This is a genomic window from Kitasatospora sp. NPDC059648 (assembly GCF_042734825.1).
Classification (GTDB): domain Bacteria; phylum Actinomycetota; class Actinomycetes; order Streptomycetales; family Streptomycetaceae; genus Kitasatospora.
Genome location: NZ_JBHWDU010000074.1, coordinates 1 through 42,123, shown reverse-complemented (window position 1 = coordinate 42,123; position 42,123 = coordinate 1). Strand labels below are relative to the sequence as shown.

Genomic DNA, 42,123 nt, shown 5'->3' with positions numbered 1-42,123 from the left:
CCGCACGCACGAGGCCGCCCGCCCCCGGAGACGGGAGCGGGCGGCCTCGTGCGTGCGCGCCGGCGGCGTCAGCCGCGGCCGGCGACGGGCTCCGCCTCCCGTGCCGGCTCGGCCGGCTGCGGCTCGCGCGCGGCCGGGGCGGCCGGACGGGCGGGCGGCAGGTCGGAGGGGAAGCGGCGGTTCAGCGCCTTGATCGCCTTGCGGCCCAGGTTCTGGAACGGGATCTCGATCAGGCGGTAGCTGAGGTAGCTGATCACCAGCAGGGCGGCCATCAGTCCGAAGAACTGGAGGCTGCGGTCCTGCCAGGAGGTGAAGGGCGGCCGGTTCTCCAGCTTCCAGTTCATGAAGTGGATGAGCGGGTTGTGCAGGAGGTAGACCGAGTAGCTGATCGTGCCCAGCCAGGTCAGCCAGCGCGGGAAGCGGCGGCGCCGCAGCAGCATGCCGATCGCGAAGACGACCCAGGCGCCCAGGTAGGCGCCGGAGAAGGCCTGCCAGGACTCGCTCCAGGTCCGCCACAGTGCGTTGTCGCGGTTGTACATGTAGCCGCACAGGACGCCGGCGGTGAGGACGAAGCCGCAGCACAGCAGGGCCGGCATGCGGTCGATCTGGCCGTGCTCCAGCCGGTACAGGACCGTCCCGGCGAACATCGTGGCGAAGATCATCAGGGTCTCGAAGGCGGCGGAGCGCCCGTTCAGCAGGACCAGCACCAGGCCCAGCCCGCCGAGCATCGTCCCGCCCCAGCGGGTCAGGTCGGCCCGGCCGGTGAGGAAGCAGACCATCGCGGTGACCACGATGACCAGGACGGCCAGCGCCAGGTGCCGGTTGGCGGGCAGGCCGCCGTCGGCCGTGAGCAGGCCGAGCGGCAGCCAGGAGCCGAGGAGCAGCGCGCCGCCCGCGAAGCCGATCGCGATCGGGGCGCTCTGCCGGTGCCGGCCGTTGACGAACAGGGCCGTCACCAGGAAATAGAAGATCATTTCATAGGTGAGCGTCCACATCACGCCGATGACGTTAGGGATGCCCGTCAGGTCCTGGACCATCGTGGCGTTGCCCGCCAGCGAGAGCAGCGGGTGGTCGAAGGCGAAGCCCTGGATGACCGAGTGGTTGCGGGGCAGTACCAGCAGGCTCACGACCACGGTGACGATCACCACCGGGTAGATCCGGAAGTACCGGCCCGCCCAGAACGAGCGGACGTCGCCGCGCCGCTCCAGCGAGGCCGGGATGATGTACCCGCTGACCAGGAAGAACAGCATCACGCCGAAGATGCCCGGATCCCCGAAGTTGCGCGGTTCGTGCTCGATGTGGAGCCAGTAGAACGGCAGCGCCAGGTGGTAGATCGCGACGGAGAGCGCGGCTATGCCGCGCAGGGCGTCGAGCCAACCGAGCCTCGACGAGGCGGCGGAGGCTGCGCCGCCCCCGGCGGTTCGGGAGTTCTGGCGTTGGGATGCGCGTCCGATGAGCTTCACACGCGGGAGGTTAGCGGAGCGCGGTGGGGCATGGGGCGGCGCGGTGGCGCGGCGCGTCCCGCGAGACGGTTTCATCCGAACTGTGACCGATGTCCGGGGAGGTGCGGCGCATCGGGTACACATGGACGGTGAGTTCGCAGATCTTCCCCTCCGACGTGCAGCAATCGCTCGACCTGGCCGGCATCTTCGTCTTCGCCCTCTCCGGAGGGCTGCTCGCCGTGCGCAAGAACATGGACATCTTCGGGATCTGTGTGCTCGCGGAGGCCACCGCCCTGGGCGGCGGGGTGATCCGCGACCTGGTCATCGGGGCGACCCCGGTGGCCGCCTTCACCAACCTCGGGTACTTCGTGACCCCGCTCGCGGCCGCGCTGGTGGTGTTCTTCCTGCACCCCGAGGTCGAACGGATCAACCGCGCGGTGCAGACCCTGGACGCGCTCGGCCTCGGGCTCTTCTGCGTCACCGGGACCGCCAAGGCGCACGACTACGGGCTGGGCGCGGTCGCCGCGATCGCGCTGGGCATGGTGACCGCGGCGGGCGGCGGCGTGATCCGCGACGTGCTGGCCGGGGAGATCCCCTCGCTGCTGCGCTGGGACCGCGAGATCTACGCCGTCCCGGCTCTGGTCGGCGCCGCCCTGGTGGCCGTCCTGATCGGTGCCGACCGGCTCACCGGCGCCACCGGCACCGCCGCCGCGCTCACCGCCTTCGGGCTGCGGATGCTCGCCCTGAAGTACGGCTGGCGCGCCCCGCGGGCCTGGCACCGCAACGGTTCTCGCACCAGCGAGGAGTAGGCGAGCCGCCGCACGCCAGCGAGATCGCCTCGGCCGTGCAGAGCAGCTCCGGCAGCATCCGGGCCAGTACGGCCGGCGGCACCTGGCTGGCCGGGGCGCTCAGCGCGCAGGCCGCGACCGTCCGCCCGCCGCTGCCCGCGACCGGCGCGGCCACGCAGGTCACCGGTTCCCGGTGCTCCGCCGACTCGGCCGCCCAGCCCCGGCGGCGCACCGCCGCCAGCTCGCCCGGCAGCTCCTCCTCGCGGGTGCCGTCCTCGGGCAGTCCGGCGAGCAGCACCCGCCCGACGGCCGTGCCGGTCACCGGGGCGCGGCGCCCGATCCGGGGCGGCAGGGTGGCCGGCGGCGGGCCCACCTCGTCCAGGTAGAGCACCTCGCCGTCGTGCAGCACGGCCAGCTGGGCGGTGTAGCCGCAGCGGGCGTTGAGCGCGGCCAGGTAGGGCGCGGCCACCTGCCGGACGTCGAAGTCCTCCAGGGCGCGGTGGGCCAGCGAGAGCACCCGGCCGCCGACCCGGTAGCGCAGATCGGACTGGCGCCGGACGAATCCGTGCTCCTCCAGGGTGCGCAGCAGCCGCAGCGCGGTGGACTTGTGCACCCCGAGGCTGCTCGCTGCCTGCTCCAGCGAGAGCGGCCCGTCGCCGAGCGAGCCGAGCAGCGTCAGTGCGCGGTCGACCGACTGCGACATGGACGCCCCCTGGAACTCGTTCGAGAAGTGTTCGTCAGGCTAACCGCTGGGCGGTGCAGTGGTACAAACCAGTGCCGGGCGCCGGCGTTCGGATCGGTGGCCGGATCGGCGCGCGCCTGGTGGGGCGTCGGGGCACGGCCTCTACAATCGGATGGTTATGCCATACCTGGACCATGCGGCGACCACGCCGATGCTGCCCGAGGCGATCGCCGCGATGACGGCGCACCTGGGGGTGGTCGGCAACGCCTCGGCCCTGCACGCGGCCGGCCGCCGGGCCCGCCGGGTGGTCGAGGAGTCCCGCGAGTCGCTGGCCGAGTCGCTGGGCGCCCGCCCGAGCGAGATCGTGTTCACCGGCGGCGGCACCGAGTCGGACAACCTGGCGGTCAAGGGCCTGTACTGGTCCCGCCGGGACGCCGATCCGGCCCGCACCCGGGTGCTGTCCAGCCCGGTCGAGCACCATGCGGTGCTGGACGCGGTGCACTGGCTCTCCGAGCACGAGGGCGCGACGGTCGAGTACCTGCCGGTGGACGGCTACGGCCGGGTGCACCCCGCGGAACTGCGGGCGGCGATCGAGCGCGACCCGGCGTCGGTGGCCCTGGTCACCGTGATGTGGGCCAATAACGAGGTCGGCACCGTCCAGCCGGTGCGCGAACTCGCCGCGGTGGCCGCCGAGTACGGCATCCCGATGCACGCCGACGCGGTGCAGGCGCTGGGTCAGGTCCCGGTCTCCTTCGCCGAGTCGGGGCTCACCGCACTCACCGTCACCGGTCACAAGATCGGCGGCCCGTTCGGCATCGGCGCGCTGCTGCTCTCCCGCGGCGCCACGCCCGTCCCGCTGCTGCACGGCGGTGGCCAGGAGCGCGACGTACGCTCCGGCACCCTGGACGCCCCCGCCGCCGCGGGCTTCGCGGCCGCCGGGGCCTGGGCCGTCGAGCACCGGGCCGAGCACGCGGTGGCGCTGGGCGCGCTGCGCGACGACCTGGTGGCCGGGGTGCTGGCGGCCGTCCCGGACGCGGTCCTCAACGGCGACCCGTCCGCGGAGGGCAGGCTGCCCGCCAACGCCCACTTCTCCTTCCCCGGCTGCGAGGGCGACGCCCTGCTGATGCTGCTGGACGCCCAGGGCATCGAGTGCTCCACCGGCTCGGCCTGCTCGGCCGGGGTGCCGCAGCCCAGCCACGTGCTGCTCGCGATGGGCGTCGACCCGCTGCTGGCGCGGGCCTCGCTGCGGTTCTCGCTCGGTCACACCTCGGTGCGCGAGGACGTCGCGGCGCTGGCGGCCGCGATCGGCCCGGCGGTGCAGCGGGCCCGCAATGCCGGGCTGGCGACGGTACGCCGGTAGCCCGCCGTACGGGGCCGGGCATGTCCGGCGGCCCCGTACGCTTGTACTCACCATGACTGACTTCCCGGGTGCCCCGACCACTCCGTCCACCGGCCGTCTGCGCGTGCTCGCGGCGATGTCCGGCGGAGTCGACTCCGCCGTCGCCGCCGCCCGCGCCGTCGAAGCCGGGCACGAGGTGACCGGCGTCCACCTGGCGCTCTCCGCCAATCCGCAGTCTTTCCGCACCGGCGCGCGCGGCTGCTGCACCATCGAGGACTCCCGGGACGCCTGGCGGGCCGCCGACGTGATCGGCATCCCCTTCTACGTCTGGGACCTCGCCGAGCGCTTCCGCGAGGACGTCATCGACGACTTCGTCGCCGAGTACGCGGCCGGGAGGACCCCGAACCCCTGCCTGCGCTGCAACGAGAAGATCAAGTTCGCCGCGCTGCTGGACAAGGCGATCGCCCTCGGCTTCGACGCCGTCTGCACCGGCCACTACGCCCGGATCGTCGACCTGCCCTCCGGCGAGCGCGAGCTGCACCGCGCGGTGGACGGCGCCAAGGACCAGTCCTACGTCCTCGGCGTGCTCGACGCCGAGCAGCTCGCCCACTCCCTCTTCCCGCTCGGCGACACCACCAAGGAGGAGATCCGGGCCGAGGCCGAGCGCCGCGGGCTGGCCGTCGCCAAGAAGCCCGACAGCCACGACATCTGCTTCATCGCCGACGGCGACACCCAGGGCTTCCTGGCCCGGCACCTCGGCACCGCCACCGGCGACATCCTCGACGTCGACGGCACCAAGCTCGGCGAGCACGACGGCGCCTACGGCTTCACCATCGGCCAGCGCAAGGGCCTGCGGATCGGCCGCCCGGCCGCCGACGGCAAGCCGCGCTACGTCCTCGACATCTCCCCGGTGAACAACACCGTCACCGTCGGCCCCGTCGAGGGCCTCGACGTCGCCGCCCTGACCGCCATCCGCCCCCGCTGGTGCGGCACCGAGCCCCTCACCGAGGGCCGCTACACCGCCCAGCTCCGCGCCCACGGCGAGGAGGTGCCCGTCTCCGCCTCGATGGTCGACGACATCCTCCACGTCCGCCTCGACACCCCGGCCCGCGGCATCGCCCCCGGCCAGGCGGTGGTGCTGTACGACGGCACCCGCGTCGTCGGCTCCGCCACCATCGCCACGACGGAGCGCCCGGCCGTCCACGCCTGAGCGGGCCATGGCGGCGTCATCCGGATGGATGATGCCGCTGAACCGCCCGGATGACCGTGGCCGGAGAAGGCATCCGTCGGGCTGATCCGAGGGTGCGGGCCGCGAACCTAGCGTCGGGGGCATGAACCGATCCCGTCGTATCGCGGCCGTCGCCGCGCTCGTCCTCGTCCTGCCGATGCCGATGGCCGGGGCCGCGCTGGCCTCGCCGTCCCCGTCCGCGACTACGGCTGCCGCCGCGGCCGTTGCTCCTGCCGCCTTCCACGCCGAGCTGCCCCGCCCGACCGGGCGGTACGCGGTGGGGGAGGAGGTGCTGCACCTGACCGATCAGGACCGCACCGATCCGTGGGTGCCGTCGGCCGGGCCGCGGCAGCTGGCAGTGTCGATGTTCTACCCGGCCCGGCCCGGCACCGGCGAGCCCGCTCCGTACATGACCCTCGGCGAGGCACAGGGCTTCGTGGCGACGCGGGTCCCGTCGGGTGCCGGGCTCCGGCCGCAGGACGTCGTGGACATCGACACCCACGCCTACACCGGCGCGAAGGCCGTGGGCGGGAAGTTCCCGCTGGTGGTCCTCTCGCCCGGTTTCGAGAACCCCCGCGCCACGCTGACCGGTCTGGCGACCGACCTGGCCGGCCGCGGCTACGTGGTGGCCCTGGTCGGCCACACCTACGAGGACTCCGGCGAGACGCTCGCCGACGGCAGCACCCCGGGCTGCGCGCTGTGCGACACCGGCGCACCGGACGCGCTCCCCGACAGCCGGGCGAAGGACGTGTCCTTCGTGCTGGACCGGCTGACCGGGCAGCACCCGGCCTGGCGCCTGGCGCACCTGATCGACCGTGACCGCATCGGCATGGCCGGGCACTCGGTCGGCGGCATGTCGGCGCTGACGGCGATGGCCGAGGACCGGCGGATCCTGGCCGGGGTGAACATGGACGGGGCGTTCTGGCCCTCGGTCCCGACCGACAAGCCCGACGGGCGCCCGTTCCTCCTGCTCGGCAAGGAGAGCGACCACGCCGTCGGTGGCGGGGAGACGTCCTGGGGGAAGGCCTGGGCAGGCTGGGACGGCTACAAGCCCTGGCTGGCTGTCGCGGGCGCCAACCACTCCACCTTCACGGACGTCCCGGTCCTGGCCGCCGAGATCGGCATTCCGTCCCCTCCCGGGACGACCACCTCGGCGGAGCGCGGCATGCAGCTGACCCGGGAGTACGTCGGCGCCTTCTTCGACCGGACCCTGAAGGGCACCGACCAGCCCCTGCTGGACGGCCCGTCGGCGGCCAACCCGGAGGTGCTCTTCCAGCACCCGTGAGCAGGCGGCGGCCGGGGGCGGGGCGTTAATGCCGGTGAGTGGGGGCGGGCGGGCGTGATAGACCAGTCGGCACTATGAATATCTGCGTCTTCTGCTCCGCGTACTCGCTCGACGACCGTTACTCCGCCCCCGCCGCCGAGTTCGCCCGGCTCCTCGGCGAGGGCGGCCACACCCTGGTGTGGGGAGGCTCGAACGCCGGACTGATGGGCCTGCTCGCCGACGAGGTGAAGGCGGCGGGCGGCCGGCTCGTCGGGGTGATGGTCGAGATGCTGAAGCACAAGGGGTACGTCGGCGCCGACGAGCTGGTGATGACCCGCGACCTCGCCGAGCGGAAGGCGGAGCTGGCGTCCCGCGCGGACGCCATCGTCGTCCTGGTCGGCGGGCTGGGGACCTTGGACGAGGTCACCGAGGTGCTGGAGCTCAAGAAGCACGGGATGTTCGAGAAGCCGGTCGTCGTCCTGGACACCGAGGGCTTCTACTCGGGGCTGCGCACCCAGCTGGAGAGGATGGACGCCGAGGGCTTCCTGCCGCGTCCGCTCACCGAGCTGATCGGCTTCGCCGATACGCCCGCCGAGGTGTTCGCGCAGCTCAAGGCCTGAGAGGATCGGAACCATGGCCGCACATCTGATCACCGGCGCCGGCTCCGGCATCGGCGCCGTCCTGACCGAGAAGCTCGCCGGGCGCGGGGACGAGCTCTGGCTGCTCGCCCGTGACGCCCGCCGGGCCGCCGAACTGCGCGACCGCTTCCCGGGCGCCAACACCCTGGTCGGCGACCTCGCCGACCCGGGCAAGCTGTCCTGGGCGTTCGGGCACCAGACGCTGCCCGTCACCCTCGACTCGCTGCTGCACGTCGCGGGCGTGGTCGAGCTCGGGCCGGTCGGCGACCTGCCGCTGAAGGCCTGGCAGGACACGCTGAACGTCAACCTGCTGGCCCCCGCCGAGCTGACCCGCCTGCTGCTGCCCTCGCTGCGGCAGTCCAAGGGCCACGTGGTGTTCGTCAACTCCGGCGCCGGCCTCGCCGCCCACGCCGACTGGTCGGCGTACGCGGCCAGCAAGCACGGGCTCAAGGCGCTGGCCGACTCGCTGCGCCACGAGGAGCACGCCAACGGCGTCCGGGTCACCTCGGTCTACCCGGGCCGCACCGCCACCGCGATGCAGGCCAAGGTGCACCAGCAGGAGGGCAAGGAGTACGAGGCCGACCGCTGGATCGAGCCGGAGTCCGTCGCGAAGGCCGTCCTCGCCGCCCTGGACGCCTCCCGGGACGCCGAGATCACCGACCTCACCGTCCGCCCGGGGCGCTGAACACGGCGCTGAACACGGCGCTGAACGGGGCTCCGAGGAACGGAGACGGCGCCGCGCACTAGGCTCGGACGGGTGAGCACCGGACACCCCTTCCCCGACCTGCGCGGCGCCGCCACCGGCGTCGGCTCGCTGCCCGGCACCGACGCCCGGGAGGCCGCCAGGACCTCCACCGGCGCGCTGGAGCACCTGCCCTTCCTGCCCGAGCTGCCCGCGCGCGGTCCGGGCGCCGACATGATCGGCCGCAGCGCCGGGCTGCTGGTCGAACTCTTCGCGCAGACCGAGCCCAGCGGCTGGCGGTTCGCCGACCGTCCCGGCCGGGACACCCGTCGGGCCCACTCCTGGCTCGGCGAGGACCTGGACGCCCTGGAGGAGTTCACCCAGGGCCACCGGGGCGCGCTGAAGGTCCAGGCCGTCGGCCCGTGGACGCTGGCGGCGAACATCGAGCTCAAGCACGGCGAGAAGGCGCTCGCCGACTCCGGTGCCTGCCGGGACATCGCCGGTTCGCTCACCGAGGGCCTGCGCCGCCACCTCGCGGAGGTCCGCAAGCGGGTGCCGGGCGCGGAGGTGGTCCTCCAGCTGGACGAGCCCTCGCTGCCCGCCGTGCTGGCCGGGCAGGTGAAGACCGCCAGCGGCTTCCAGCGGCTGCGCGCCGTGGACCGGCAGGTCGCCGAGGAGGTGCTGCGGGAGCTGGTCCGCGGCCTGGACGCGCCCGTCGTCGTGCACTCCTGCGCCCCGGACGTCCCGGTCCCGCTGCTGCGCCGGGCCGGGGTCGCGGGGATCTCGCTGGACCTCTCCCTCCTCAGCGAGCGCCAGGACGACGACCTGGGCGAGGCGGTGGAGGGCGGCACGGTGATCCTCGCTGGTGTCGTCCCCGCCACTGACCAGGCGGTGTCCGACCCGGCCGGTAGTGTCCAGGGGGTCAGGACCTTGTGGCGCAGGCTCGGGTTCGCTCCGGAGCTGCTGGGCCGCCGCGTGCTGGTGACGCCGGCCTGCGGGCTCGCCGGGGCCTCCCCGGCGTACGCGCGCAGGGCGCTGTCGCTCGCGGCGCGGGCGGCGCAGAGCCTGGTGGACAACCCGGAATGAGAACGTAGGAGGGCTTGCGGTGACGGCTGTCGAGGGCTGGGAGGACGTTCCGGCGGAGGTGCGCCGACGGCACGCCGAGCTGGCGCAGGAGATCACCGACCACCGCGCCCGGTACTACGAGCAGGACGCGCCGGTCGTCAGCGACGCCGAGTTCGACGCGCTGATGCGCGAGCTGGAGGCGATCGAGGCCGAGCACCCGGCCCTGGTGACGCCGGAGTCGCCGACCCAGCGGGTCGGCGGCGCCCCCACCGAGCTGTTCGCCGCGGTCGAGCACCGCGAGCGCCTGCTCAGCCTCGACAACGCGATGGACGACGAGGAGTTGGGCGCCTGGGCGGACCGGGTCGCCACCGAGCTGCACGGCATCGACTACCACTACCTGTGCGAGCTCAAGGTGGACGGCCTGGCCGTCAACCTCACCTACGAGAAAGGCCAGTTGGTGCAGGCGGCGACCCGCGGCGACGGCCGGGTCGGCGAGGACATCACCGCCAACATCCGCACCATCAAGGAGATCCCGCACCGGCTCAGGGGCGACGACGTCCCCGAGCTGGTGGAGATCCGCGGCGAGGTCTACTTCCCGACCGAGGAGTTCCTCGCGCTCAACGCCTCGTTCTCGGAGGAGAACGAGCGCCGCCGGCAGGAGAACGAGGAGCGCGCCAAGGAGGGCAAGCGGCCCCGGGCGATGATCCGGCTGTTCATGAACCCGCGCAACGCGGCCGCCGGTTCGCTGCGCCAGAAGGACCCGCACGTCACCGCCTCCCGCCCGCTGCACATGGTGGTGCACGGCATCGGCGCCCGCGTCGGCTTCGACATCGACAACCAGTCGCACGCCTACCGGCTGCTGCACGACTGGGGCCTGCCCACCGCCCGGCACAACAAGGTGGTCGGGAGCCTGGCCGAAGTCCGGGCCTTCATCAAGCACTTCGGCGAGCAGCGGCACTCGGTCGAGCACGAGATCGACGGCGTCGTGGTCAAGGTGGACGAGATCGCCCTGCAGGGCCGGCTCGGCACCACCTCCAAGTCCCCGCGCTGGGCGATCGCCTGGAAGTACCCGCCGGAGGAGGTGACCGGCAAGCTCGCCGAGATCAAGGTCGGCATCGGCCGCACCGGCCGGGCCACCCCGTACGCGGTGCTGGCCGAGCCGGTGAAGGTGGCCGGCTCGATGGTGCAGTACGCGACGCTGCACAACCAGGAGATCGTCAAGGCCAAGGACGTCCTGTTGGGCGACACGGTGGTGCTGCGCAAGGCCGGTGACGTCATCCCGGAGATCCTCGGTCCGGTCTACGACCTGCGGGACGGCACGGAGCAGGCCTTCGTGATGCCCTCGCACTGCCCGGAGTGCGCCACCGAGCTGCGCCCGATGTCCGAGGGGGACATCGACCTGCGCTGCCCCAACGCCCAGCACTGCCCGGCCCAGATCCGGGAGCGGATCGCCTTCCTCGGCGGGCGCTCCTGCCTGGACGTCGAGGGGCTCGGGTACGTCGCGGCCACCGCGCTGACCCAGCCGCTGGAGCCGGCCGAGGCGCCGGTGCGCAACGAGGGCGACGTCTTCGGGCTGACGGAGGAGCAGCTGCTGCCGATCAAGGTGCTGGTGCGCGACCAGAGGACCGGCATGCCCAAGCTGGACGACCGGACCGGCAAGGAGAAGGAGGTGTTCTTCTTCGCGACCACCAAGGGCGAGCCGAAGAAGTCGCTCCGGACGCTGCTGGACAACCTGGAGGGGGCGAAGGAGCGTCCGCTGTGGCGCTTCCTCAACGGCCTGTCGATCCGGCACGTCGGCCCGGTCGCGGCCCAGGAGCTGGCCCGGGAGTTCCGCGACCTGGACCGGGTCTTCTCGGCCACCGAGGAGGAACTGGCCGCGGTCGAGGGAGTCGGCCCGACCATCGCCCGCTCGATCAAGGAGTGGTTCGAGGAGGAGTGGCACCGGGACATCCTGGAGAAGTGGCGCGCCGCGGGCGTCCGCTTCACCGAGGAGTTCGAGGACGAGGAGGCCGCGGAGCGCCCGCTGGAGGGCCTGACGGTGGTCGTGACGGGGACGCTGTCCGGCCACACCCGGGACGGTGCCAAGGAGGCGCTGACCTCGCGCGGAGCGAAGGTGACCGGTTCAGTTTCGAAAAAGACCGATTTTGTGGTCGTTGGTGACAACCCAGGATCCAAGTACGACAAGGCGGTTCAGCTCGGACTGCCCGTCCTGGACGATGCGGGCTTCGCCGTGCTGCTGGCCGACGGACCGTCGGCGGCCCGCGCCCACCTGGGACTTCCGGAGCCCGAGGAGGCCGCCGGGCCCGCCGGCGACCCCGCCGAGGGCTGATCCGGAGCGGACCCGATCGGCCGGTGGCCGGATCCGTGTTGTTATCGTCCTGATGCAACGTCACCGGGTGCCGTCCAGTGAAAGCGGGCATTGTGTCACTGTGCGACACCCGGGCGCGGTGGCGCGTTTCCGGTTGTCCGAAAGTCTGCCCACCGGGTGGACCCCGGCATACCCTGGAGCGCAACAGAGTGTCAGCAGGGGTGGGGGCACCGGCTGAGCCGGTGCTCCTCGGGGTCGCTCCATGCCCGGCAGCTGCCGGTACCAGCACGGTGCCTCACCGTAAGGCGGCCTGACGGGGCGGGCCCGACGGAGGACAGGGCTTATGGATCGTACGACCGGCGGCGCGCCCACACGCCCGCCGCAGGGGGTGGCAGGTGCGGTCCTGCTGCTCGGCGTGCTGCTGGCCGGAGCCGCGCCGCTCATCCCGCTGGCCGTCCTGGTCTACCGGTACGAACCCGAGCTGCTGCCGCTGTTCGCGGTGCCGCTGGCCGTCCTGGTGGCGGCCTGGCGGATCGCCCGGGACCGCGCCCGCGACCAGCTGACCGACCCGCTGACGGACCTGCCCAACCGTCAGGCCTTACTGCTGGCCGCCCAGGAGGCGATCGTCGAGCGCGAGGAGGGCTACAGCGTCGGTCTCATCCTGCTTGACCTCGATCGCTTCCGATCACTCAATGACACACTCGGTCATACGGCAGGTGACCGGCTGCTGGTTCACATCGCCCGCCGACTCCACCGGGCGCTGCGCTCCGGAGGCCCGGCCGGCAGCGCCACCCGGGAGTCCATCGACGACGTCTTCGCCGGCCTGCCCCGGCACTACCGCCGCGGCCGCCCGATGGTGGCCCGGATGGGCGGCGACGAGTTCGCCGTCCTGATGCCCGGCATCAACTGCCCCGACAGCCTGGAACGGGTGGCCAAGGCGCTGATCGCCGAGCTCGCCGCACCGATCCGCCTGGACGGGCTGCTGCTGGTGCTGGAGGCCAGCGCCGGCGTCTGCGTCTACCCGCAGGGCGCCCAGGACGCCGAGTCGCTGCTGCGCCGCGCCGACGTGGCGATGGGCCACGCCCAGCGCGAGTGCAGCGGGGTGGCCCAGTACGACGAGACCCAGGACGCCGACACCCCGTACCGGATCGGCCTGCTGGGGGACCTGCGCCGGGCCCTGGAGACCGGCGAGGTGCAGCTGCACTACCAGCCGAAGGTGGCCTTCGACGGCCGGGTGGTCGGCCTGGAGGCGCTGCTGCGCTGGGAGCGGCCCGGGCAGGGGAGGGTCTCGCCGGACGAGTTCGTCGGGCTCGCCGAGTCCAGCGGCCTGATGCCCCGGCTCACCGACTACGTACTGGAGGCGGCGGTGGGCCAGTTGGCCTACTGGCGCGACCAGGGCCTGCAGGTGCAGGTCGCGGTCAACGTCTCGCCCCGCGACGTGCTCAACCCCGGCTTCGCCCAGCGCGTCGCCGGGCACCTGGTCCGCCACCAGGTGCCGGCCCACGCGCTCCAGCTGGAGATCACCGAGCGGCTGCTGCTGGACGACTCCCGGCGCGCCGCCGACACCCTCGCCGAGCTGCGCGGCTACGGCGTGGGGATGTCCCTGGACGACTTCGGCACCGGCCACTCCTCGCTGGTGCGGCTGCGCAGCCTGCCGGTCGGCGAGCTGAAGATCGACCGCTCCTTCGTCTCCCGGATGGTCGCCGACGACCACGACGCGGCGGTGGTCCGCTGCTCGGTGGAGCTGGCCCACTCGCTCGGCCTGACCGTGGTCGCCGAGGGCGTCGAGGACGACGAGACCTGGGAGCGGCTGCACCGCATGGGCGTGGACGCCGTCCAGGGCTGGCTGGTGTCGGCCGCGCTGCCCGCCGAGCAGGCCACCGCCTGGCTGCGGGTGCACCGCACCACCGGCGCCCCCACCGTGGAGCGCCTGGGTGCCCCGCCGCAGCTCCCGTCGATCATCAAGCCGGTCGCCCAGTCCTCCGCGATCAAGCCGGCGGTGCAGCCCGCCGCGCGGCCCCCGGCGCTCCCGCCGACGCTCCCGCCGGTGCTGCCGCCGGCCGTCCAGGCCGTGCAGCGCGGCCAGGCGCTCCCGGCCGCCCAGGTGGGCATCACGGCGCCCGGCACCCAGGGTTGGGCCCGTACCAGGCCCCAGTGACGCGGGCCCGCGGTCACTCGTTGGCCGGTGGCCGGGCCGGGCCCCATAGGATGGGGTCCAAAGACCACGAGGACGGAGCGCCGAACCCGGCTGCTCCTGCCCGGGCCCGGCACCGCCGCAGGCGTCGCCGGGTCTCACCAGAACTCACCCTGAGGATCGCTGCATGCCTGGCATCACGCGCGAGGAGGTCGCCCACCTCGCCCGGCTGTCGCGTCTTGAGCTGAAGCCCGAAGAGCTGGACCACTTCGCCGAGCAGCTCGACGTGATCATCGGCGCGGTCGCCCGCGTTTCCGAGGTCGCCGGACAGGACGTCCCGCCGACCTCCCACCCGCTGCCGCTGACCAACGTCATGCGCGCGGACGAGGTGCGGCCGTCGCTCACCCCGGAGCAGGCGCTGTCCGGCGCCCCCGCCGCCGAGGAGCAGCGTTTCCGTGTGCCGCAGATCCTCGGGGAGGACTGACCGAGATGACCGAGATGATCCCCACCCCGATCATTAGGTGGACCGCCGCCGAGACCGCCGGCGCCATCGCCAAGGGCGAGGTGTCCGCCGTCGAGGTCGCCCAGGCGCACCTGGACCGCATCGAGGCCGTCGACAAGAAGGTCAACGCCTTCCTGCACGTCGACACCGAGGGCGCGCTGGCCGCGGCCAGGGCCGTCGACGAGAAGCGCGCCAAGGGCGATGAGCTGGGCCCGCTGGCCGGCGTCCCGCTCGCGCTCAAGGACGTCTTCACCACCAAGGGCATCCCGACCACCTGCGGGTCGAAGATGCTGGAGGGCTGGATCCCGCCCTACGACGCCACCCTGACCACCCGTCTCAAGGACGCCGGCGTCGTCATCCTGGGCAAGACCAACATGGACGAGTTCGCGATGGGCTCCTCCACCGAGAACTCCGCCTACGGCCCGACCGGCAACCCGTGGGACCTCACCCGGATCCCCGGCGGCTCCGGCGGCGGTTCGGCCGCCGCGCTGGCCGCCTTCGAGGCCCCGCTGGCGATCGGCACCGACACCGGCGGCTCGATCCGCCAGCCCGGCGCCGTCACCGGCACCGTCGGCGTCAAGCCGACCTACGGCTCGGTGTCCCGCTACGGCCTGGTCGCCTTCTCCAGCAGCCTGGACCAGGGCGGCCCGTGCGCCCGTACGGTGCTGGACGCGGCGCTCCTGCACGAGGCCATCGCCGGGCACGACCCGCTGGACTCCACCTCGATCGACGCGCCCGTCCCGGCCGTGGTCGAGGCGGCGAGGATGCGCGACATCCGCGGCATGCGGATCGGCGTCGTCAAGGAGTTCGCCGGCGAGGGCTACCAGGCCGGCGTGATGCAGCGCTTCAACGAGTCGGTGGAGCTGCTGCGCGAGCTGGGCGCCGAGGTCGTCGAGGTCTCCTGCCCGTCCTTCACCCTGGCGCTGCCGGCGTACTACCTGATCGCCCCGTCGGAGTGCTCCTCCAACCTGGCCCGCTTCGACGCCATGCGCTACGGCCTGCGGGTCGGCGACGACGGCTCGCGCTCGGCCGAGGAGGTCACCGCGCTGACCCGCGAGGCCGGCTTCGGCGACGAGGTCAAGCGCCGCATCATCCTGGGCACCTACGCCCTCTCCTCGGGCTACTACGACGCGTACTACGGCTCGGCCCAGAAGGTGCGCACGCTGATCTCGCGCGACTTCGACGCCGCCTTCGCCGGTGTGGACGTCCTGGTCTCGCCGACCACGCCGACCACCGCCTTCCCGATCGGCGAGCGCGCCGACGACCCGATGGCGATGTACCTGGCCGACCTGTGCACGATTCCGTCGAACCTGGCGGGCAACGCGGCCATGTCGCTGCCGGTCGGCCTGGCCCCGGAGGACAATCTCCCGGTCGGCCTGCAGATCATCGCTCCCGCGATGGCGGACGACCGCCTGTACCGAGTGGGCGGCGCCGTCGAGGCCGCACTCAACGACAAGTGGGGGCACACCCTGCTGGAGGAGGTACCGGCACTGTGAGCAAGATCGAGAAGGCCAGGGCCCAGTCCGCTTCGATCAAGGGGTGGAAGCACTCGAAGCCCGGTCTCTGGCTGTCCATCGGCACCAGCGCCTTCGGTGCGGTCTCCGTGGTCAAGGACGTCCGCAAGGCCCGCGAGGAGAACGACACCCTCAAGCTGGTCAACGCCCTGGTCGGCGCGGCCGCGCTGATCACCGGCACCGCCCTGCTGGTGCGCGAGCTGCGCCAGCTGGGCTCCGACGACGTGCTGCTGGGCTGAACCGAGCTGAGCGCCAGGCCCGGCCCCGCGCACCGCGGCGGCCGGGCCCGTACCTCCCGAGTCTTTAGAGTTGAGAAGGGACGCTGTGAGCGTCATGAACCTGGTCTCCTACGAGGACGCTCTCGCGTCGTACGACCCGGTGATGGGCCTTGAGGTCCACGTCGAGCTCGGTACCAAGACCAAGATGTTCTGCGGTTGCTCGACCGAGCTGGGCGCCGAGCCGAACAGCCAGACCTGCCCGACCTGCCTGGGCCTGCCCGGCTCGCTGCCGGTGGTCAACGCGGTGGGCGTGGAGTCGGCGGTCAAGATCGGCCTGGCGCTGAACTGCGAGATCGCCGAGTGGTGCCGGTTCGCGCGGAAGAACTACTTCTACCCGGACATGCCCAAGAACTTCCAGACCTCGCAGTACGACGAGCCGATCGCCTTCAACGGCTACCTCGACGTGCAGCTGGAGGACGGCTCGACCTTCCGCGTGGAGATCGAGCGCGCCCACATGGAGGAGGACACCGGCAAGTCCAGCCACGTCGGCGGCGCCACCGGCCGCATCCACGGGGCCACCCACTCGCTGCTCGACTACAACCGGGCCGGCATCCCGCTGATCGAGATCGTCACCAAGCCGATCGTCGGCGCCGGCGAGCGCGCCCCCGAGGTCGCCAAGGCGTACGTCGCCGAGCTGCGCGAGCTGATCAAGTCCCTGGGCGTCTCCGAGGCCCGGATGGACAAGGGCCAGATGCGCTGCGACGTCAACCTGTCGCTGCGCCCGAACGGCACCGAGACCTTCGGCACCCGTTCCGAGACCAAGAACGTCAACTCGCTGCGCAGCGTGGAGCGGGCCGCCCGGTTCGAGATCCAGCGCCACGCCACCGTGCTGACCGACGGCGGCACCATCGTCCAGGAGACCCGCCACTTCCACGAGGACGACGGCACCACCACCTCGGGCCGGATCAAGGACAACGCGGAGGACTACCGCTACTTCCCCGAGCCGGACCTGGTGCCGGTGGCCCCCTCCCGCGAGTGGGTCGAGGAGCTCCGCGCCGCGCTGCCGGAGCTGCCGCGGGTGCGTCGCGCCCGGCTGCAGGCCGAGTGGGGCCTGTCCGACAAGGACATGCAGTCCGTGCTCAACGCCGGTGCGGTCGAGCCGATCCAGGAGACCATCGCGGCCGGTGCCCCGGCCGACCAGGCCCGCAAGTGGTGGATGGGCGAGCTGGCCCGCCGCGCCAACGAGACCGGCACCGAGCTGAGCGAGCAGCCGATCACCCCGGCGCAGGTCGCCCGGGTCACCGAGCTGGTCGCCGAGGGCAAGCTGAACGACAAGCTGGCCCGTCAGGTCATCGAGGCCGTGCTGGCCGGCGAGGGCGAGCCGGACGAGGTCGTCGAGAAGCGCGGCCTGGCCGTGGTCTCGGACGACTCCGCCCTGGGCGCGGCCGTCGACCAGGCGATCGCCGAGAACGAGGCCGTCGCCGCCAAGATCCGCGACGGCAAGATCGCGGCCGTGGGCGCGCTGGTCGGCGCGGTCATGAAGGCCACCCGTGGCCAGGCGGACGCGGCGCGCGTGAAGGACCTGATCCTGGAGAAGCTGGGCGTCTCGGCCTGAGCGCCCGGAGAACACCCCGGGTCCTAGGCCGTCAAGCCCGCCTTCCTAAGGCATCTAAGGCGTCTAAGGCCCCCTAAGTAAGGCCTAAGGCCCTGTCTCACCTATATATCTAGGTGGGACAGGGCCTTAAACCTTTTTTGGCCCCCCATCTAAGGCGGTCGGCCTTCGGAAGATGGGGCACGCTCCCGATGTGGCATCCCCCTCTGGGGGAGGAAGCTCTTACTCGTCAGGGAAACGAAGGTGAAACCCGAAGGGGAACCCGAAGTGATCGAGTACCAGCTCATCCAGCAGCAGGCCCACGAGCTCGAACTGCGTGCCGAGCACGAGCGCCTGGTCCGCGAGGCCCGGCAGGCCCGTCGCCTCCGCCGCCGTCCGGTGGCCGCCCGCTTCCAGCGGCGCCCCGTGCGTCAGCCGGAATGCTGACGGTGCGGCACCACGACGGTGCCGAGGGAGTTCGGGAGGGGGAGGCGCCGCGGGAGAGCGCCTCCCCCTCCGGGCGTTCGCCGGGGGAGATAACCCCTCTCACCGGCGGCTCCGGCTATGGCATGCTCGCCTCCATGCAGCAGATATCGGTCAGTCCCGTCTTCGTCGGCCGCGGCAGCGAGATCACCGAACTGACCGACGCGCTGCGCCGCGCGGGCACCGGCAGCCCGCAGGCCGTGCTGATCGGCGGCGAGGCTGGCATCGGCAAGACCCGGCTGCTGGAGGAGTTCCTCCAGCGGGCCTGCGACGGGGGAGCGGTCACCACGCTCGGCAGCTGTCTGGAGGTCGGCGCCGAGGGGCTGCCGTACGCGCCGCTGGCCGCCGCGCTGCGCCGGCTGCACCGCTCGCTGGGCACCGAGTTCGAGGCCGCGGCGGCCGGCAGCGAGGGCCACCTCGCGCGGCTGCTCTCCGAGTTCGGCGAGGGGGACGGCGAACCCAACGACGAGTACGGCCGGGCCCGGCTGTTCGAGCACACCGCGAGACTGTTCGAACGGTTCGGCGCGGACCGTACCCTCGTCCTCGCCGTCGAGGACCTGCACTGGTCCGACCGCTCCACCCGGGAACTGCTGGCCTTCCTGGTGCGCACCCTGCACCGCTCCCGGGTGCTGCTGGTCGCCACCTACCGCACCGACGACCTGCACCGCCGCCACCCGCTGCGCCCCTTCCTGGCCGAGCTCGAACGGCTGCGCACCGTCCAGCGGCTGGAGCTGGAGCGGTTCGGCCGCCGCGAGGTCGCCGCCCAGCTGGCCGGCATCCTCGGCACCGCCGCCCCCGACCACCAGCTGGTGGACCGCATCCTCCGCCGCTCGGAGGGCAACCCGTTCTTCGTCGAGGAGCTGGCCACCGCCTTCGAGGACGGCTGCGGCGCCGGGCTGACCGACTCGCTGCGGGACATCCTGCTGGTCCGGGTCGAGGGGCTGGACGAGGAGGCCCAGCGCGTGGTGCGGATCGCCGCCGAGGGCGGCTCGCACGTCGAGCACGCCCTGCTGGCCGCCGTCCTGGAGGACGACGAGGAGGCGCTGATCGAGGCGCTGCGGGCGGCCGTCGGCGCCAACATCCTGCGGCCTGACAGCGAGGGCGAGGGCTACCGCTTCCGGCACGCGCTGGTCCGCGAGGCGGTCTCGGACGATCTGCTGCCCGGCGAACGGCACCGGATCAACCGCAAGTTCGCGCTCGCCGTGGAGGCCCGGCCGCAGCTCGTCCCCGCCGACGCGCTGCCCGCCCGGCTGGCCAACTACTGGTACCACGCGCACGACCCGGCGCGCGCCCTGCCGACGGCCCTGGACGCCGCCCGCGCGGCCCGGCGCCGCAACGCCTTCGCCGAGCAACTCGGCATGCTGGAGCGCGCCCTGGAGCTGTGGGACCAGGTCTCCGAGGAGGTGCTGGCGCACACGCTGCGCCCGTACGACTGGGCCGAGACCTATCCGCCCGGCGCCTGCGACCACAGCCCGGCCGGTGCCGAGTGCGACCGGATCCAGCTGGTCGACGTGCTGGCCGAGGCGGTGGTCGCGGCCCGGCGCTGCGGAGACCGGGAGCGCGGCCTGAGCCTGGCCAAGCGCGGTCTCCGGCTGGTCGACGAGGCGGAGCACCCGGTGCGCTCGGCCTGGTTCCGGATCAACCGGGCCCGGATGCTGGGCAATCTGCGCCGCTCCGGCGACGACGAGGAGATCGCCCGCGCCCACCGGCTGGTGGACGGCCTGCCGCCGTCCGCGGTGCAGGCCGAGGTGTTCGCCCTGGCCGCCGGGGTAGCGGTGGTCAGGTCGCCCCGCCTCGAACACCTGGAACTGGCCGAGCGGGCGATCCGGATCGCCGAGCAGGTCGGCGCGCACTCGGTCGAGGTGCACGCCCGGATGACCCTCGGCAGCCTGCGCTACGACCTCCTGGGCGACGCCGAGGGCGGGCTGGCCGAGCTGACCGCGGCGGTCGAGCGGGCCCGGCAGCTGGGCGTACCGGACCTCCTGCTGCGCGGCATCAACAACCTGGCCAGCATGCAGCGCGGACTGGGCCGGGCCGAGGAGGCCGTCCGGCTGGCGCGGGAGGGCCTGGAGTACGCGGACGGCAACGGGCTGCAGCGCAACATCGGCACCATCCTGACCGGCAACCTGGTCGAGGCGCTGGCCGACCTCGGGCGGGTCCGGGAGGCCGAGGAGCTGCTCGCCGCCAGCGAGCTGATCGGCCTGCCCGGCTCCCACGCCGAGTTCCTGGACCGGATGCGCGGCGACCTCGCCGTGCTGCGGGGGGACTTCGCCACCGCGGCGACGCTGCTGGCGCAGGCCAGGGCGGCGAACCGGGTCGGCCAGGCGCAGCACAGCGTGCCGATCAGCCGCCTGGCCGTGCGGCTCGCCGCGTACGGCGGGCGGCCGCTGGACGCCCGGGCCGAACTGCTCGCCGCGCTCGCCGAGGAGGGGCGGCTCGGCTACGAGTCCGACGTCTACCCGCTGCTGGTGGAGGCCGCCGGGGTGGAGGCGGACAGCCTGGGGCTGCCGGAGGCCGAGGCGGGCCGGGCCGAGGTGCTGGCCGCGATCGCCGCCGCGGGCGCCGACCTGCGGGCCCAGTCGCCGCTGCACCACGGCTGGGCCCGGCTGCTGGAGGCCGAACTGGCCCGGGCGGCGGCCGCGGACACGCCGGAGCAGTGGGCGCGGGCGGTCGCCGAGCTGCGGCCGACCGGCCTGCCGTACCCGCTGGCCCTCGCGCTGCTGCGGGGCGCCGAGGCGGAGGTGCGGGCCGGCCGGCGGGACGCCGCGACCGAACTGCTGCGCGAGGCGGCCGAACTGGCGGACGCCCGGTGCGACCGGCCGCTCGGGGCGCAGATCGCCGCCCTGGCGGAGCGGGCCGGGCTCACCCTGGCCCCGGCCGCACGCCCGGCCGCCGCGGCCGCCCCGGCGCCCGCCGTCGGGGACTCCTTCGGGCTCACCCCCCGTGAGCGGGACGTGCTCCGGTTGCTCGCGCGGGGGTGGACCAACCGGCAGATCGCCGAGGAGCTGTACATCTCTCCGAAGACCGCAAGCGTGCACGTGTCCAACATCCTCGGCAAGCTCCAGGTCGGCGGCCGGGGCGAGGCGGCCGCGCTGGCCCACCGGCTCCGGCTGTTCCCCGACGACCTGGCCCCCGCGGTCCGGTGAACCCGCCGGTCGCCGACCGTACCCGCACGGTCGGCGACCAGGGCTGCCACGATGGCCAGGCGCCGTCGCGTGCTCCCGTGCGCGCCGCGTGAGCCCCCTCCCGCGCGCCGCCGCCAACCGGGCCGATCAGTCGGAATCGAGTGCATTTCCCCGCTCTGTCGCCATTACTCTAAGTTGAGTGTGCGTGTCATTGAGTGACGGATTTGGTGTAGGGTCCCGAACGGGAGCATCGGTGCGGTGCGGCGGCCGGAAGGCAGCCCGCCCCCTGGGTCACCGTCCTGACGGGGCGCCAGGCCACCGCGTACGGCCGAGAGGTGCGCGGCCGGTGGCCCGTGGCCGGGGCGCCAGGTCCCGGGCCGGAGGGGGAGAGGCCGAGTGAGCTCCACCGATACGGTGCTGCCCGGATCCGGACGACCGGGCGTACCGCCCACCGAGACGTCCGCCGCCGAGCCGCCGGCGCCCGCCGGGCGCGGCCCGCTGCGCCGGCTCAGGGAGAGCCGCGCGCTGCCCGGGCTCGCCCTCGGCGGGCTCTGCCTGGCCTACGCGCTGGGTGCCGCCGCCGGCTGGGGCTCGTGTCAACTCTCCATCTTCATGGGTGACTTCGGACTGGCCGCGGCCGCCCTCGCGGCCGCCCTGTCCTGCCTGGTGCACGGCTGCACGGTCGGCGGCCACGCCCGCCCGGCCTGGCTGCTGTTCGGCCTCTCCTCGTTCATGGTCTCCCTCGGCAACGGCACCTGGGGCTGGTACGAACTGGTCGTGCGGACCCAGCCGCCGCGGGACTCGCTCGCCGACTACGCCTTCCTGCTGTTCGCCCCGCTCGCCATCACCGGTGTCCTGGTGCTCGCCCAGCACCCGCGCTCGGCGGCCGGCTGGCTGTGCCTGCTGCTCGACGGCTGGCTGATCGCCGGCTCGCTGTTCACCCTCAGCTGGAGCCTGGCGCTCGGCCGGATCGCGGCCGGCGAGAGCGGCTCCCCGTTGCGGCTGGCCCTCAACCTGGCCTACCCGGTGCTGGACATCCTGCTGGTCAGCCTGGTGGTGGGGCTGCGCTTCGGCGGCCGGGGCGGCAACCGGGCCGCGGTGCACACCGCGATGCTCGCGCTCGCCGTCACCGTGACCTGCGACGCCCTGTTCACCTCCCCGGAGCTGCACAGCACCTACCACTCCGGCGAACTGCTGGACGCGGGCTGGTTCTCCGGCAGCCTGCTGCTCGCCTGGGCGCCGTGGTCCCCGCGCCGGCGCCGCCCGCTGCGCGAGCACCCCTCGGCCGGCGGGCTGCCGCGCCGCCGGGTGGCCACCACCTTCAGTGTGCTCACCCCGTACGCGGCCGCCGCGGTGTGCACCGCCGGAATCCTCTACAACGCCCTCGGCGGGCGCCAGTTGGACCGCGTGGTGGCCGCGGCCGCGTGCACCGTCGGGCTGGCACTGATCCTCAGGCAAGGCGTGATGCTGCTCGACAACCTGTCGCTGGCCCAGGAACTCGCCCACAAGGAGGCGCACTTCCGTTCCCTGGTGCAGGGCTCCAGCGACGTCATCATGATCGCCGGGGCCAACGGCGTGCTCTCGTACGTCTCCCCGGCGGCGCTCGGCGTCTACGGGCGGGATCCGGAGGAACTGGTCGGCGGCAACCTGCTGGACCTGGTCCACCCCGAGGATGTCGGCCGGGTGCTCTCCGAGGTCCGCCGCTACCTCGCGCGGGTCCGGCTGGCCGCCCACCGCGCCCCGGGCACCGTCGAGTCCTCGGCCCGGGTGGAGTGCCGGATCAGCTCCGGCGTCGGCGAGTGGCTGCACGTCGAGTCGACGGTCAGCCGGCACCGCGACGGTCTGCTGCTCAACAGCCGGGACGTCACCGAACGCGTCATGCTCCAGGCCCAGTTGCAGCACAACGCCTTCCACGACCCGCTCACCGACCTGCCCAACCGCGCGCTGTTCGCCCAGCGGCTGCGCGCCGCGCTCGGCACCCGCGGCCAGCAGGACGGAACGGGCGCCGGCATCGCCGTGCTCTTCCTCGACCTGGACGGCTTCAAGGCGGTCAACGACACCGCCGGCCACCAGGTCGGCGACGAACTGCTGGTGCAGGCCGCCCGCCGGCTGCAGGGCGCCGTCCGCTGCGGGGACACCGTCGCCCGGTTCGGCGGCGACGAGTTCGCCGCGCTGGTCTGCGGCCCGCTCGGCACGCTGCAGGTCCAGGAGCTGGCCGAGCGGCTGAGGGTCGCGCTCTCCGAGCCGTACTGGATCGGCGGCGTCGAACTCGGCGTCGCCGCCAGCATCGGCATCGCCTTCGGCACCCCCGAACGCGGCCCCGCCGCCGACCCGAGAGCCGCGGCCGACGAGCTGATGCGCAACGCCGACCTCGCGATGTACCGGGCCAAGTCCGAGGGCAAGGGCCGGGTGGTGCTCTACGCGCCCGCGATGCGGGCCGACCTGGAGCGCCGCACCGAGCTGGAGGAGCGGCTGCGGGTGGCCGTCCGGGAGGGCGGCTTCACCCTGCTCCACCAGCCCGTGGTGGACCTCGGGAGCGGCGTGGTGACCGCCGTCGAGGCCCAGGCCCGCTGGCGCTCGGCGGGCGGCCTGCTGCTCACCCCGGCCGAGTTCCTGCGCTCGGCCGAACACGGCGACGCGGCCGCCCGCTTCTCCCGCTGGCTGGTGCAGGAGGCGGTCACGGCCGCCGCCGACCGGCGCGTGGTGTCCGGCCGGGGCCGCGGCGGCGCGCCGCTGCCCGTCCCGGTGGCCGTCCGGCTCTCCGCCGAGCGGCTCTGCTCACCCGGCCTGTACGAGACGGTGGCCGCGGCGCTGCGCGACACCGGGCTGCCGGCCGGCGAGCTGGTGATCGAGGTGGCCCGGATGGGCCCGGACCGGCTCGCCGACGAACTCGGCCGCCGGCTGGCCGCCCTGCGCGGACTCGGCGTCTCCACCTGGCTGGCCGGCTACGGCGCCGGCAGCGGCTCGCTGGGCGCGCTCGCCCGGCTGCCGCTGGACGGGCTCAAGCTGGACCGCACGCTGGTCCGGGACCTCGGCGAGTCCGCGCTCAGCCGCACCCTGGCCGGGCACGCCCTGCGGCTCGGCCGGGACCTCGGGATGGCCACCGCCGCCGAGGGGGTGGACCTGCCCCGGCAGGTCGCCGCGCTGCAGGAGCTGGGCTGCCGGCAGGCCCAGGGCTCGGCCTTCGCCCCGCCGCTGGACGAGACCCGGCTGCGCCGGGCGCTGGCCCGCCGCGGCTACCCGCTGCCCAAGCCGCTCGGCTCGCTGTCCGCCCGCCGCGCCCACCTCGCCGCGGACACCCGTACGGGTGGCCGTCCGGACGCCGCGGGAGGACGTGTCGCACATCACCACGGGGCCTCCGACCTGCCCGAACACCCGGCCGCCGCCGGTCCGGGAGCCGGTCCGCATGGCGAGACGGTCGTCCCACCTGCTTGACACGCCACCCCGGACGGGAGGAAGGTCGTTGCCATGCGCACCCGAATTCTCGTACTTGGCGGGCGCGTCGGCTGAGTGGGCTCGCACGCCCCGCTCGTGACAGACCGACGCGCCACCCCTCGCATGCCCTTGGGCACGAGGGGTTTTTTGTTGCACTGACGCTGTTCCCACCGCAAGACCCCTGGCCCCGACCGCCCCCGGAGGGTCCGACTCGTCGGATCGAGCGGGACGATTGAGGCAGAGCCGGCGATCGGCCCGGACCGGGACCCCACCCTCGCACCACCGGGGCCCGCAGTACCGGGCCGGCAAAACCCGAGAAGAGACAGGCAGATGACCGAGCACGCCGCATCCCCCCGCCGCGGGGACAACCCGGCCGCCCACGCTCCCGCTCCCCAGCACGTCGCCGAGACCATGACCGGAGCCCAGTCGCTCATCCGCTCGCTCGAAGCCGTGGGCGCGGACACCGTCTTCGGCATCCCGGGCGGGGCCATCCTTCCCGCGTACGACCCGCTGATGGACTCGGTCAAGGTGCGCCACATCCTGGTCCGCCACGAGCAGGGCGCCGGCCACGCCGCCACCGGCTACGCCCAGGCCACCGGCAAGGTCGGTGTCTGCATGGCCACCTCCGGCCCCGGCGCGACCAACCTGGTCACCCCGATCGCCGACGCCTACATGGACTCGGTGCCGATGGTCGCGATCACCGGCCAGGTCTCGTCCAAGGCGATCGGCACCGACGCCTTCCAGGAGGCGGACATCTGCGGCATCACGATGCCGATCACCAAGCACAACTACCTGGTGACCGACCCGGCCGAGATCCCCCGGGTGATCGCCGAGGCCTTCCACATCGCCGCCACCGGCCGCCCCGGCCCGGTCCTGGTCGACATCGCCAAGGACGCGCTGCAGGCCACCACCACCTTCCGCTGGCCGGTCGAGACCGCGCTGCCCGGCTACCGGCCGGTCACCAAGCCGCATGCCAAGCAGATCCGCGAGGCCGCGAAGATGCTGGTCAGCAGCAAGCGGCCGGTCCTCTACGTCGGCGGCGGCGTCATCAAGGCGCAGGCCACCGCCGAGCTGCGGATCCTCGCCGAGCTGACCGGCGCCCCGGTCGTCACCACCCTGATGGCGCTCGGCGCCTTCCCGGACAGCCACCCGCAGCACCTGGGCATGCCCGGGATGCACGGCTCCGTCCCGGCCGTCACCGCACTGCAGAAGTCGGACCTGCTGTTCACCCTCGGCGCCCGCTTCGACGACCGGGTCACCGGCAGGCTGGACAGCTTCGCGCCGTACGCCAAGATCGTGCACGCGGACATCGATCCGGCCGAGATCGGCAAGAACCGCCCGGCGGACGTGCCGATCGTCGGCGACGCCCGCGAGGTGCTGGCCGACCTCATCGTCGCGGTCCAGGCCGAGTTCGACGCCGGCCACAAGGGCGACTACGCGGAGTGGTGGGAGAAGCTCGACGAGTGGAAGAAGACCTACCCGCTGGGCTTCGAGCCGGCCCCGAACGGCCAGCTCTCCCCGCAGCAGGTCATCGAGCGGATCGGCCAGCTGGTCGGCCCGGAGGCGATCTACGCCGCGGGCGTCGGCCAGCACCAGATGTGGAGCTCGCAGTACATCCGCTTCGAGAAGCCCGGCACCTGGCTCAACTCCGGCGGCGCCGGCACCATGGGCTACGCCGTCCCGGCGGCGATGGGCGCCAAGGCGGGCCGCCCGGAGGCGGCGGTCTGGGCCATCGACGGCGACGGCTGCTTCCAGATGACCAACCAGGAGCTGGTCACCTGCGCCCTGAACGACATCCCGATCAAGGTCGCGGTCATCAACAACGGCTCGCTGGGCATGGTCCGGCAGTGGCAGACGCTGTTCTACAACCAGCGCTACTCCAACACCGTGCTGCACTCCGGCCCCGACCACGACGGCATCGCGCCGCCGGCCCAGGGCACCCGGATCCCCGACTTCGTCAAGCTGTCCGAGGCGATGGGCTGCGTCGGCCTGCGCTGCGAGCGCCCCGAGGACCTGGACGCGGTCATCGAGCAGGCGATGGAGATCAACGACCGCCCGGTGGTCATCGACTTCATCGTGCACCAGGACGCGATGGTGTGGCCGATGGTCGCGGCCGGTACCAGCAACGACGAGATCCAGTTCGCCAAGGGCGTCCGCCCCGACTTCGGCGACGACCTCGACTGACGGCCCTGCCAACCCAGAACGACTGAGGAACCACATGTCCAAGCACACCCTCTCCGTCCTGGTCGAGAACAAGCCCGGCGTGCTCGCCCGCATCGCCGCGCTGTTCTCCCGTCGGGGCTTCAACATCGACTCCCTCGCCGTCGGCCCGACCGAGCACCCGGACGTGTCCCGGATGACGATCGTGGTCAACGTCGAGGACCTCCCGCTGGAACAGGTCACCAAGCAGCTCAACAAGCTCGTGAACGTGATAAAGATCGTCGAACTCGACCAGTCCGCTGCGATCCAGCGGGAACTGGTCCTGGTGAAGGTCCGCGCCGACAACGAGACCCGGTCGCAGATCGTCGAGATCGTCCAGCTGTTCCGTGCCAAGACCGTCGACGTGTCGCCCGAAGCGGTGACCATCGAGGCCACCGGCAGTTCGGACAAGCTGGAGGCCATGCTCCGGATGCTGGAGCCGTACGGCATCAAGGAGTTGGTCCAGTCCGGCCTGGTCGCCATCGGCCGCGGCGCGCGTTCCATCACGGACCGCTCGCTGCGCGCCCTCGACCGCAGCGCCTGACCCGCGCTTCTCAGTTCGTCAGTAGCAAAGACCCGCACCCACGCCGGGTGCACATACGGTAGGAACCGCGCACCCGGCACCAACACGCAAGGAGATGTGCCCCCGTGGCCGAGCTGTTCTACGAAGACGACGCCGACCTGTCCATCATCCAGGGCCGCAAGGTCGCGGTCATCGGCTACGGCAGCCAGGGCCACGCCCACGCGCTGTCCCTGCGCGACTCCGGCGCCGACGTCCGGGTCGGCCTGAAGCCGGAGTCCAAGTCCCGCGCGAAGGCCGAGGAGGCCGGCCTGCGCGTGGTCACCCCGGCCGAGGCCGCGGCCGAGGCCGACGTCATCATGATCCTGGTCCCGGACCCGATCCAGGCCGACGTCTACGAGGCCGACATCGCCCCGCACCTGAAGGCCGGCGACGCCCTGTTCTTCGGCCACGGCCTGAACATCCGCTACGGCTTCATCAAGCCCCCGGCGGACGTCGACGTCTGCATGGTCGCCCCGAAGGGCCCGGGCCACCTGGTCCGCCGCCAGTACGAGGAGGGCCGCGGCGTCCCGGCGATCGTCGCGGTCGAGCAGAACGCCTCCGGCAAGGCCTTCGACCTGGCCCTGTCGTACGCCAAGGGCCTGGGCGCCACCAAGGCCGGCGTCATCAAGACCACCTTCACCGAGGAGACCGAGACCGACCTGTTCGGTGAGCAGGCCGTCCTCTGCGGTGGCACCGCCGCCCTGGTGAAGGCCGGTTTCGAGACCCTGGTCGAGGCCGGCTACCAGCCGGAGATCGCCTACTTCGAGTGCCTGCACGAGCTGAAGCTGATCGTCGACCTGATGTACGAGGGCGGCCTGGAGAAGATGCGCTGGTCGGTCTCCGAGACCGCCGAGTGGGGCGACTACGTCACCGGTCCGCGCATCATCACCGCCGACACCAAGGCCGAGATGAGGAAGGTCCTCGCCGAGATCCAGGACGGCACCTTCGCCAAGACCTGGATCGCCGAGTACAAGGCGGGCCTGCCCAAGTACAACGAGTACAAGAAGGCCGACGAGGACCACCTGCTGGAGACCACCGGCAAGAAGCTGCGCTCGCTGATGAGCTGGGTCAACGAGAAGGCCTGAGCCTTCCGCCCCCGAGCTTCTGCCGGGCCCAATTCCCAAGGGTCCTTGTACAAGTAGGCTGCTCCCGTCCGGGTGATTTCGCCGGACGGGAGCAGCCCCGCACCCTGCCCGCCGATACACTCCCGAGTGCGCGTCAGGCCCACAGCGTCGTGCGTCTACCTACGCGGCCATGCCACCTTCCCCCGCCCTCCACGCCACCTACGTGCCCGGGGGAACCGGACAGTTAAGGACCCACTGTCGTGAGCGCTGCCACAACTGTGAAAACTGGCGTAGTACTGATCGCCGAAGAGCTTTCGCCCGCCACCGTCGACGCCCTCGGCCCCGACTTCGAGATCCGCCACTGCAACGGCGCCGACCGCACCGAGCTGCTCACCGCGATCGCCGACGTCGACGCGATCCTGATCCGCTCCGCCACCAAGGTCGACGCCGAGGCGCTGGCCGCCGCCCGCAAGCTCAAGGTGGTCGCCCGGGCCGGCGTCGGCCTGGACAACGTGGACGTCGCCGCCGCCACCAAGGCCGGGGTGATGGTCGTCAACGCGCCGACCTCCAACATCGTCACCGCCGCCGAACTCGCCTGCGGCCTGCTGATCTCCGTCGCCCGCAACATCGCCCCGGCCAACGCGGCGCTCAAGCAGGGCGAGTGGAAGCGCAACAAGTACACCGGCGTCGAGCTGAGCGAGAAGACCCTCGGCGTGGTCGGCCTCGGCCGGATCGGCGTCCTGGTCGCCCAGCGGATGTCCGCGTTCGGGATGAAGATCGTCGCGTACGACCCCTACATCCAGGCCGCCCGCGCCGCGCAGATGGGCGTCAAGCTCGTCTCGCTGGAGGAGCTGCTGGAGGTCTCGGACTTCATCACCGTCCACCTCCCCAAGACCCCCGAGACGATCGGCCTGATCGGCGACGAGGCGCTGCACAAGGTCAAGCCGAGCGTGCGCATCGTCAACGCCGCCCGCGGCGGCATCGTGGACGAGGAGGCGCTCGCCGACGCCCTGCGCGAGGGCCGGGTGGCCGGCGCGGGCCTGGACGTGTACGCCAAGGAGCCGTGCACCGACTCCCCGCTGTTCGCCTTCGACAACGTGGTCGCCACCCCGCACCTGGGCGCCTCCACCGACGAGGCGCAGGAGAAGGCCGGCATCGCGGTCGCCAGGTCGGTGCGCCTGGCGCTGGCCGGCGAGCTGGTGCCGGACGCGGTCAACGTCCAGGGCGGCGTGATCGCCGAGGACGTGCGCCCGGGCCTGCCGCTGGCCGAGAAGCTCGGCCGGATCTTCACCGCGCTGGCCGGCGAGGTGGCCGTCCGCCTGGACGTCGAGGTCCGCGGCGAGATCACCCAGCACGACGTGAAGGTGCTCGAACTCTCCGCTCTGAAGGGTGTGTTCGAGGACGTCGTGGCCGAGACGGTGTCCTACGTCAACGCCCCGCTGTTCGCCCAGGAGCGCGGCGTCGAGGTCCGCCTGACCACCTCCAGCGAGAGCCCCGAGCACCGCAACGTGATCACCGTGCGCGGCACGCTGGCGAACGGCGAGGAGATCGCCATCTCCGGCACGCTGGCCGGCCCGAAGCAGACCCAGAAGATCGTCGGGGTGGACACCTTCGACGTCGACGTGGCGCTCACCGACCACATGGCCTTCTTCAAGTACGAGGACCGCCCCGGCGTGGTCGGCGTGCTCGGCCGCCACCTCGGCGACGCGGGCATCAACATCGCGGGCATGCAGGTCGCCCGGGACGGCGGCAGCGCCCTCGCCTCCATCACGGTGGACAGCGAGATCCCGCAGGACGTGCTGACGGTGATCGCCGCCGAGATCGGCGCCCGCTTCGCGCGCTCGGTCGACCTGGGCTGACTTCCCCCCTGCCCGACCAGGGCCCGGACCGCCGTTCGAACGGCGGTCCGGGCCCTGCTGCGTTCTCGCGGTGGCCGCCGTCTCAGATACTAGGAAATCCAAGTATTCGAGCAGACACGGCCGGGGCGGGGTCGTACCGTGGAAGGGCCACACGGTGTGCCGCCCCTGTAGCCAGGGCGCGCGGCCCGTGTGCGCGTGCGCGCCCCCATGGGCAGGCGATCCCTGCTCCGCGCTCCCACCTCTCATGCCGCGCTTGACGCGCGCCGCTTCCAAGGAGCCCGGTATGCCCACCACCGCCGACCGCCACGCCACCCCCGCCCCTGCCGCCACCCCCGTCCGCGCCCCGCGCCGCCGGCGGGCCGCCGAGCGGAACTCCTTCGCCGCCGCCGCGCTGCAGCGTTCGCTGGACCGCCGGGACAACGGCGGCGCCACCGGTCACCACTGAGCGCCGGCCGCGCGGCCGAGCGGCGCCGCGGGTGGCGTTCATCGGGCTACTGAACCGATCGGGTTGACGCCGCATCACTCCGTGGAGTGCAACTGAGGTCCGCCCGAGGGAAGTTGCTCGCCTCGGATGGCGCGATCATCCTAATTTGGGGCCCCGGAAGGGTGATCGACGTCCGTGTGGGCGGGCGCCAGCGACCTCCTCGGTGTGCGGATCATTCCCCCCCTGCCGGGGGAGAGGGTCCCTCGTGCGCCTGCCACCCGTCCGCCGACCGCTCGCCCGGATCGGCCTCACCCTGACCCTGCTGGCCGGGGGTGCGGCGCTCGCCGCCGCCCCGGCCGCGGGCGGCCCGTCCAGCGGCGGGCCGGCCGGCCAGGGCCGTACGGCCTCCGTCCTGCTCGAACTCACCACCGAGGCGGCCGGCCCCGCCTGGCGGCGCGCCGCCGACACCGCCCGGCGGGACCAGCGCTCGCCGGAGGCCGTCCGGCGGGACGCCGCCCGGGCCGGAGCCGCCCAGCGGACCCGGGCCGGGGACGCGCTGGACCGGCTTGCCGAGGCCGTTCGCCGGTCGGCCCCCGCCGCCCGCGAGCTCTACCGCACCCACACCCTGCTCACCGGGCTGGCGGTCGACGCCCCAGCCGAGCGGCTGCCCGCGCTGCGGGCGCTGCCCGGTGTCCGGGCCGTCCACCCGATCGTGAACAAGCAGCGCGACAACGCCTACTCCGTCCCGCTGACCGGTGCCCCGCAGGTCTGGGCCGGGGACGCGGCGGTGGCGGGGAACACCGGCCAGGGCATGCGGATCGGCGTCATCGACAGCGGCATCGACTACACCCACGCCGACTTCGGCGGCCCCGGCACCGAGGAGGCCTTCCGCTCGGTCGAGCGCGGCAAGCCCGCGCCGGCCGCGCTGTTCCCCAACGCCAAGGTGACCGGCGGCAAGGACCTGGTCGGCGACGACTACAACCCCGACCCGACCGCCCCGAACCACCAGCCCGTCCCGCACCCCAGCGACAACCCGCTCGACTGCGTGCGCAACGGGCACGGCACCCACGTCGCCGGTACGGCCGCCGGCTACGGCGTCACCGCCGACGGCCACCCGTACGCCGGCCCCTACCGGCCCGGGCTCGACCCGGCCTCGTTCCGCATCGGCCCCGGCGCCGCCCCCGGTGCGCAGCTGTACGCGATCCGGGTGTTCGGCTGCGACGGCTCCACCGACCGGCTCACCCAGGCGCTCGACCTGGCCGCCGACCCGAACGGCGACGGCGACCTCGGCGACCGGCTCGACGTGGTCAACCTGTCCCTCGGCAGCCGCTTCGGCAGCCCGGACGACGCCGACGCGCTGGCCGTCGACCGGCTCGCCGAACTGGGCACCGTGGTGGTCGCGGCGGCGGGCAACGAGGGCGACGTGTACGGCGTCGGCGGCAGTCCCGGCACCGCCGTGCGGGCGATCACCGTCGCCGCCTCCGTGCACGGGCACGCCGACGTGGACGGCATCACCGTGCTCGCCCCCGCCGCGCTCGCCGGGGTCGTGCCCGGCCACTGGAGCGAGCGCTACCGGGGCTGGTCCACCACCGAGGTCAGCGGCGCCCTCGCCGTGCCCCTCGACCAGACGGACGGCTGCACGGACTTCAGCGAGGCCGACCGACAGCGGCTGAAGGGCCGGATCGCCGTGCTCACCTGGCACACCCGCGATGCCGACCGGGCCTGCAACTCCGGCCCGCGCGCCGACCACGCCGCCGACGCCGGGGCGATCGGCGCGCTCTACGCCGCCGACACCGAGCACCTCGCCGAGATCTCCGGCGACGACCGGATCCCCGCCGTCCTGCTCGGCCGCGCGGACGGCGAACGGCTGCTGAAGGCCGCCGCCGAGGGTGGCGCACAGGTCCGGCTCGCCGCGCCCGGCAACCCGCTGCACGGATCCGTCGCGCAGAACCAGCCGGCCAGGGCCGACACCCTCACCGACTTCACCTCCCGGGGCATCGGCCTGCCCGGGGTGGTCAAGCCCGACCTCGCCGCCCCCGGGGAGACCATCTGGTCCGCCCTGGTCGGCAGCGGCAGCGGCGGTCAGCGCGAGAACGGCACCTCGATGGCCGCCCCGCACGTCACCGGCCTGGCCGCGCTGGTCCGCGCCGCCCACCCGGACTGGCCGGTCGAGCAGGTCAAGGCCGCACTGATGAACACCAGCACGGACACCTACCTCGGCGACGACCACGGCGGTCCGGTCTACGGGCCCGAACGCACCGGCGCCGGGCGGGCCCAGGCCGACCGGGCCGTCCGCACCCCGGTGGTCGCCTACGCGGCGGGGGAGGGCGCCCGGGCGGGCAGCGTCGGAGTCTCCTACGGGCCGGTCGAGGTCGGCGGGCCGACGGCCCTCGACCGCGAGATCGAGCTGCGCAACTACTCCTCCGCGCCGGTGAGTTACCGCACCGGCTACGCGGCGGCCACCCAACTGCCGGGCGCCGCCTTCCAGGTGGCGCCGGCCCGGGTCGACGTGCCGGCCGGCGGCACCGCCCGGGTGCGGGTGACGCTTTCCGTACCGGGGGAGTTGGGGCGCACGCCCGATCCGACCATCGACACCCTGCAGGGCGGCCGGGCGCGCAGCTACCGCGGCGAGATCTCCGGGCGGGTGCTGCTCAGCCCGATCGGCGACCAGGCCCTGCCGCAGCTGCGGGTCCCGGTGCTCGCCGCCCCGCGCCCGACCGGCGACCTCGGCGTCACCGCCTCCGCCCGGACCGCCCGGGACGGCACCCTCGTCACCCTCGGCGGCAGCGCCGCCCCCGGCGAGGCGCCCGGACTGGTCAGCGCGTTCGCGCTCGGCGGCGAGGGCCCCCGCTGGCCCGACTGCCCGCCCGGCGCGGGCAAGGCCGTCGGCCCCGGCGCGGGCATCCGGCCCGAGGGCACGGCGGAGCCGGGCGCCCCGCCCCAGGACCTCTGCGTCGAGCACCCCGGCGACCGGGCCGCCGACCTGCGGGCCGCGGGCGCCGCCGTCGACTCCGACCTGCTGTACGTCGGCGCGCGGCTGTGGGCCCCGGCGGCCACGCCGGTCGGGCTGTACGGCGTGCGGGTTTCCCTGGACACCGACGGGGACGGCGTCACCGACGTGATCCTCAAGGCCGACCGGATGCGCGGCAGCGACGTCCTGGTCTCGCGCGCCCTCGACGCGCGCACCGGCGCCGAACTCGACGTCCAGCCGCTCAACGCCCACTGGGGCGACACCGACACCGAGCTGCTGGACAGCGACGTCGTGGTCCTGCCGGTCCGGCTGAGCGCCCTGCCCGGCGTCGGACCCGGCCACAGCACCGTCCGCTACGGCGTCTGGGCCGGCGCCACCGCCCCCGGCACGCCCGACCCGGCCGACGCCTACTCCGCCATCGGGCTGCGCGGCACCCGGCCCACCGTCCCGGTGGACGTCCTGCACCCGGCCCTCACCGTCCGGGCCGGCCTCACCGGCCCGACCGCGATGGTGACCCCCGCCGGCCCCGGCACCGTCCTCGACGTGCACCGCTCCCCGGGCGACACCTCCCGGCTCCTGCTGCTGTACCACCTCAACCCGGCCGACCGGAGGGCCGAGGTCCGCAGCCTGCCGTAGCCCGTACCGGAGGGGCGGCCCGTCGGCAGCGACCGGCGGGCTGCCCCTTCCGCTCTGCCGCCGCCGTCCGGGCCTATGCCCGGGCGGCGGCGCGGCGTTGGCGGCGCGGGGTGCGGGTGGGACGGCGGGAGAGACGGCTGAAGACGGCGACCAGGGCGATGGCGGCGGCCGTACCGGAGGTGACGGTGAGGCCCTCGGTGAGGCCGGGCGGGCGGAAGGCGCAGGAGACGCGGGAGGCGCCGCCGCCGAGCGGAACGCCGATCATGCCCAGGACCGGGGTGGGCGCGGCGGGGGTGCCGCCGTCGGTGGCGCAGGTCCAGCCCTCGGTGGCGGGGACGGACAGCAGGGCGGTGCCGGTGGAGCCCGGCGGGAGCGCGGCCGTGACGGTGTGGCCGCCGGCCTCGACGCGGGTGGCGCCGGTGGCGGCGAGGCGGGTGACGGCGGCCGCCAGGGCGTCGGTCCGCAGGCAGCCGACCGGGCGGGCCGGGACCTGGCTGGTCACGTCCGACCGCAGGGTCACCCGGACCACCCCGTCCGCCGGGACGGTCCCCAGCCGGTGGACGGCCACCGCCGTGGTGGGCTGCTCGCCGTCGCTGCGGTAGCTGGCGTCCAGGCCGCTGACCGTGCCGTCGTACCAGACGCCGTGGAAGTAGGCGGTCGAGCCCGGGGTGCAGGCGACGGTGAACACCGTGCCGTCCCCGCCGCCCGGCACCGACCAGCCGCTGGTGCCGTGCAGGGTGGGCGTCGGGCCGCCGGCCGGGACGGGCAGCGGGGCGTCGTACACCTGGCTGCCGAGCAGCGACTCCTGACGGGCCCAGACCGAGGACATCTCCGGCCGGGCACCCCGCGGCAGCACGGTGACCAGCGGCGGGGCCGGCGCCCGCCCGGGGGTGAAGCCGTGCGGCGGGGGCCCGTCGTCCAGGTGGGCGCGGATCCCGAACAGCGCCTGCCCGACCGGGTCGGTGACGCTCCCGGTCTGCCGCCCGCCGGCCGTCCAGCCCGCGCCGAGGTCGTGCAGCAGCTGGGCGACGACGGTCGGCAGGTAGCCGCTGAAGTAGCCGCCGCCCTGGCCGTTCAGCAGCAGCGGGTCGTTGGGGGTGAAGGCGTGCGGGCCGGGGTCGCTGCGCCCTTCCGGCCAGTCGGCGCCCGCCCGGACGGCCGCGGGCCCGGCCCGGACGGCGGCCGGGGGGACGGAGTCGTCGGGGGCGGCGCCGAGCGACGCGTACCCGGACCAGACGGCGTTGCCGAGCACCGCGCCGCCGAGCACCCAGGTGGCCAGGGCGTTCGCCCGGCGGTCGGTGTGCCGGTGCTCCAGCACCCACAGCGCGGCGAGCACGACGGCGCTTCCGACGCCCAGCAGCACCCAGGTGGAGGCGTGCACCGGGCGCCGGGCGGCCGCCAGCGCGACGACCAGCGTGACCACGGCGGCGCCGCCCAGCAGGGTGAGCAGGTCCGGCCGGTGGGCGAGCGACACCCAGCCGGCCAGCACCAGCAGCCCGCTGAGCACGAAGGCGACCCGGTACGGCCCGCCGGCCGGGATCGCCAGGCCGTGCCAGACCAGCACGGTCGGGGTCCAGACGAAGCCGAGCACGATCAGCACCAGCGCCGTGCACCAGACCGCCCGCTCGCGGATCCGCACCCGGCGGTTGAACGGCAGCCCGCACACCAGCAGCAGTCCGAGCACCCCGATCGCGATGTCCGGCAGCGGCCGCGCGCCGGTCGTGGTGGGCAGCAGCTCGGCGAGGCGCCCGCCGAGCCCGGACGGGCCGAGCGGCTGCACCGGGGACTCCGGCTGGGCGCCGCGCGCGGCCCGGACGGCGACGAACAGCACCGGGGAGGCGAGCAGCACCCCGGTGACGGCCAGGGTGATCGCCCGGCCGGTCGCCCGGACCCGGTGCCGGACGGCGCGCGGGGTGGCGAACAGCCGTACGGCGAAGAGGAGTCCGGCCATCAGAGTGGCCAGCGCGGCGGTGTACAGGTTGCCCGCCCAGACCAGCGCGACGCACAGCGAACCGGCCACCCAGCGGCGCTCGTGCAGGCACCAGTCCCCGACCAGGCCGAGCAGCGGCAGCGAGACCAGGCCCCAGAGCCACATCGGCGCGGCCCCGCCCACGTCCAGCACCCAGGCGCAGAGTCCGTACCCGACGGCGGCGAGCACCCGCAGCCACCGGGGGCCGGGGTGCACCCGGCCGAGCAGGTGGGCCATCAGGGCGGTGCCGAGCCCGATGGTGGCCAGGGCGACCAGGAAGACGGCGAGCTGCCCCTGGTCACGGGGAAGCAAGGCGGTCGGCCAGGAGAACGGATTCATCAGGTAGGCGAAGAAGTCCGCCAGGAACGGGACGCCGTAGCCGCTGTTCCAGTTGAACAGCAGGTCCCCGGCGGCCTGCCCGTGCAGCAGGTCCCACAGGTGCGCGTGGTACGGCACGGCGACCGCGCCCGCTCCGGCCGGCCACCGCCCGCGCAGCCCGGCGGCGAGCGCGAACCCTCCAATCGCCAGCCCGGCCGCACCCCCGCAGACCAGCACCTCCCGCCGCCGCTCGGCCTTCACCCACGCCCCCCGTTTCTGCCAGGAATCCCGGATCACGCCACCCTAAGCGCGCCTCCGGCGTACCTCCCGTCTCACGCGCTCCCTCGTACGAGTGGCTCAGTAGCGGAAGGCGCCAGTGCTCTGCCACGGTGTGGCCGTGGGCGAGTGCATCGATCCTGACGAGTTGCCGGACTGGTTGAGGCCGCCGGCTGCTGGCTATGTCGCAGAGGACTTGGACCGGCTGAGGGGTCTTCCTGCGCACACCGAGCTGCTGTTCGGCAGTCTGATCTTCGCACCTCGTCAGACGACGTTTCATTCGCGAACGGTGAGCGAGCTGGATCGACAGCTGGACGCGCAAGTCCCGGGAGGATACGAAGTCTGGTGCCGGATGGGCTTGAAGCTCGACGCCGCGCAATCGACCCGAGCCCGATGTCATGGTGGTCGACGCTCGGGCCGACACTGGCCCGGACCAGACGTTCTGCATGGCCCAGGATGTCCTCCTGGCCGTAGAGGTGGTCATGGCGGAGTCGGTCGAGCGGGACCGCGAGCTGAAGCCTCGTAAGTATGCCGCCGCCGGAATCCGCCACTTCTGGCGCGTCGAGTGCGACGAGGGCCGACCAGTGCTCCACACGTACCACCTGGACCCGGTGTCAGGCGAGTACATTCCGACGGGCATCTTCCGAAAGCGCCTGCGACTGGATCTCCCTTGCCCTCTGGAGGTTGAGCTGCGTCCAGATGCTGGACGTGAGGTGTCAGCACCTGGGACACCGGAGTAGGGTCCGAGCATGTCTCGCACCATTCGTCTCGCAGTTGTCCCGGGTGACGGCATCGGCCAGGAAGTGGTGGCCGAGGGCCTGAAGGTCCTCGGAGCCGTGCTTCCCGCCGACGTGAAGCTGGAGACCACCGAGTACGACCTCGGGGCCCGGCGCTACCACCGGACCGGGGAGACGCTGCCGGACAGCGTGCTGGCGGAGCTCAAGGCGTTCGACGCCATCCTGCTGGGCGCCATCGGGGACCCGAGCGTGCCGTCCGGGGTGCTGGAGCGAGGGCTGCTGCTGAAGCTGCGGTTCGCCTTCGACCACCACATCAACCTGCGGCCGGGTCGGCTGTTCCCCGGCGTGACGTCCCCGCTGGCCGGTCAGCCGGAGATCGACTTCGTGGTCGTCCGCGAGGGCACCGAGGGCCCGTACGTCGGCAACGGCGGCTCGCTGCGCACCGGCACCGAGCACGAGGTGGCCACCGAGGTCAGCCTGAACACCGCGTACGGCATCGAGCGGGTGGTGCGCGACGCCTACCGCCGGGCCCAGGCGCGGCCGCGCAAGAAGCTCACCCTGGTGCACAAGAACAACGTCCTGGTGCACGCCGGTCACCTGTGGTCGCGGATCTTCGCCGAAGTCGGCCGGGAGTTCCCCGAGGTCACCACCGACTACCTGCACGTCGACGCGGCCACGATCTTCTTCGTCACCCAGCCCGAGCGCTTCGACGTCATCGTCACCGACAACCTGTTCGGCGACATCCTGACCGACCTGGCCGCGGCCGTCACCGGCGGCATCGGCCTGGCCGCGAGCGGCAACATCAACCCGAGCGGCGAGTTCCCGTCGATGTTCGAGCCGGTGCACGGCTCGGCGCCGGACATCGCCGGCCAGGGCAAGGCCGACCCGACCGCCACCGTGCTGTCGGTCGCCATGCTGCTGGAGCACCTCGGCTACGCCGCCGAGGCCGCCAAGGTCGAGGCCGCCGTCGCGGCGGACCTCGCCGAGCGCACCGGCACCCGTTCCACCTCCCAGGTCGGCGACGCGCTCGCCGGCCGAGTATCCGGCTGACGGGCCGGGTCCGAGCAGACGGACCTCCGGTCGTACGGGCCGGACCGCACAAGGATCCGGCCCAGGTGGGCCGGACCGCATAACCGCAGCTTGCAGCTCCCCAAGGAGCGGGCAGCTGTTCGGCACGGCCCTCTGGATGCGAGTATCGACAGTGGGCCGTGCCGTTGTGCGTGCGTTCCGGCGCTGGATCGCCGTAACGTCCCTTCGACGGTGGCGGCCCGAACGAACCCCACGGTGAAGGAAACAGCCATGAGCACGCCCACCCAGGCGCCCATCACGTTCGACCTCAAGCCCTCCGCCCACCCGCTGCCCGCAGCGGAGCGCGAGGCCCGGCTGACCAACCCCGGCTTCGGCCGCGTCTTCACCGACCACATGGTCACCATCCGCTGGACGGAGGGCCGCGGTTGGCACGACGCACAGCTGGTCCCGTACGCGCCGGTGGAGATGGACCCGGCGAACATGACCCTGCACTACGGCCAGGCGATCTTCGAGGGGCTGAAGGCCTACCGCCAGGCCGACGGCTCCATCGCGACCTTCCGCCCGGAGGCCAACGCCCTGCGCTTCCAGGCCTCGGCCCGCCGCCTGGCGATGCCGGAGCTGCCGGTGGAGACCTTCGTCGAGGCCGTCGAGCTGCTGGTCCAGCAGGAGCAGGCCTGGGTTCCGAGCGAGCCGGAGCAGAGCCTCTACCTGCGTCCGTTCATGTTCGCCACCGAGGTCGGCCTGGGCGTCCGCCCGGCGAACTCCTACCTCTTCATGATCATCGCCTCCCCGGCCGGTGCCTACTTCCAGGGCGGCATCAAGCCGGTCTCGGTCTGGCTGTCCAAGGAGTACGTCCGGGCCGCGCCCGGCGGCACCGGCGCGGCCAAGTGCGCGGGCAACTACGCGGCCTCGCTGGTCGCCCAGGCCCAGGCCGCCGAGAAGGGCTGCGACCAGGTGGTCTGGCTCGACGCCGCCGAGCACCGGTGGGTCGAGGAGATGGGCGGCATGAACCTGTACTTCGTCTTCGGCGAGGGCAAGGACGCCAGGATCGTCACCCCGGAGCTGTCCGGCGCGCTGCTGCCCGGCATCACCCGCGACTCGCTGCTCCAGCTCGCCACCGACCTGGGCTACGCGGTCGAGGAGCGGAAGATCTCCACCGACGAGTGGCAGCAGGCGAACGCCGACGGCACCCTCACGGAGGTCTTCGCCTGCGGTACCGCCGCCGTCATCACCCCGGTCGGCTCGGTGAAGTCCGCGGCCGCCGACTGGACCGTCGGCAACGGCGAGCCCGGCCCGATCACCATGGAGCTGCGCCGCGCCCTGCTGGCCATCCAGGGCGGCCAGCAGCCGGACACCCACAACTGGCTGCACAAGATCGTCTGATCATCCGGACACCGGAACCCCCTCCGGCCTGCCCCGTTTCGCATCGCGAGACGGGCGGGCCGGATCCCGGAGGCTGTGCCAGACTGCGAGCGTGTCCTCGCTTTCGCTGATTATTAGCAGCAGGCGCGCCGGTCCGCAGTGACCGCTTCCGCAGGACCCGATGCGGAGCGACCACGAGCGTCCAGACCCGCGCGCAGACCTCTCGCACCCGCGAGGGGTCTTTTTGTTTCCCGGACCGGCCGACGGCCCCCACGAGGGGCCGGGGGACACCGGGGCCGCGCGCGGGATCCTGGACAGTGGAGCCGGGACGAGAATCCGGCAGAGCAGTACCAACCTCCCCGAACGGAGAACCAGGGGTCATGACCGAGGCCAGCCGTACCGACGACAGCTTCCACGTGTTCGACACCACCCTGCGTGACGGCGCGCAGCGGGAGGGCATCAACCTGACGGTGGCGGACAAGCTGGCCATCGCCCGGCACCTGGACGATTTCGGGGTCGGCTTCATCGAGGGCGGCTGGCCCGGCGCCAACCCCCGGGACACCGAGTTCTTCGCCCGCGCCGCCGCCGAGCTGGAGCTGCGCAGTGCCCAACTGGTCGCCTTCGGCGCCACCCGCCGGGCCGGCGGCAAGGCGGCCGAGGACCCGCAGCTGGCCGCGCTGGTCACCTCCGGTGCGCCCGTGGTCACCCTGGTCGCCAAGGCGCACGACCGGCACGTCGAGCTGGCGCTGCGCACCACCCTGGACGAGAACCTGGAGATGGTCCGGGACAGCGTCGAGTTCCTGCGCGCCCAGGGCCGCCGGGTGTTCCTGGACTGCGAGCACTTCTTCGACGGGTACCGGGCGAACCGCGAGTACGCCCTCGCGGTGGTCCGCACCGCGCACCGGGCCGGGGCGGACGTGGTGGTGCTGTGCGACACCAACGGCGGGATGCTGCCGGCCGGCGTCCGGGACACCGTCGCGGACGTGATCGCGGCGACCGGCGCCCGGATCGGCATCCACGCCCAGGACGACACCGGCTGCGCGGTGGCCAACACCCTGGCCGCGGTGGACGCCGGCGCCACCCACGTGCAGTGCACCGCGAACGGCTACGGCGAGCGGGTCGGCAACGCCAACCTGTTCCCGGTGGTCGGCGCGCTGGAGCTGAAGTACGACCGCCGGGTGCTGCCCGCGGGCCGGCTGGCCGAGATGACCCGGATCTCGCACGCGATCGCCGAGCTGGTCAACCTGGCGCCGTCCACCCACCAGCCGTACGTCGGCTTCTCGGCCTTCGCCCACAAGGCGGGCCTGCACGCCTCCGCGATCAAGGTCGACCCGGACCTGTACCAGCACACCGACCCCGAGCTGGTCGGCAACACCATGCGGATGCTGGTCTCCGACATGGCGGGCCGGGCCTCGGTGGAGCTCAAGGGCAAGGAGCTCGGCTACGACCTGTCCACCGACCGGGACCTGGCCGGCCGGGTGGTGGCCAAGGTGAAGGAGCAGGAGAACCTCGGCTACACCTACGAGTCTGCCGACGCCTCCTTCGAGCTGCTGCTGCGCGACGAGGTGCGCGGCAGCCGGGAGCGCTTCTACCGGCTGGAGTCCTGGCGGACCATCAGCGAGCAGGGCCCGCACGGGGTTTCCGGCAACGAGGCGACCGTCAAGCTGTGGGCCAAGGGCGAGCGCCGGATCGCCGTCGGCGAGGGCAACGGGCCGGTCAACGCGCTGGACCAGGCGCTGCGGACGGCCCTGGAGGGCATCTACCCGCCGCTGGCCACCTTCGAGTTGGTGGACTACAAGGTCCGCATCCTGGAGGGGCAGCACGGCACCGGCTCCAAGACCCGGGTGCTGATCGAGTCCACCGACGGCACCGCCACCTGGTCCACGGTCGGCGTGGCCGACAACGTGATCGCCGCCTCCTGGCTGGCACTTGAGGACGCGTACACCTACGGACTGGTCCGCGCCGGCCTGGAGCCGACCGAGTAGCCGCGCCGGAACCCCCTGTGGGCCGCTGGACTCGGCGAAGTCCCGCGGCCCACAGGCATGCCGGTCACCGCAGTCGGGCCAGCAGGGCGTGCTCGACCAGGGTGATCAGGGCGCTCTTGGCGCTGTCCCGGCGGCGGGCGTCGAGGGTGATGATCGGGGTGTCGGCGCCGAGCTGCAGGGCTTCGCGGACCTCGTCGGGGGTGTGCGGCTGGTGGCCGTCGAAGCCGTTGAGGGCGACGACGAAGGGCAGGCCGCTGTTCTCGAAGTAGTCGAGGGCGGGGAAGCAGTCGGCGA

The 42,123-nt window shown here is 73.2% G+C and carries 28 protein-coding genes and 2 pseudogenes; 26 read left to right on the top strand and 4 right to left on the bottom strand.

Annotated features, from left to right (window positions below):
• Positions 1–68: 68 nt before the first annotated feature.
• Positions 69–1,463 carry an acyltransferase family protein gene (locus ACFV1W_RS31260; RefSeq protein WP_380420618.1) on the bottom strand — a complete coding sequence of 465 codons (1,395 nt, stop codon included), beginning with the start codon at positions 1,461–1,463 and terminating at the stop codon, positions 69–71.
• A 128-nt stretch (positions 1,464–1,591) separates the two neighbouring features.
• On the opposite strand from ACFV1W_RS31260, the gene ACFV1W_RS31255 reads away from it, so the two are divergent.
• Positions 1,592–2,251 (top strand): trimeric intracellular cation channel family protein, encoded by a 660-nt coding sequence (locus tag ACFV1W_RS31255; RefSeq protein ID WP_380420617.1) that lies wholly within the window; start codon positions 1,592–1,594, stop codon positions 2,249–2,251.
• Here the strand turns inward: ACFV1W_RS31255 and ACFV1W_RS31250 are convergent.
• The gene (locus tag ACFV1W_RS31250) at positions 2,157–2,933 is read right to left on the bottom strand and encodes an IclR family transcriptional regulator (protein ID WP_380420616.1); all 777 of its coding nucleotides are present in this window, start codon (positions 2,931–2,933) and stop codon (positions 2,157–2,159) included. The genes ACFV1W_RS31255 and ACFV1W_RS31250 overlap by 95 nt on opposite strands.
• Positions 2,934–3,090: 157 nt before the next feature.
• On the opposite strand from ACFV1W_RS31250, the gene ACFV1W_RS31245 reads away from it, so the two are divergent.
• From ACFV1W_RS31245 to ACFV1W_RS31145, 21 genes and pseudogenes are all read left to right on the top strand, one after another.
• Positions 3,091–4,272, top strand: coding sequence for a cysteine desulfurase family protein (locus tag ACFV1W_RS31245; protein ID WP_380420615.1), 1,182 nt, complete (start codon positions 3,091–3,093; stop codon positions 4,270–4,272).
• A 52-nt stretch (positions 4,273–4,324) separates the two neighbouring features.
• Positions 4,325–5,461 carry a tRNA 2-thiouridine(34) synthase MnmA gene (mnmA, locus tag ACFV1W_RS31240; protein ID WP_380420614.1) on the top strand — a complete coding sequence of 379 codons (1,137 nt, stop codon included), beginning with the start codon at positions 4,325–4,327 and terminating at the stop codon, positions 5,459–5,461.
• A gap of 121 nt (positions 5,462–5,582) precedes the next feature.
• A complete protein-coding gene (locus ACFV1W_RS31235; RefSeq protein WP_380420613.1) occupies positions 5,583–6,764 on the top strand; it encodes an alpha/beta hydrolase family protein in 1,182 nt (393 codons plus the stop codon).
• 74 nt (positions 6,765–6,838) lie between these two features.
• Positions 6,839–7,363 (top strand): TIGR00730 family Rossman fold protein, encoded by a 525-nt coding sequence (locus tag ACFV1W_RS31230; RefSeq protein ID WP_380420612.1) that lies wholly within the window; start codon positions 6,839–6,841, stop codon positions 7,361–7,363.
• 13 nt (positions 7,364–7,376) lie between these two features.
• Entirely contained in the window at positions 7,377–8,066 is a 690-nt protein-coding gene (locus tag ACFV1W_RS31225) for an SDR family oxidoreductase (RefSeq protein WP_380420611.1), read from the top strand.
• 72 nt (positions 8,067–8,138) lie between these two features.
• The gene (locus ACFV1W_RS31220; RefSeq protein WP_380420610.1) at positions 8,139–9,149 is read left to right on the top strand and encodes a methionine synthase; all 1,011 of its coding nucleotides are present in this window, start codon (positions 8,139–8,141) and stop codon (positions 9,147–9,149) included.
• Between the two features lie 19 nt (positions 9,150–9,168).
• The gene (ligA, locus tag ACFV1W_RS31215) at positions 9,169–11,457 is read left to right on the top strand and encodes an NAD-dependent DNA ligase LigA (protein WP_380420609.1); all 2,289 of its coding nucleotides are present in this window, start codon (positions 9,169–9,171) and stop codon (positions 11,455–11,457) included.
• Between the two features lie 385 nt (positions 11,458–11,842).
• Positions 11,843–13,594 (top strand): annotated as a pseudogene (locus ACFV1W_RS31210) (putative bifunctional diguanylate cyclase/phosphodiesterase); the annotation flags it as partial.
• Between the two features lie 163 nt (positions 13,595–13,757).
• On the top strand, positions 13,758–14,054 hold the full coding sequence (gene gatC / locus ACFV1W_RS31205; RefSeq protein WP_030057414.1) for an Asp-tRNA(Asn)/Glu-tRNA(Gln) amidotransferase subunit GatC: 297 nt from the start codon (positions 13,758–13,760) through the stop codon (positions 14,052–14,054).
• Positions 14,055–14,068: 14 nt separating this feature from the next.
• Entirely contained in the window at positions 14,069–15,568 is a 1,500-nt protein-coding gene (gene gatA / locus ACFV1W_RS31200) for an Asp-tRNA(Asn)/Glu-tRNA(Gln) amidotransferase subunit GatA (protein WP_380420621.1), read from the top strand.
• Positions 15,565–15,825, top strand: coding sequence for a hypothetical protein (locus tag ACFV1W_RS31195; protein ID WP_380420608.1), 261 nt, complete (start codon positions 15,565–15,567; stop codon positions 15,823–15,825). Before gatA ends, ACFV1W_RS31195 begins: the two co-directional genes overlap by 4 nt.
• An 85-nt stretch (positions 15,826–15,910) precedes the next feature.
• The gene (gene gatB, locus ACFV1W_RS31190; RefSeq protein WP_380420607.1) at positions 15,911–17,419 is read left to right on the top strand and encodes an Asp-tRNA(Asn)/Glu-tRNA(Gln) amidotransferase subunit GatB; all 1,509 of its coding nucleotides are present in this window, start codon (positions 15,911–15,913) and stop codon (positions 17,417–17,419) included.
• Between the two features lie 264 nt (positions 17,420–17,683).
• Entirely contained in the window at positions 17,684–17,842 is a 159-nt protein-coding gene (locus ACFV1W_RS31185) for a hypothetical protein (protein ID WP_363442236.1), read from the top strand.
• A 134-nt stretch (positions 17,843–17,976) separates the two neighbouring features.
• On the top strand, positions 17,977–21,024 hold the full coding sequence (locus ACFV1W_RS31180) for an AAA family ATPase (RefSeq protein WP_380420606.1): 3,048 nt from the start codon (positions 17,977–17,979) through the stop codon (positions 21,022–21,024).
• 477 nt (positions 21,025–21,501) lie between these two features.
• Complete coding sequence (locus ACFV1W_RS31175) at positions 21,502–24,438, top strand: putative bifunctional diguanylate cyclase/phosphodiesterase (RefSeq protein WP_380420620.1); 2,937 nt, start codon at positions 21,502–21,504, stop codon at positions 24,436–24,438.
• 330 nt (positions 24,439–24,768) lie between these two features.
• On the top strand, positions 24,769–26,622 hold the full coding sequence (locus tag ACFV1W_RS31170) for an acetolactate synthase large subunit (RefSeq protein ID WP_380420605.1): 1,854 nt from the start codon (positions 24,769–24,771) through the stop codon (positions 26,620–26,622).
• Positions 26,623–26,656: 34 nt separating this feature from the next.
• Positions 26,657–27,181, top strand: coding sequence for an acetolactate synthase small subunit (gene ilvN, locus ACFV1W_RS31165; RefSeq protein ID WP_030286969.1), 525 nt, complete (start codon positions 26,657–26,659; stop codon positions 27,179–27,181).
• 104 nt (positions 27,182–27,285) lie between these two features.
• A complete protein-coding gene (gene ilvC / locus ACFV1W_RS31160; RefSeq protein ID WP_380420604.1) occupies positions 27,286–28,284 on the top strand; it encodes a ketol-acid reductoisomerase in 999 nt (332 codons plus the stop codon).
• Between the two features lie 257 nt (positions 28,285–28,541).
• A complete protein-coding gene (gene serA, locus ACFV1W_RS31155) occupies positions 28,542–30,122 on the top strand; it encodes a phosphoglycerate dehydrogenase (RefSeq protein WP_380420619.1) in 1,581 nt (526 codons plus the stop codon).
• 283 nt (positions 30,123–30,405) lie between these two features.
• Positions 30,406–30,567, top strand: a complete 162-nt coding sequence (locus tag ACFV1W_RS31150) for a hypothetical protein (protein ID WP_380420603.1) — start codon at positions 30,406–30,408, stop codon at positions 30,565–30,567.
• Between the two features lie 244 nt (positions 30,568–30,811).
• The gene (locus ACFV1W_RS31145; RefSeq protein ID WP_380420602.1) at positions 30,812–34,153 is read left to right on the top strand and encodes a S8 family serine peptidase; all 3,342 of its coding nucleotides are present in this window, start codon (positions 30,812–30,814) and stop codon (positions 34,151–34,153) included.
• 73 nt (positions 34,154–34,226) lie between these two features.
• On the opposite strand, the gene ACFV1W_RS31140 is transcribed toward ACFV1W_RS31145, so the two are convergent.
• Positions 34,227–36,701, bottom strand: coding sequence for a YfhO family protein (locus ACFV1W_RS31140; RefSeq protein ID WP_380420601.1), 2,475 nt, complete (start codon positions 36,699–36,701; stop codon positions 34,227–34,229).
• A gap of 413 nt (positions 36,702–37,114) precedes the next feature.
• Here ACFV1W_RS31140 and ACFV1W_RS31135 point away from each other — a divergent pair, with 413 nt between their 5' ends.
• From ACFV1W_RS31135 to cimA, 4 genes are all read left to right on the top strand, one after another.
• Positions 37,115–37,456, top strand: coding sequence for a Uma2 family endonuclease (locus ACFV1W_RS31135; protein ID WP_380420600.1), 342 nt, complete (start codon positions 37,115–37,117; stop codon positions 37,454–37,456).
• Between the two features lie 9 nt (positions 37,457–37,465).
• A complete protein-coding gene (locus ACFV1W_RS31130; protein WP_380420599.1) occupies positions 37,466–38,503 on the top strand; it encodes a 3-isopropylmalate dehydrogenase in 1,038 nt (345 codons plus the stop codon).
• Positions 38,504–38,752: 249 nt separating this feature from the next.
• Entirely contained in the window at positions 38,753–39,865 is a 1,113-nt protein-coding gene (locus ACFV1W_RS31125; RefSeq protein WP_380420598.1) for a branched-chain amino acid aminotransferase, read from the top strand.
• A gap of 359 nt (positions 39,866–40,224) precedes the next feature.
• The gene (cimA, locus tag ACFV1W_RS31120) at positions 40,225–41,829 is read left to right on the top strand and encodes a citramalate synthase (RefSeq protein ID WP_380420597.1); all 1,605 of its coding nucleotides are present in this window, start codon (positions 40,225–40,227) and stop codon (positions 41,827–41,829) included.
• Positions 41,830–41,893: 64 nt separating this feature from the next.
• Here cimA and ACFV1W_RS31115 read toward each other — a convergent pair.
• Positions 41,894–42,123 (bottom strand): annotated as a pseudogene (locus tag ACFV1W_RS31115) (ATP-binding protein); the annotation flags it as partial.

Coding starts and splice junctions, on each gene's coding strand:
- ACFV1W_RS31250 (WP_380420616.1), bottom strand. CDS start 2,933: ATGTCGCAGTCGGTCGACCGCGCACTGACGCTGCTCGGCTCGCTCGGC.
- ACFV1W_RS31245 (WP_380420615.1), top strand. CDS start 3,091: ATGCCATACCTGGACCATGCGGCGACCACGCCGATGCTGCCCGAGGCG.
- mnmA (WP_380420614.1), top strand. CDS start 4,325: ATGACTGACTTCCCGGGTGCCCCGACCACTCCGTCCACCGGCCGTCTG.
- ACFV1W_RS31235 (WP_380420613.1), top strand. CDS start 5,583: ATGAACCGATCCCGTCGTATCGCGGCCGTCGCCGCGCTCGTCCTCGTC.
- ACFV1W_RS31230 (WP_380420612.1), top strand. CDS start 6,839: ATGAATATCTGCGTCTTCTGCTCCGCGTACTCGCTCGACGACCGTTAC.
- ACFV1W_RS31225 (WP_380420611.1), top strand. CDS start 7,377: ATGGCCGCACATCTGATCACCGGCGCCGGCTCCGGCATCGGCGCCGTC.
- gatC (WP_030057414.1), top strand. CDS start 13,758: ATGCCTGGCATCACGCGCGAGGAGGTCGCCCACCTCGCCCGGCTGTCG.
- gatA (WP_380420621.1), top strand. CDS start 14,069: ATGATCCCCACCCCGATCATTAGGTGGACCGCCGCCGAGACCGCCGGC.
- ACFV1W_RS31180 (WP_380420606.1), top strand. CDS start 17,977: ATGCAGCAGATATCGGTCAGTCCCGTCTTCGTCGGCCGCGGCAGCGAG.
- ACFV1W_RS31170 (WP_380420605.1), top strand. CDS start 24,769: ATGACCGAGCACGCCGCATCCCCCCGCCGCGGGGACAACCCGGCCGCC.
- ilvN (WP_030286969.1), top strand. CDS start 26,657: ATGTCCAAGCACACCCTCTCCGTCCTGGTCGAGAACAAGCCCGGCGTG.
- ACFV1W_RS31150 (WP_380420603.1), top strand. CDS start 30,406: ATGCCCACCACCGCCGACCGCCACGCCACCCCCGCCCCTGCCGCCACC.
- ACFV1W_RS31135 (WP_380420600.1), top strand. CDS start 37,115: ATGGTGGTCGACGCTCGGGCCGACACTGGCCCGGACCAGACGTTCTGC.
- ACFV1W_RS31130 (WP_380420599.1), top strand. CDS start 37,466: ATGTCTCGCACCATTCGTCTCGCAGTTGTCCCGGGTGACGGCATCGGC.
- ACFV1W_RS31125 (WP_380420598.1), top strand. CDS start 38,753: ATGAGCACGCCCACCCAGGCGCCCATCACGTTCGACCTCAAGCCCTCC.
- cimA (WP_380420597.1), top strand. CDS start 40,225: ATGACCGAGGCCAGCCGTACCGACGACAGCTTCCACGTGTTCGACACC.